Origin of the sequence: Sphingomonas sp. (assembly GCF_031361285.1) — a bacterium.
GTDB lineage: Bacteria > Pseudomonadota > Alphaproteobacteria > Sphingomonadales > Sphingomonadaceae > Sphingomicrobium.
The window spans coordinates 1-57,671 of the sequence record NZ_JANMCO010000048.1 but is presented as its reverse complement, the minus strand read 5'-3'; the positions used below and the strand labels follow the sequence as shown (position 1 = coordinate 57,671).

Annotated in this window: 49 protein-coding genes, 3 tRNA genes and 1 pseudogene (1 of these 53 running past the window's edge); 27 read left to right on the top strand and 26 right to left on the bottom strand. The window is 64.6% G+C overall.

All coding sequences use genetic code 11. The features are described from left to right. The 3 genes from RMO25_RS05465 to RMO25_RS05455 all read left to right on the top strand — a co-directional run. A protein-coding gene (locus RMO25_RS05465; RefSeq protein WP_309661588.1) for a M28 family peptidase crosses the window boundary here: on the top strand, window positions 1-500 show its final stretch. Its footprint begins 922 nt before the window's first position; 500 of the gene's 1,422 nt are visible here — the last part of the coding sequence; its start codon lies beyond the left edge, outside the window; the stop codon is at window positions 498-500. 22 nt (window positions 501-522) lie between these two features. Next, window positions 523-807 (top strand): hypothetical protein, encoded by a 285-nt coding sequence (locus RMO25_RS05460; RefSeq protein WP_309661587.1) that lies wholly within the window; start codon window positions 523-525, stop codon window positions 805-807. A 41-nt stretch (window positions 808-848) separates the two neighbouring features. Further along, a tRNA-Pro gene (locus tag RMO25_RS05455) sits at window positions 849-925 on the top strand. 156 nt (window positions 926-1,081) lie between these two features. On the opposite strand, the gene RMO25_RS05450 is transcribed toward RMO25_RS05455, so the two are convergent. From RMO25_RS05450 to RMO25_RS05440, 3 genes are all read right to left on the bottom strand, one after another. Then, a tRNA-Ile gene (locus tag RMO25_RS05450) sits at window positions 1,082-1,153 on the bottom strand. A 49-nt stretch (window positions 1,154-1,202) separates the two neighbouring features. Beyond that, window positions 1,203-2,693, bottom strand: coding sequence for a histidine kinase dimerization/phospho-acceptor domain-containing protein (locus tag RMO25_RS05445; RefSeq protein ID WP_309661586.1), 1,491 nt, complete (start codon window positions 2,691-2,693; stop codon window positions 1,203-1,205). Between the two features lie 231 nt (window positions 2,694-2,924). Further along, entirely contained in the window at window positions 2,925-4,175 is a 1,251-nt protein-coding gene (locus RMO25_RS05440; protein ID WP_309661585.1) for a tetratricopeptide repeat protein, read from the bottom strand. A 369-nt stretch (window positions 4,176-4,544) separates the two neighbouring features. Here RMO25_RS05440 and gyrA point away from each other — a divergent pair, with 369 nt between their 5' ends. From gyrA to trmFO, 3 genes are all read left to right on the top strand, one after another. Further along, window positions 4,545-7,271, top strand: a complete 2,727-nt coding sequence (gyrA, locus tag RMO25_RS05435; protein WP_309661608.1) for a DNA gyrase subunit A — start codon at window positions 4,545-4,547, stop codon at window positions 7,269-7,271. Window positions 7,272-7,325: 54 nt separating this feature from the next. Beyond that, complete coding sequence (locus tag RMO25_RS05430; RefSeq protein WP_309661584.1) at window positions 7,326-7,781, top strand: host attachment family protein; 456 nt, start codon at window positions 7,326-7,328, stop codon at window positions 7,779-7,781. Between the two features lie 107 nt (window positions 7,782-7,888). Continuing rightward, on the top strand, window positions 7,889-9,259 hold the full coding sequence (gene trmFO / locus RMO25_RS05425; protein ID WP_309661583.1) for a methylenetetrahydrofolate--tRNA-(uracil(54)-C(5))-methyltransferase (FADH(2)-oxidizing) TrmFO: 1,371 nt from the start codon (window positions 7,889-7,891) through the stop codon (window positions 9,257-9,259). On the opposite strand, the gene RMO25_RS05420 is transcribed toward trmFO, so the two are convergent. The 6 genes from RMO25_RS05420 to RMO25_RS05395 form a co-directional block, all read right to left on the bottom strand. Next, on the bottom strand, window positions 9,260-9,616 hold the full coding sequence (locus tag RMO25_RS05420; RefSeq protein ID WP_309661582.1) for an endonuclease domain-containing protein: 357 nt from the start codon (window positions 9,614-9,616) through the stop codon (window positions 9,260-9,262). It lies immediately after the preceding gene. Between the two features lie 60 nt (window positions 9,617-9,676). Beyond that, window positions 9,677-10,120 carry an EF-hand domain-containing protein gene (locus tag RMO25_RS05415; protein WP_309661581.1) on the bottom strand — a complete coding sequence of 148 codons (444 nt, stop codon included), beginning with the start codon at window positions 10,118-10,120 and terminating at the stop codon, window positions 9,677-9,679. Window positions 10,121-10,203: 83 nt separating this feature from the next. Next, window positions 10,204-10,887 (bottom strand): squalene/phytoene synthase family protein, encoded by a 684-nt coding sequence (locus RMO25_RS05410; protein WP_405051845.1) that lies wholly within the window; start codon window positions 10,885-10,887, stop codon window positions 10,204-10,206. Further along, entirely contained in the window at window positions 10,880-12,301 is a 1,422-nt protein-coding gene (locus RMO25_RS05405; RefSeq protein ID WP_309661580.1) for a pyruvate dehydrogenase complex E1 component subunit beta, read from the bottom strand. The genes RMO25_RS05410 and RMO25_RS05405 overlap by 8 nt, the downstream gene beginning before the upstream one ends. After that, window positions 12,301-13,356 carry a pyruvate dehydrogenase (acetyl-transferring) E1 component subunit alpha gene (gene pdhA, locus RMO25_RS05400; RefSeq protein ID WP_405051844.1) on the bottom strand — a complete coding sequence of 352 codons (1,056 nt, stop codon included), beginning with the start codon at window positions 13,354-13,356 and terminating at the stop codon, window positions 12,301-12,303. Before pdhA ends, RMO25_RS05405 begins: the two co-directional genes overlap by 1 nt. A 77-nt stretch (window positions 13,357-13,433) precedes the next feature. Further along, on the bottom strand, window positions 13,434-13,745 hold the full coding sequence (locus RMO25_RS05395; RefSeq protein ID WP_309661578.1) for a septum formation initiator family protein: 312 nt from the start codon (window positions 13,743-13,745) through the stop codon (window positions 13,434-13,436). Between the two features lie 114 nt (window positions 13,746-13,859). Between RMO25_RS05395 and RMO25_RS05390 the strand changes: the two genes are divergently transcribed. Then, window positions 13,860-14,675 (top strand): hypothetical protein, encoded by an 816-nt coding sequence (locus RMO25_RS05390; RefSeq protein ID WP_309661577.1) that lies wholly within the window; start codon window positions 13,860-13,862, stop codon window positions 14,673-14,675. A 9-nt stretch (window positions 14,676-14,684) separates the two neighbouring features. Here RMO25_RS05390 and eno read toward each other — a convergent pair whose 3' ends face one another. Next, the gene (eno, locus tag RMO25_RS05385; RefSeq protein WP_309661576.1) at window positions 14,685-15,974 is read right to left on the bottom strand and encodes a phosphopyruvate hydratase; all 1,290 of its coding nucleotides are present in this window, start codon (window positions 15,972-15,974) and stop codon (window positions 14,685-14,687) included. A gap of 154 nt (window positions 15,975-16,128) precedes the next feature. Between eno and RMO25_RS05380 the strand changes: the two genes are divergently transcribed. Genes RMO25_RS05380 through RMO25_RS05360 form a run of 5 tightly spaced genes read left to right on the top strand, consistent with a single transcriptional unit; the run spans window position 16,129 to window position 18,077 of the window. After that, entirely contained in the window at window positions 16,129-16,689 is a 561-nt protein-coding gene (locus RMO25_RS05380; RefSeq protein ID WP_309661575.1) for a hypothetical protein, read from the top strand. Then, complete coding sequence (locus RMO25_RS05375) at window positions 16,689-17,039, top strand: phage holin family protein (RefSeq protein WP_309661574.1); 351 nt, start codon at window positions 16,689-16,691, stop codon at window positions 17,037-17,039. The genes RMO25_RS05380 and RMO25_RS05375 overlap by 1 nt, the downstream gene beginning before the upstream one ends. Further along, on the top strand, window positions 17,036-17,431 hold the full coding sequence (locus RMO25_RS05370) for a hypothetical protein (RefSeq protein WP_309661573.1): 396 nt from the start codon (window positions 17,036-17,038) through the stop codon (window positions 17,429-17,431). The genes RMO25_RS05375 and RMO25_RS05370 overlap by 4 nt, the downstream gene beginning before the upstream one ends. Then, window positions 17,428-17,829: a hypothetical protein gene (locus RMO25_RS05365; protein WP_309661572.1), complete on the top strand. Its 402-nt coding sequence runs from the start codon at window positions 17,428-17,430 to the stop codon at window positions 17,827-17,829. The genes RMO25_RS05370 and RMO25_RS05365 overlap by 4 nt, the downstream gene beginning before the upstream one ends. Beyond that, window positions 17,826-18,077 (top strand): DUF4170 domain-containing protein, encoded by a 252-nt coding sequence (locus RMO25_RS05360; RefSeq protein WP_309661571.1) that lies wholly within the window; start codon window positions 17,826-17,828, stop codon window positions 18,075-18,077. Before RMO25_RS05365 ends, RMO25_RS05360 begins: the two co-directional genes overlap by 4 nt. Window positions 18,078-18,104: 27 nt before the next feature. On the opposite strand, the gene greA is transcribed toward RMO25_RS05360, so the two are convergent. The 4 genes from greA to carA form a co-directional block, all read right to left on the bottom strand. Continuing rightward, complete coding sequence (gene greA, locus RMO25_RS05355) at window positions 18,105-18,584, bottom strand: transcription elongation factor GreA (RefSeq protein WP_309661570.1); 480 nt, start codon at window positions 18,582-18,584, stop codon at window positions 18,105-18,107. 88 nt (window positions 18,585-18,672) lie between these two features. Then, the gene (gene carB / locus RMO25_RS05350; protein ID WP_309661569.1) at window positions 18,673-22,032 is read right to left on the bottom strand and encodes a carbamoyl-phosphate synthase large subunit; all 3,360 of its coding nucleotides are present in this window, start codon (window positions 22,030-22,032) and stop codon (window positions 18,673-18,675) included. Then, window positions 22,032-22,313 (bottom strand): hypothetical protein, encoded by a 282-nt coding sequence (locus RMO25_RS05345; protein WP_309661568.1) that lies wholly within the window; start codon window positions 22,311-22,313, stop codon window positions 22,032-22,034. The genes carB and RMO25_RS05345 overlap by 1 nt, the downstream gene beginning before the upstream one ends. Before the next feature lie 304 nt (window positions 22,314-22,617). Continuing rightward, window positions 22,618-23,892: a glutamine-hydrolyzing carbamoyl-phosphate synthase small subunit gene (gene carA, locus RMO25_RS05340; protein WP_309661567.1), complete on the bottom strand. Its 1,275-nt coding sequence runs from the start codon at window positions 23,890-23,892 to the stop codon at window positions 22,618-22,620. Between the two features lie 148 nt (window positions 23,893-24,040). Here carA and RMO25_RS05335 point away from each other — a divergent pair, with 148 nt between their 5' ends. Then, on the top strand, window positions 24,041-24,493 hold the full coding sequence (locus tag RMO25_RS05335) for a GatB/YqeY domain-containing protein (RefSeq protein WP_309661566.1): 453 nt from the start codon (window positions 24,041-24,043) through the stop codon (window positions 24,491-24,493). A gap of 76 nt (window positions 24,494-24,569) precedes the next feature. On the opposite strand, the gene RMO25_RS05330 is transcribed toward RMO25_RS05335, so the two are convergent. Both RMO25_RS05330 and RMO25_RS05325 read right to left on the bottom strand, forming a co-directional pair. Further along, window positions 24,570-24,950 (bottom strand): hypothetical protein, encoded by a 381-nt coding sequence (locus RMO25_RS05330; RefSeq protein WP_309661565.1) that lies wholly within the window; start codon window positions 24,948-24,950, stop codon window positions 24,570-24,572. Window positions 24,951-25,179: 229 nt separating this feature from the next. Then, window positions 25,180-25,665, bottom strand: coding sequence for a DUF4440 domain-containing protein (locus RMO25_RS05325; protein ID WP_309661564.1), 486 nt, complete (start codon window positions 25,663-25,665; stop codon window positions 25,180-25,182). Window positions 25,666-25,778: 113 nt separating this feature from the next. Here RMO25_RS05325 and dnaG point away from each other — a divergent pair, with 113 nt between their 5' ends. From dnaG to RMO25_RS05295, 6 genes are all read left to right on the top strand, one after another. Next, window positions 25,779-27,617, top strand: a complete 1,839-nt coding sequence (gene dnaG, locus RMO25_RS05320) for a DNA primase (protein ID WP_309661563.1) — start codon at window positions 25,779-25,781, stop codon at window positions 27,615-27,617. Window positions 27,618-27,637: 20 nt separating this feature from the next. Next, the gene (gene rpoD / locus RMO25_RS05315; protein ID WP_309661562.1) at window positions 27,638-29,677 is read left to right on the top strand and encodes an RNA polymerase sigma factor RpoD; all 2,040 of its coding nucleotides are present in this window, start codon (window positions 27,638-27,640) and stop codon (window positions 29,675-29,677) included. A gap of 106 nt (window positions 29,678-29,783) precedes the next feature. Then, entirely contained in the window at window positions 29,784-30,185 is a 402-nt protein-coding gene (locus RMO25_RS05310; RefSeq protein ID WP_309661561.1) for a hypothetical protein, read from the top strand. Between the two features lie 878 nt (window positions 30,186-31,063). After that, window positions 31,064-31,792, top strand: coding sequence for a hypothetical protein (locus RMO25_RS05305; protein WP_309661560.1), 729 nt, complete (start codon window positions 31,064-31,066; stop codon window positions 31,790-31,792). A gap of 281 nt (window positions 31,793-32,073) precedes the next feature. Next, window positions 32,074-33,672: a histidine kinase gene (locus RMO25_RS05300; protein WP_309661559.1), complete on the top strand. Its 1,599-nt coding sequence runs from the start codon at window positions 32,074-32,076 to the stop codon at window positions 33,670-33,672. After that, window positions 33,669-34,301: a response regulator transcription factor gene (locus RMO25_RS05295; protein WP_309661558.1), complete on the top strand. Its 633-nt coding sequence runs from the start codon at window positions 33,669-33,671 to the stop codon at window positions 34,299-34,301. The genes RMO25_RS05300 and RMO25_RS05295 overlap by 4 nt, the downstream gene beginning before the upstream one ends. Window positions 34,302-34,331: 30 nt before the next feature. Here the strand turns inward: RMO25_RS05295 and RMO25_RS05290 are convergent, their stop codons facing one another. Beyond that, window positions 34,332-35,873 (bottom strand): EAL domain-containing protein, encoded by a 1,542-nt coding sequence (locus RMO25_RS05290; RefSeq protein ID WP_309661557.1) that lies wholly within the window; start codon window positions 35,871-35,873, stop codon window positions 34,332-34,334. A 333-nt stretch (window positions 35,874-36,206) separates the two neighbouring features. Here RMO25_RS05290 and RMO25_RS05285 point away from each other — a divergent pair, with 333 nt between their 5' ends. The 3 genes from RMO25_RS05285 (at window position 36,207) to RMO25_RS05275 (ending at window position 38,025) form a co-directional block, all read left to right on the top strand. Next, window positions 36,207-36,554, top strand: coding sequence for a PspC domain-containing protein (locus tag RMO25_RS05285; RefSeq protein ID WP_309661556.1), 348 nt, complete (start codon window positions 36,207-36,209; stop codon window positions 36,552-36,554). Between the two features lie 166 nt (window positions 36,555-36,720). Further along, window positions 36,721-37,398, top strand: coding sequence for a DUF6975 family protein (locus tag RMO25_RS05280; protein ID WP_309661555.1), 678 nt, complete (start codon window positions 36,721-36,723; stop codon window positions 37,396-37,398). A 210-nt stretch (window positions 37,399-37,608) separates the two neighbouring features. After that, on the top strand, window positions 37,609-38,025 hold the full coding sequence (locus tag RMO25_RS05275; RefSeq protein ID WP_309661554.1) for a hypothetical protein: 417 nt from the start codon (window positions 37,609-37,611) through the stop codon (window positions 38,023-38,025). Between the two features lie 8 nt (window positions 38,026-38,033). Here the strand turns inward: RMO25_RS05275 and RMO25_RS05270 are convergent, their stop codons facing one another. The 4 genes from RMO25_RS05270 to RMO25_RS05255 all read right to left on the bottom strand — a co-directional run bounded on the left by RMO25_RS05270 (window position 38,034) and on the right by RMO25_RS05255 (window position 42,018). Further along, window positions 38,034-39,449, bottom strand: coding sequence for a methyl-accepting chemotaxis protein (locus RMO25_RS05270; RefSeq protein WP_309661553.1), 1,416 nt, complete (start codon window positions 39,447-39,449; stop codon window positions 38,034-38,036). Between the two features lie 66 nt (window positions 39,450-39,515). Beyond that, complete coding sequence (locus RMO25_RS05265) at window positions 39,516-40,085, bottom strand: energy transducer TonB (RefSeq protein WP_309661552.1); 570 nt, start codon at window positions 40,083-40,085, stop codon at window positions 39,516-39,518. A gap of 193 nt (window positions 40,086-40,278) precedes the next feature. Beyond that, window positions 40,279-41,469 (bottom strand): DUF1343 domain-containing protein, encoded by a 1,191-nt coding sequence (locus tag RMO25_RS05260; RefSeq protein ID WP_309661551.1) that lies wholly within the window; start codon window positions 41,467-41,469, stop codon window positions 40,279-40,281. A 9-nt stretch (window positions 41,470-41,478) separates the two neighbouring features. Further along, window positions 41,479-42,018: a DOMON-like domain-containing protein gene (locus RMO25_RS05255; protein ID WP_309661550.1), complete on the bottom strand. Its 540-nt coding sequence runs from the start codon at window positions 42,016-42,018 to the stop codon at window positions 41,479-41,481. Window positions 42,019-42,064: 46 nt separating this feature from the next. Between RMO25_RS05255 and tyrS the strand changes: the two genes are divergently transcribed. Next, entirely contained in the window at window positions 42,065-43,273 is a 1,209-nt protein-coding gene (gene tyrS, locus RMO25_RS05250) for a tyrosine--tRNA ligase (protein ID WP_309661549.1), read from the top strand. Window positions 43,274-43,363: 90 nt separating this feature from the next. Here tyrS and recG read toward each other — a convergent pair. Continuing rightward, a pseudogene (gene recG / locus RMO25_RS05245) lies at window positions 43,364-45,420 on the bottom strand (ATP-dependent DNA helicase RecG). 109 nt (window positions 45,421-45,529) lie between these two features. Here recG and RMO25_RS05240 point away from each other — a divergent pair. Both RMO25_RS05240 and mfd read left to right on the top strand, forming a co-directional pair. Next, window positions 45,530-45,796: a succinate dehydrogenase assembly factor 2 gene (locus tag RMO25_RS05240; protein WP_309661548.1), complete on the top strand. Its 267-nt coding sequence runs from the start codon at window positions 45,530-45,532 to the stop codon at window positions 45,794-45,796. Further along, window positions 45,793-49,287, top strand: a complete 3,495-nt coding sequence (gene mfd, locus RMO25_RS05235; protein WP_309661547.1) for a transcription-repair coupling factor — start codon at window positions 45,793-45,795, stop codon at window positions 49,285-49,287. Before RMO25_RS05240 ends, mfd begins: the two co-directional genes overlap by 4 nt. On the opposite strand, the gene RMO25_RS05230 is transcribed toward mfd, so the two are convergent. Together RMO25_RS05230 and RMO25_RS05225 are read right to left on the bottom strand one after the other, a co-directional pair. Continuing rightward, window positions 49,284-50,066: a methyltransferase gene (locus RMO25_RS05230; RefSeq protein ID WP_309661546.1), complete on the bottom strand. Its 783-nt coding sequence runs from the start codon at window positions 50,064-50,066 to the stop codon at window positions 49,284-49,286. The two genes, mfd and RMO25_RS05230, sit on opposite strands and share 4 nt — an antisense overlap. Window positions 50,067-50,132: 66 nt before the next feature. Next, entirely contained in the window at window positions 50,133-50,966 is an 834-nt protein-coding gene (locus tag RMO25_RS05225; protein ID WP_309661545.1) for an EAL domain-containing protein, read from the bottom strand. Window positions 50,967-51,154: 188 nt separating this feature from the next. Between RMO25_RS05225 and RMO25_RS05220 the strand changes: the two genes are divergently transcribed. Both RMO25_RS05220 and RMO25_RS05215 read left to right on the top strand, forming a co-directional pair. After that, window positions 51,155-51,904, top strand: a complete 750-nt coding sequence (locus RMO25_RS05220) for an NAD kinase (RefSeq protein ID WP_309661606.1) — start codon at window positions 51,155-51,157, stop codon at window positions 51,902-51,904. A 57-nt stretch (window positions 51,905-51,961) separates the two neighbouring features. Beyond that, window positions 51,962-52,036, top strand: a tRNA-Asn gene (locus tag RMO25_RS05215). A gap of 5 nt (window positions 52,037-52,041) precedes the next feature. On the opposite strand, the gene putA is transcribed toward RMO25_RS05215, so the two are convergent. Together putA and secA are read right to left on the bottom strand one after the other, a co-directional pair. Continuing rightward, the gene (gene putA, locus RMO25_RS05210; RefSeq protein ID WP_309661544.1) at window positions 52,042-55,209 is read right to left on the bottom strand and encodes a bifunctional proline dehydrogenase/L-glutamate gamma-semialdehyde dehydrogenase PutA; all 3,168 of its coding nucleotides are present in this window, start codon (window positions 55,207-55,209) and stop codon (window positions 52,042-52,044) included. Next, the coding region (secA, locus tag RMO25_RS05205) for a preprotein translocase subunit SecA (protein WP_309661543.1) at window positions 55,161-57,671 on the bottom strand (2,511 nt) is incomplete at its 5' end. The genes secA and putA, both read right to left, overlap by 49 nt.

Sequence of the window (57,671 nt, the reverse complement as noted above, 5' to 3'; positions counted from 1 at the left end):
TCACCGCCGCCGCCGCCAAGCGGATCATGGATGCCGGCCGACCGCTGCGCACCATCCGTGTGGTCTGGTTCGGCGCCGAGGAAATGGGCATCTATGGCGGCATGTTCTACCAGGACCTCCACGGCCGCGAAGGTCACTACTCGATCGCCGAAAGCGATTTTGGCGCCGACCGCATCTGGAAAGTCGACAGCAAGTTCGGCAAGCCGCGCGAGGCCGAGGGCAAGGCCCTGCAGGCGGCGCTTGCGCCGCTCGGCATTGTTCCTGGACCGCTCGACGAGGCCGACGGTTCCGACATCGGCCCGATGATCGAAGGCGGCATGTCGGCGGTTGGCCTGAGCCAGGACGGCACCAAATATTTTGACTTGCACCACACTCCGGACGACACTCTCGACAAGATCGACCCCGAAGCGTTGCGGCAGAACGTGGCGGCGTGGACGGCGATGCTGGCGGTATTATCGGGCGGGATTGAGCCGCAGCCGAAAGCCCGCAAGCGGCGTTGAAGCTATCCCAAGGAGAATTACCATGCGCACCGCAATCATCCTCCCGGTCTTGCTGCTGGCGGCCTGCTCGTTGAGCAAGGACCCGAACAATAATGCCGTCACCCTCGGCTACGACAATGGCGCGGTCGAGAATGGCACCAAAGTCGTCGCCACCGAGGCTGGGAAGATCGCCGGCGACATCGCCAACGACGTCAGGGACACCGGCAGCAAGATCAAGTCCAAGATCGACGAACACACCGCGGACGGCAACGCCGCCGGCAATGCGGCGACCAACGAAACCGCCGACAAGCCCGCCAAGAAGCATTAGCGTTGGAAGAAGCGGGCGACCGCTGCTAACGGACCCGGGTTCGGGGAGTGGCGCAGCCTGGTAGCGCATCTGCTTTGGGAGCAGAGGGTCGCAGGTTCGAATCCTGTCTCCCCGACCATCATTCGAGTTGCCGAGCGCAGCGTGGCAATGGCAACGCCATTGCGAGCAGCGCGAAGAGCCAACGAGAGCCGGCCGACGACCCGCGAAGCGGGATCGATCGACGTCACGGATTCATTCCGTGACGGCCCGGACATTCGTAGTTGGGATGCGCCGGTGGGCCCGGAGGGAATCGAACCCCCAACCTAGCCGTTATGAGCGGCCGGCTCTACCGTTGAGCTACAGGCCCCGCCCGGCTCATCCGCGTTAGCGGTGCCGGGACCGGCCACGCAAGCGGCTTACAATTCCGGCAGCGCCAAAGTGATGCGCGCTTTGGTGATGGTCAGGTCACCGCCGGCAATCCGCGCCAGCCCGCGGACCAGCCGCAGGCCGAAACTCCCGCCCAGGTCGCCATCCCCGGCCCCCAGCTGTGGCGGCGGGCGAACCCACAGCAGGCAGCGGCCGGAACGATTGTCGACGTGGATGACGAGTTGCTCGCCGTCTGCCGCGGCGGCGAAGATCGCATCGCAAAATCGGGTCACCAGGCGCTCCGCCAGCGCCGGTTCGATGGCGCAGCGGCGTTTGCGGGTTTCGATCGACAGTTCGAGGTGCGGCGCATTGGCCGAAGCCCCTTGCCGCATCGCCACCGCGATCTGCTCAAGCAACACGGCAAGATCGGTTCCGCTGCCCGGGCGGTTGCGGTCGGCCTGCAGCTTGGCGGCAAAATCGAGATCGTCGATCGCCGACAGGAGCAACTTGGCCTGGGCGACAATTTCGGCCGCGCGGGTGCGATACTGGCGATCGGCCGGGCCCAGCAGCTGACTGTCGATGATTTCGGCAAAACCGATGATCGCGTTCAGCGGCGTCTTGATCTCGTGGACCAGCTCGCGCAGCGAATTGGGGTCGCTCAGCAACGGATGCTGGCCACTGAGCGCCGGGTCGTAACCCCCATTGGCTTCGCGCAGGGCGATGCCGCGATAGCCGGCGAAGCGGCCATCGGCCGGTTCGAAGGCCGGGACACCGCTGATCTTCCAGGCGCCGGCCAGGCTCCCCTCGCCCGGCAGGGAAAGCTGCGCATCGCGAAACGGCGCCCGCATGGCAAAGGCCCGGACCACCTCGTCATCGACGCCTTCACCGTCTTCTGCGCGCGCGATGGAACGTCCGACCAACGGTCCGCGAGGCGCGCTTTCGACCCAGGCAATTTCACCCGACGGCCCGCATTCCCAGCGGAACAGTACCGGAGCGCCGGTCGGAGCCGGTATCTGCCGGTTATCGGGCGAATATGCCGGCGCTGGCAGCACCCGACCTCGGCGGAGCCGTTCGATGCGCGCGACAACATCGCTGATCGACGGAATCGCCTGGCCGCGGTCGATGCCAGCTTCGACGAACGGTTCTGGCGTTGCCGCGGGTTCGACCGGCGCAGGCGCTGGAATATCGGGATGCAGGGTGGCGATGAACTGGCGGGTCTCGTCGTCAACGACGCCCAGCAGGGCTTGCCACTCCTGGGGCTCGAGCCGTGCCGCGGCCAGCATCGGCGCCGACACCGCCAATTTGTCGATCGCGAACAGCGCCACCAGCTCATAAGGCAGCGGCAAGGCCGCAACCGCCCGCGCCGCTGCCGACCGCAACGCATCGTCGACCTGTGGCCGGTCGGCTCGGATAAGCTCCAACGCCTGCTCGACCAGCGGATTGTCGGCCTGACCGCCGGCGCGCGCGACCAGATCGACCAATTGGCGCCAGCGCACCGCACGGTCGTGCGGATCGCTCGCTGGTTGGTCCAACACAGTCATCAGGCGGTCATCGAAGCGCACAGGTTAATTCCGCGTCCTTGGTCGAGGCATGGACGCGCGGTGTATCGGACCCTTGGACGCGCGTAAGGCTCAGGCGCTTAACCATCCCGAAATGGCACAGGACTCGATGGGGCACAAAATGCTCGGCGGTCGAAGGTTTTGGCGTCGCTTCCAGAGACAAAAAGGGGTGCCGGCGACCACCGACACCCCAATGTCGTCGTCGTCGTTCAACTAGGTCCGGGTGGCGAGATAAACCAGCCAGAATTTGGCCAGCTCGGCCTGCGGGCCAGCGACCGTCTTTAGCGCCGCGGTGGCCCCGGCCTGGTCGCCCGACCGGGCGAGCGCCATGCCGAGATGGAGGTTGATGAGATTGGCGTCCGCGCCGGATTTGCTCAGCGCCGCCCGGTAAAGGTCGGCCGCTTTGGCATATTCGCCATAGCCATAATAAGCGTCGCCGGTCCTGACCGCGAGCTTGGCCGCTGGGGCTGCGCGCGCTTCGGTCGCCAGTTGCGGCAGTTCAGCGAGGAGCAGCACCTTGCTGGTCCTGATCGTCGCGATCACGGTGCGGAACAGCGGCTTGGTCGGGTCCAGCTGCTTGGCCGCGATGGCCTCGTCGAAGACTGCTCGCGCCTCGCCGGGTGACGAACCTTCGGCGTTCTCGGCAAAGGCGTAAAAATCCGTATCGCCTTGCAATGCCCCGGTAACCCGGGCGAGCCGCAAGGCGTCGAGCGTTTCGGACGGACCCAGATTGCCGATCTTGCGATAAACCCGAAGGGCATCACGCCAATTGGCGACTGTCGGATAAGCCGCAACCCATTGCCGGCTAAGGTCGACCGCGCTGGGAAGATTGGCATTATAGGCCAAAGCGACCACGCGCTTGTACCAGCTCTCGTCGGCTTTTTGCCCGGCCGCGGTCTTGGCCTGCACGGCTCGTTGGACCAGCCCGATCGCGACATTGGTCTGACCCTGCGAAATTCGCGTCTCCGCCAGCAGGATGAGCGCATCGGTGTTGGCGGGATCGATCGCCAGCGCGCGCTCGAACGAAGAGGCCGCCGGGGCGAACTGGTTGTGCTTGTACTGGAGCTTGCCCAGAGCGGCGTACAAGGTCGGGGTTTGGGCCTGGTCGATCCCGCCCGAGGCGATCAACGCCTCGATCGCCGCGCCCTGCGCTGTTTCGTCATTCGCGGCGACCGCCACTTTCAGCTGCAACTGGGCGACCAGGAGCTTTTCATCCGTCGAGGTGACGACCGCCTGTGCGGCGGCGAGCTTGGCGGGGATAGTGGCAACGTCATTGGCGTTTACCGCCGCCTGCAGTTCGGCGATCGGCTTCATCGCGGCTTTGGAGACCTTGATCTTGCGCGGCGCCGGCGCCGCCTCTGGCGCCGCCGTCGGCGTCTGCGCCGCGCTCGCCGTTTCAACACTGCCGATTTGCACCGCGGTGGTGGCGAGCGCCAGCACACCGATCGTCAAAATGGGTTTCATCAAACTCTCCTGGATTCGCGAAAGTAGGGCAAGGCTGGGGCGAGCCCATAATGCCGCAAGCGGCCGTCGCCAAGCGTTTGGCGCCAGCCGCGTGAACCGCAATTGAACCTGCCTCTGACTGGGCCCGTCGGCGGGCTGGCCAGCCATGCGTGTACGCGCGCGCGGGGTGGCGCTGACGGTCCTGATCGGCTAGTGGATTGACGGCGGGGGCGCGCCTGGTGGCGCTGCTTGCGCCTGTGCCCCGAAAACGGGCCTTGTACCTCCTTATCTCTAGCGCAGGATTATAATCTTTTGGCCACCGAACCGCCGGTCGAGGACCGCGAAGACAATCATAACGGCGGCAATGGCAGCGGCCATGGCGAAGGCGACATCGCCCCGATCTCCATCGTCGAGGAGATGAAGACCAGCTACCTCGATTATGCGATGAGCGTCATCGTCAGCCGGGCGCTGCCCGACGTGCGCGACGGCCTCAAGCCGGTCCACCGCCGGATCCTCTATTCGGCCTACGAAAACGGCTTCACCTACAACCGCGGCTATCGCAAATCGGCCCGCATCGTCGGCGATGTCATCGGTAAATATCACCCGCACGGCGACACCGCGATCTACGACGCCTTGGCCCGGATGACCCAAAGCTGGTCGATGCGGGTGCCGCTGATCGACGGCCAGGGCAATTTCGGCTCGATGGACCCCGACCCGCCCGCCGCCATGCGCTACACCGAGGCGCGGCTCGCCCGGGTGGCCAATTTCCTCCTTGGCGATCTCGACAAGGACACCGTCAACTTCCAACCCAATTACGACGCCAACGAGACCGAGCCGCAGGTCCTGCCGGCGCGTTTCCCCAACATCCTGGTCAACGGCGCCGGCGGCATCGCGGTTGGCATGGCGACCAACATCCCGCCGCACAATCTGGGCGAAGTGCTTGCCGCCTGCCGCGCCTATATCGAAGATCCTGCGATTAGCTCCGAAGGGCTGATGGAATATGTCAAAGGCCCCGATTTCCCGACTGGTGCCTTCATCCTCGGCCTGTCCGGCATCCGGAGCGCCTACACCACCGGCCGCGGCTCGATCATGCAGCGCTCGCGCCACCATGTCGAGGAAGGCCGCAACGACCGGGTCTCGATCATTCTCACTGAAATCCCGTTCCAGGTCGGCAAGAACGGCCTGGTCGAGAAGATCGCCGAAGCGGCCAAGGACAAAAGGATCGAGGGCGTCAGCGACATTCGCGACGAATCCAACCGCGACGGCGTCCGCATCGTCATCGAACTGAAGCGTGACGCAACCCCCGAAGTCGTACTCAACCAATTGTGGCGCCATACGCCGGCGCAATCGTCGTTCCCGGCCAACATGCTGGCGATCCGCGGCGGCCGGCCCGAGACGCTGACCCTGCGCGACTTCATCGAGGCTTTCGTCCGCTTCCGCGAAGAGGTCATCACCCGCCGCTCAAAGCACGAGCTGGCCAAGGCCCGCGACCGCGCCCACATCTTGCTCGGGCTGGTCGTCGCGGTCACCAATCTCGACGAGGTAGTAAAATTGATCCGCGGTTCGGCCAGCCCGACCGAAGCGCGCGAGAAGCTGCTCGCCCGCGAATGGCCCGGCGAGCAGATCCGCCCCTACATCGCGCTGGTCGAAGCCGTCGAGCCGCAGAAGGCCGGCGTCAGCTACCGATTGTCCGAAACGCAGGTCAAAGCGATCCTCGAGCTTCGCCTCCACCGCCTGACCGCGCTCGGCCGCGACGAAATCGGCAACGAACTGGAGGGCCTGGCCGGCTCGATCGGCGAATTGCTCGAAATCCTCGGCAACCGCGCCCGGCTCTACGCAGTAATGCGCGAAGAGTTCGACGAGGTTGACGCCGAATTCTCCACGCCGCGCCTGAGCGAACTCGCGGCCGCCGTCGACGGGATCGAGGACGAGGACCTGATCGAGCATGAGGACATGGTCGTGACGGTGACCATGACCGGCTACATCAAGCGCACGCCCTTGGCCGTGTTTCGCGAACAGAAGCGCGGCGGCAAGGGCCGGTCGGGCATGACGACCAAGGATGAAGACGCGGTCACCAACCTGTTCGTCACCTCGACCCATAATCCGGTGCTGTTCTTCTCCTCGGCGGGCAAGGTCTACCGAATGAAGGTCTGGCGGCTGCCCGAGGGCGGCCCCAACGCCAAGGGCCGGCCGATGGTCAATCTGCTGCCGCTGGCCGAAGGCGAAACCATTTCGACCGTGCTGCCCTTGCCCGAGGACGAGGCCGAATGGGGCGGGCTTCACATCATGTTCGCCACCGCGCGCGGCACCGTCCGCCGCAACAGCATGGACGCCTTCACCAGCATCCGCACCGCCGGTAAGCGGTCGATGCGCTTTGGCGAAACCGAAAGCGACGAGGGCGACGAGGACAATGTCAACGACCGGCTGATCGGCGTCGAGCTGCTCACCGAAGACGACGACGTGTTCCTCGCCACTCGCCACGGCAAGGCGATCCGCTTCAAGTCGACCGACGTCCGCGAATTCCAGTCGCGCGATTCGATGGGTGTGCGCGGCGTCCGCCTGCTCGGTGACGACGAAGTCATATCGATGTCGATCCTGCGCCGGGTCGGCACTACCCAGGAGGAACGCGAGGCCTATCTCAAATGCCCGCCGTGGCGCGAGCGCGAGGATGTCGAATGCTCGCTGCCGTCGGATCGGGTGGCGGAGCTGGCCGAGCGCGAGCAGTTCATCTTGACCGTGACCGAAAACGGCTATGGCAAGCGCAGCTCGGCCTATGAATATCGCCGCACCAATCGCGGCGGCCAGGGCATCACCAACATCGACACGTCGGAGCGCAACGGCAACGTCATCGCCAGCTTCCCGGTCAAGCCGGGCGAGCAATTGATGCTGGTCACCGACCAGGCCAAGCTGATCCGCACCACCGTCGGCGACATCCGCGTCATGGGCCGCAACACCCAAGGCGTGACGATCTTCCGCGTCGCCGAGAATGAACGCGTGGTCAGCGTCGCCAAGATCGAGGAAACCGACGACGAAATCGAGGTCGAAAGCGATGACGAGCGGGCGCCCGACGAAGGCGCGGAGGTCGGCGAGGATCTGGCTTCGGGGAGCGACAAGTAACGGAACGGGTGTCGGCGGCCCGGCGTTCTCCTTGCACAAGCCAAGGAGAAAGAAATGGCCCTTCCCCATAACGCGCTCGTTCTCGTCGCCGATGGCCGCAAACTGATGTTCCTGCGCAATCACGGCGACCAGAATCAAATCGACTTGCGGACCGAGGCCCACGACCAGCGCGAGGACCTGAAGGACCACGAGATCAAAAGCGATGCGCCGGGGACAATATCGCAGAGCTTCGGATACGGGCGCCCGGCGTTAGACGAGACCGACTTCCATCAGCAGGCCGAAGACCAATGGGCCAAGGATGCCGCCGAAGAGCTCAAGAAACGCGCGCTCAGGCACGACTTCGAAGCGCTGGCAATCATCGCCCCGCCCAAGACGCTCGGCGTGTTGCGCAAGGAATTGCACAAGGAGGTCGAGCGGCGAATCGTGCTCACGCTCAACAAGGAAATGACCGACCGTCCGATCTCCGCCATCGAGGACCTCCTGGTCGGCGAGGCCGCCCCGCCGGCCTAGCCTTCGCATCACCCCGGACTTGATCCGGGGTCTGCCTATCGATGAGAAGGCGGGTGCCGGATCAAGTCCGGCATGACGAAAGAGTGACTATTGGCTAAGCGAATCCCGTGACCCATGACATTCACATCATCGGCGGCGGGCTGGCCGGGTCGGAAGCGGCGTGGCAGCTGGCCGAGGCCGGGCTCAAGGTGCGCCTGTCCGAAATGCGCGGCGGGGGCGACGGCACGCCGGCGCACGAGACCGACCGCCTCGCCGAGATGGTGTGCTCGAACAGCTTCCGCTCCGACGATGCCGAGCATAATGCCGTCGGCCTGCTCCACCAGGAAATGCGGGCTCTGGATTCGCTGGTCATGCGCGCGGCGGACCAGCATCGCGTGCCGGCGGGATCGGCGTTGGCCATGGATCGCGACCTTTTCGCTGAAGAAGTGACGCGGGCGATTGAGCAGCACCCGAACATCACGGTCGTGCGCGAACGGGTTGATGCACTGCCTGACCATCCGACGATCATCGCCACTGGCCCGCTCACCGGATCGGCGCTCGCCGCATCGATCGCCGCCGAAACCGGCAGCGACGCCCTCGTTTTCTTCGACGCCATCGCCCCGATCGTCCACCGCGACAGCGTCGACATGGACATCTGCTGGATGGCCGCCAGATGGGACAAGGGTGGCAAGGATTACATCAACTGCCCGATGGACCGCCCCCAGTACGAAGCGTTTGTCGCGGCCTTGAATGCCGGCGAAAAAACCGAGTTCAAGGAATGGGAGCGCGACACGCCTTATTTCGAAGGCTGCATGCCGATCGAAGTCATGGCCGAGCGGGGACCCGAGACCCTCCGCCACGGCCCGATGAAACCGGTCGGGCTCGACAATCCGCGCACCGGCCGCTGGCCCTACGCGGTGGTGCAGCTGCGCCAGGACAATGCGCTCGCCACGCTGTGGAACATGGTCGGCTTCCAGACCAAGTTGAAGCATGGCGACCAGGTGCGGATTTTCCGCACTATCCCGGGGCTCGAAAGGGCCGAGTTCGCGCGGCTTGGCGGCATCCACCGCAACTCGTTTATCAATTCACCCAGGCTGTTGGACAGCGAGTTTCGCTTGAAATCGAAATCCAATATCCGCTTCGCCGGGCAGATCACCGGCTGCGAAGGCTATGTCGAAAGCGCCGCCATCGGCCTCATCGCCGCCCGGTTCGCGGCCGCCGAGCATATTGGCGAGACGCTCGCGCCCCCTCCCCCGGAAACCGCGATCGGCGCCTTGCTGGCCCACATCACCGGCGGTGCCGACGCCGCCACTTACCAGCCGATGAACATCAATTTTGGCCTGATGCCGCCGCCCGCAAGCCGCCTCAGGAAAGCCGATCGCAAGAAAGCCTACACCGACCGCGCCCGCGCCGCGCTTGCCGAGTGGCTGCAGGAAGTTCCCCCCCATCGCCAGATGGGGAGGGGAACCATCGAGCGAAGCGAAATGGTGGAGGGGTAGTCAGCGCTGGCAGGCGCGAATTATCGCCGTAACCACCGACGCCAAATCCTTCATCACGTCAGCCGCGCCAAACCTAAGTACGCTCAATCCCTGCCCCTCCAGCCAAATGTCTCTGCGTCGGTCGCGATCTGGGCGATCACCCATGTCATGGCTCATGCCATCGATCTCGATGACGAGTTTTGCGTCGGGGCAATAGAAGTCGACGATGCAACGCCCGATCGGATGCTGGCGCCGATATTTCAGCCCATCGGGTCGCCGGCGCAGCTCTTGCCACAGCAGCCCCTCGGGCAAGGTCATGTTGCGCCGCAACGCCCGCGCCTGGAGCACAACGGCATTTTTCTCACGAGGTGGCGGCATTGACCCCTCCACCAGCTTTGCTGGTTCCCCTCCCCATCGCGTTGCGATGGGGAGGAATTACTAGCACCCGCACTTTATTGGATGCTTCGGCGGCGGCGGGGCGGTGGTCGCGTATTCGGTCGGGGTTAGCCAGCCCGAATGATCGGCGTCCGCCCCGCCGAACTTGTCGATCGACTTCGCCGCCCATTCCTCGAACGACAGCGACCCGTTGCCGTTGGTGTCGAGCTTGGCGAACGCCTTGCGGCGCGGCGCGAACACCTCGTCTTTTTCGATCCGCCCGTCGCGGTCCTTGTCGACCCGCGAAAATCGCTTCTCTTCGCGGCTTTTCGCCGTCGCTTCCGGGGCTTGCGGCACGACATTACTAGCGAACAATGACGGTTGCCGCGACCCGGCAGGCGGCGCGGCAGGAAGGATGAAGGCATCGCCGGCCCGGCCCTGCCACAGCAGAAAACCTCCGGTTACCAGCAGCAGAGAGGCGGCGGCCCCGGCAAAAATGCGCGTCATGGGCTATCTCCAATCGAGGAGATCCGGCGGTTAGGCGGTGCACTTTGCCGCGATAGGAGTCAATCTAGGTTAAGTTTCTCGTCTCAGCCGCGCGGCAGCTTTCCGTTCCAATAATGGCGGAATACGGCCATGCCCCGCCCGCTATCGGCGTACGGCAAGTCGAGCGGCTTGTTGCGCAGGACGTCATGAGCGGCAACGGCAGCCAGCGCTGTCAGCCGACGCAGGGATTTCGGCGGCCGTTCACGCGGCAACAGCGCAATTGCATCTTTGGCTTGGTCCAGCAGGAAGATCCGGGAATGCACGTCGCTGCAATGGCGTGCCCCATCGACCAACGACCACAACGCCCCCGCCGCCTCGGTGTCCTGTGGGTTACCATGCAATAGCTGGGCGCCGGCGCGAAAGAGAATGAGTCCGCGCAGCCGCAACCCCTCAGCGACGCGGTCATCCCATGGAAACGGCGCAAGCAAAGGCCGCCATGCGTCCGACAGTCCGGAAAGCTCGTGGCCACTCACTCGGCACGGCAACAATTGCTCGGCAACAGCCACCAGCCTCGGCTCGGGCGGAGGCGAAAGATTGCTGTCGAGCTCGTCGAGCCGCTCACGCCACCAGGCGAGCCGGATAGCACCAAGCGCTGGCTCGGTGGTCGTCGCCACGACATCCGCCATGGCCAGGTCGAGTTGCCAAAGTGCCTTGAATGCAGGCCTTAGGGAACGCGGCAGCAGGTCGAGCGCGTTCTGCCGGTCGAAGTCGAGCGCGCGTTCAGCGATAGCAGACGGCCTTCGCCGCGGCGATCACGTCGGCGGCCTTGATCAGCGCCAGTTTCTCGAGGTTGGCGGCATAAGGCAGCGGCACGTCGACATTGGTTACCCGCATCACCGGCGCGTCGAGGTCGTCGAAGCCTTCGTTCATGCAAATCGCGATGATTTCCGAGGAAATCGAGCAGGTTGGCCAGCCTTCTTCAACCACCACCAGGCGGTTGGTGCGTTTCAAACTCTCGAGCACCGTCGCTTTGTCGAGCGGGCGTAGCGTGCGCAGGTCGATGACTTCGGCGCTGATCCCCTGCCCCATCAACTCCTCGGCCGCTTCTAGCGCGACGCCGACGCCGATCGAGTAACTGACCAGGGTCACGTCCTTGCCCGGCCGGACGATCCGCGCCTTGCCGATCGGCAGCACATAATCGTCGAGTTCGGGGACGTCGAAATGCTGGCCGTAGAGCAGCTCATTCTCGAGAAAGACGACCGGGTCGTCGGTGCGGATCGCGGCCTTCAGCAGCCCCTTGGCGTCGGCGGCGCTGTACGGGCAGATAACGATCAACCCCGGCACGCTGGCGTACCACGGCCCGTAATTCTGGCTGTGTTGGGCGCCGACCCGGGCGGCGGCGCCATTGGGCCCGCGAAACACGATCGGGCAGCGCATCTGGCCGCCCGACATGTAATTGGTCTTGGCCGCCGAATTGATGATGTGGTCGATCGCCTGCATGGCGAAGTTGAAGGTCATAAATTCGACGATTGGTCGTAATCCCCCCATTGCCGCGCCGGTGCCGAGCCCGGCAAAGCCATATTCGGTGATCGGCGTATCGATCACGCGTCGGGGTCCGAATTCCTGCAGCAGGCCCTGCGTCACCTTGTAAGCGCCCTGATATTCGGCGACTTCCTCGCCCATCACGAACACCCGGTCGTCGCGCCGCATTTCCTCGGCCATCGCGTCGCGCAGCGCCTCGCGCAATGTCATATTGGTCAGCGGCGTGCCGTCCGGCACTTCCGGCGCGTCGTGGGCGCGGGCGACGTCGGCGACCAGCTCGCGCGCCGCGGTTTCCATCAGATGCGGTGTCGGAGCCGGCGATTCCGGGAGCGGAACCGCAGCTTTTGAAGCCTCGTCGGCCTTGGGCGTCGGGTCGGCCTTCGGTGCCGAAGCAGCCGAAGCAGCGCTGACATCCTCGCCCTCGCTGGCCAGCACCGCGATCGGCGTCCCCACCTTCACGCCGTCGCTGCCCTCGGGCACCAAAATCTTGGCGATCGTCCCCTCGTCGACCGCTTCGAACTCCATCGTCGCTTTGTCGGTTTCGATCTCGGCCAGGATATCGCCGGATTTGACCACATCGCCTTCCTTGACCAGCCACTTCGCCAATGTCCCCTCCTCCATCGTCGGGGACAAAACAGGCATGGTGAGCTGCGTCGGCATCAGTAGCTCTCCACCAGCACGTTGGTGTACAATTCCTTGGGATCGGGCTCGGGCGCGTCTTCAGCAAACTTGGCAGCTTCAACGACGATGTCCTTGATCTGCTTGTCGATTGCCTTCAATTCATCCTCTGGAACGCCGAGCTTTCCCAAGGCCTTGGCGGCATGGTCGATCGGATCCTTATGCTCGCGATAATCCTGCACTTCTTCGCGCGTCCGATATTTCGCCGGGTCGGACATCGAATGGCCGCGGTACCGGTAAGTCTTGAACTCGAGGATGATCGGTCCCTTGCCGCTCCGCGTCCACTCCAGCGCCATTTCGGCCGCGCCGCGCACCACCAGCACGTCCATGCCATCGACCTGGACGCCGGGAATGCGATGGCTTTCGCCGCGCTTGTAGAAATCGGGCTCCGACGACGACCGCGCGACGCTGGTCCCCATCGCATATTCATTATTCTCGATGGCGTAGATCACCGGCAGCTTCCACAGCTCGGCCATGTTGAAGCTTTCATAGACCTGGCCCTGGTTGGCGGCACCGTCGCCAAAATAGGTCAGGCAGACGCCGCCATCGCCCAGATATTGATGCTTGAAGCCCAGCCCGGTGCCGAGACTGACCTGCGCCCCGACGATGCCGTGGCCGCCGTAAAAGCCATGCTCGACCGAGAACATATGCATCGATCCGCCCTTGCCGTGGCTAATGCCGGCGAAGCGGCCGGTCAGCTCGGCCATGATCAATTTGGGGTCGATGCCATACGCCAGCATGTGGCCGTGATCGCGGTAACCGGTGATGACGCTGTCCTTGCCGACCGTCATCGCCGACTGCAGGCCGACCGCGACCGCTTCCTGGCCGATGTACAAATGGCAGAAGCCGCCAATCAGGCCGAGACCGTACAGCTGCCCCGCCCGCTCCTCGAAGCGGCGGATCAGCAGCATCTGCTTGTACAGCGCCATCAGCTCGTCCTTGGACGCCTTAAAGCGCTTGGGTTCGGGCGGTCGCGCGCGTTGGGCGGTGGCTGGCACAGCGGACTTCGCGGTTTTGGGTTTAGCGGGACGCGCCAAGGCGTGGCCTTTCATCGGGCATGAAGCGGCTGGCTCTATAGGAAAAGCGCGGGCCAACTGGCAACCGCGGGCGCTGACTAATCGAGCGGGACGATGACTTCGTCGGGGCGAACCAGCCCGAGATCGCGGCGGACCAGCTCGTCGGCCATGTCCGGGTCGGCCTTGCGCGGATCGAGCAGCGCCGAGCGGTGACGCAACTGGGCGCGGTCGCGTTCGAGCTGTGCAAGCTCGACCTTCCGCTCATTCAAATTGCGGTGATAGCCGCCCCAGGCGAGCAAACCGTTGGGGCCGGCGACCGCATAGCCGGCGAAATTGCCGACCACGATCAGCGCCAGCGCCGGCATCGCCGCCCGCCGGATCAGTCCCAGATTGTGCTTCGTTCCCCGCATCGGCAATCAAGGAATCACGATGACGTCATGAAGGCAAGCAAAAAGCGCTCAATCGCAATGAATTCGCCCTGGAAGTTGGAGATTAGCGCCATGCTTGCGAGGAATTGGCCGCCCATGTTACCGCCCGACGCGGGGGAGAGCATGCCAATGGAATTGCCTGCCGAGCAGTCCCGGAAGGAGCCGATCAAGCCGTCGCCACGGCGGCGCTTCGTCGCTTATCACCCGCAAGACCGCAACTTCTTCCTGCTGTTTCTCGCTTTATGCTGGCTTGGCGTGTTGATGGGTTTCGTGCCCGCCGCCGAACTGCGGCGGACCGGCCACGCCGATTATCCGGCGCCCCTAATCCTCGAAATGCACGCGGTCGCGTTCAGCAGCTGGATGATCCTCCTGACCGCGCAGATTCTGCTGATCCGCGCCCGCCGGCCGCTCGTTCATATGCGGCTTGGGGTGATCAGCGTCGCGCTCATCCCGCTGATGACGGTGACCGCCTTTCTGTCCGAGATCTACAGCCAGACCTTCCGGGTCAAGGAGCCCGACGAGCGAGCCTATTTCGCCATCGCGATCTACTACGTCATCGCCTTCCCCATCCTCGCCACCTTGGCGATCATCGCGCGCAAGAACCCCAGCGCGCACAAACGCCTCATCCTGCTGGCGACGACGGTGATTGTCGGTGCCGCTTATGGGCGCTGGTGGAGTGGCCCGCTGTACAGCCTAGTCGGCGACGGCCTGCTTGGAACGCTCATCTATTCCTTTGCCGCGCCCAACTTGTTGATGCTCGGCGCCTGCGCTTACGATTGGTGGACTCGTGGACGACTGCATCGGGTGTATGAAATTGCCGTTCCCGCGATCCTTCTCGGCCAGATCGCGGCGACCCTGATCTATCATACTCCGGGCTGGCTACCGATCGCGAGATTCGTGGTCGGCAGCTGAGCGGCGTTGCTAGGCCGGGCGATAGGCCTTCAGCGCGTCGCGCCCCGCATAGCGCGCGGTGTCACCGAGCTCTTCCTCAATGCGCAGCAGCTGGTTGTATTTGGCGGTGCGGTCGGAGCGCGCGGCGCTGCCGGTTTTGATCTGCCCGCACGACAGCGCCACCGCCAAATCGGCGATGGTTGCGTCCTCGGTCTCGCCCGATCGGTGCGACATGATGGTCGTGTAGCCCGCGCTCTGCGCCAGGCGGACCGCGGCAATCGTCTCGGTCAGCGTGCCGATCTGGTTGACCTTGATCAGGATCGAATTGGCGATGCCGTCGGCGATCCCTTGCGCCAGGCGCTTCTCATTGGTCACGAACAGATCGTCGCCGACCAGCTGGACGCGCGATCCGAGCCGCTCGGTCAGCAGCTTCCAGCCAATCATATCGTCTTCGCCCATGCCATCCTCGACCGAGGCAATCGGATAGTTGGCCGCGAGCCCGGCGAGGAAATCGACATTCTCGGCCGGCGACAGGGTCCGCCCTTCGCCTGTCATCCGATAGGCGCCGTCCTTGAAATACTCGCTCGCCGCGCAATCGAGCGCCAGCACCACATCGCCGCCCAGCTTGTAACCCGCGGCTGTCACCGCTTTTTCAATATAATCCAGCGCTTCGGTGGAGTTGCGGATGGCCGGCGCGAAGCCACCCTCATCACCCACCGACGTAGATAGCCCCGCCTGGTGCAGCGCGCTCTTCAGTGCGTGGAAGATCTCCGCTCCGCAGCGCAGCGCCTCGGCGAAGCTCGCAGCGTCAACCGGCACGACCATGAATTCCTGAAAATCGATGCCATTGTCGGCGTGGGCGCCGCCATTCAAAATGTTCATCATCGGCACCGGCAGCAAATTGGCGTCCGCCCCACCGATGTAGCGATACAGCGGCATCCCGCTCGCGTTCGCCGCCGCCTTGGCCGTCGCCAGGCTGACGCCGAGGATCGCATTGGCGCCCAGCCGCCCCTTATTTTCGGTGCCGTCGAGCGCGATCAGCGCGCCATCGAGCCCGGCCTGGTCCTCGGCCTCGCGCCCCATAATCGCCTTGGCGATCTCGCCGTTGACGTTGCCGACCGCTTGCTCGACGCCCTTGCCGCCCCAGCGCTTGGTATCGCCATCGCGCAGCTCGACCGCTTCGTGCACGCCGGTCGAGGCTCCCGAGGGCACCGCCGCGCGGCCCAGGCTGCCGTCGGCCAGCGTCACATCGACCTCGACCGTGGGGTTGCCCCGGCTGTCGAGGATCTGGCGGCCATGGACGGTGACGATGGCGTTCATGGAAATTCCCGTTTCCTGATTATGAATGCGAAAGCGTGATGAAAACGCCGTGCGCCGCGCTTATATGGTGCGGGTCAGGACGTGCAACATTCGCCGCCGGTTGCCGGAACGAAGGCGTGGCGGTCCGGGTTGAAGGTGCAAAGGAGCGAAGACCATGCAAGACGACAATACCGACCTTCCCGAAGGCACCGACAAGATCATTTCCGGCGCGTCGACGCCCACGTCCGCCGGCGGCGAGAGCGGCGACGTGCTGCTGGTCGCCGACCTTGGCCAGTCGTCCGGTCGCGGCAGCCGCGACGCCATCCTCGACAAAATCCGCAGCGGGCGCGAAAAATTGTCGAGCCAGGCCGCCGACAAGACTCGCGGTCTGGTCAGCCAGGGTCTCGAAAAATCGGCCGAAGCGCTGGCCAATGTCGGCAGGTTGGTCGGTGATACGGCGGACGGCCTCGATGAGCGCCTCGGTGCCGATTATGGCGACTATGCCCGCCGCGCCGCGACCGCGATCGACGACGCCGCCAGCAGCCTCGCGAAAAAGGATGCCGACGAATTGATCGACGACACCCGCGAATTTGTCCGCCAGAGCCCGGGCATCGCGCTCGCCGGCGCGGCGATCATCGGCTTTGTCGTCGCCCGCCTGGTCAAGACCGGCCTCGCCAAGGACGACGGCGATGGTGGCAAGGCCGGCAAAGGCGCGCGCGGCAAGCGCAAGGCCTGATGCTCAAACCCGCCGATCCGCCGCGGCCTGGGCCGGACGACGACCGCCCGATTGGCGAGCTCGTCAGCCGGCTGGTCGATGAAGGCAAGGCCTATGCCCAGGCCGAGATCGGCGTCGCGAAAGCCATCGCGTCCGCCAAGGCTGACGGCCTCAAGGTCCCGGCGATCCTGCTGGCGGCCGCCTTCCTCCTCAGCCAGGCGGCGGCAACCGTCCTGGCCGTGGCGTTGTTCCTCGCACTACTGCCGCTGCTCGGGCCGCTGTTGGCCGGCATCGCCTCGTTCGCGATCTTCGCCGGCATCGCCGCCGGTCTTGGCTGGCGGGCCGTGCAAATGATCCGGGGCGAGCCATGACCCAAGACACGCCCGCAATCGCGGCGGCGCGGATCGAGGCCGAGCGGGCGCGCGCCCGGATGATGGCGACGGCGCGCGAACTGCAGGATGAATTTCTCGGCCTGATCAGCCCGCAGACCTGGGCTCGGGACATTTGGGAAGGCGCCAAGGAAAAAGGCGCCGATCTGGCCGAGGAAGCTGTCGACGCCGTCCGCAGCCGCCCGGCCATTGCCAGCGGTGTGGTCGCTGCTCTGGCCCTGTTCTTCGCCCGCAAACCGTTGATCGACTCCGCCGGCAAGCTCGCCAAAGGCGTGAACGCCAAGCGCAAGGCCAGCAAGGACAAGCCCAGCGCCGGCAAAACACGACCACGCAAGTCCAGAATTAGCAAGAAAGCGACGGAGACCATCGCATGACCGAGAAAAACACTGACAGCATCCGCAGCCGCGCGATCGACGCCTATGACGAGGCGCGCGACAGCGTCGCCGGCGCTGGCCGCCGCGCCAATGAGGGCATCGACGAGGCGCCGCTGATCGCCATTGCCGCCGGTCTCGCCGCCGGGGCTCTGCTGGCCGCTATCCTGCCCCGCACCAAGAGCGAAACCCGGCTCCTGCGCCCGACCGCGGATCGGCTCACCGGCACCGCCAAGGCCGCCGCCGCCGCGGCCAAAGAAGCCGGCACCTCGCGCCTCGCCGAATTGGGCTTGACCCGCGAGAAAGGCGCCGCGACGCTGCGCTCGATCTTCGATGGCGCCGGCGATGCCGCGCGGACCTCGGCCAACGCGGCGATCAGCGCCGCCCGGGACCACGAATGAGCAAGCTTCATTTGGTCTTCGGCGGCAAGGTCAAGGACCCGCGCGGGCTCGACTTCATCGACCTCGATTCGATCGACCTGGTCGGGCTGTTCGAGAATTATGCCGAGGCCGAGGAAGCCTGGCGCGGCAAGGCGCAGCGCACCGTCGACGACGCCGAGATGAAATATGTCGTCGTCCATCTGCATCGGCTGCTCGAGCCCGATGCGGATCCGGTCGCCGATACCAGCCCGGCGGCGTCGAACGCGTAGGCGGCGCCGGAACGCCGCCGGCACGGCTTAGATAAATTCGATCGCCTTGATCTTGTAATAGCGCTCGCCAGACGGGGTCGTGACCTCGACCTCCTCACGCACTGTGCGGCCGATCAGCGCCCGCCCGAGCGGCGAATTATAGCTGATCCGCCCGACCCTGGCGTCGGCTTCGGTTTGGCCGACCAATTGATAGCGGATGGTCTTCTTTTCCTCGTCGGTCAGGGTCACCGTCGCACCGAACACGACCTTGTCGCCCGACAAGGTGGTCGGATCGATGATCATTGCGCGGCTCAGCCGGTCCTCGAGGTCGGCGATGGTCGCCTCGACCTGGCCCTGGCGCTCCTTGGCGGCATGGTATTCGGCGTTCTCGGACAGGTCGCCATGCGCGCGGGCGACTTCGATCGCCTCGATGATGGCGGGGCGTTCGAACATCTTGAGGTGCCGAACCTCGTCGTCGATCTTGCGGTGGCCCTCGGCCAGCATTGGCACTTTGTCGGCGCTTGCCATTGAAAAATGCCTCTCTCTATTTTCTGAAAACCCGGCTCCTGCGCGGCCACACCGGCCCGCGCTCGATGAGCGAATTTTCAGCGGAATATCAGTTTATGGAAGCGGAATAATAGGACTGAAGCGAGGCAACTTCAAGCGCGTGGCCGCGCATGGCCTCGATTGACCGGGCGGCGGCGAGGCTGGCGGCGGCCGTGGTGAAATAGGGCACCTTCCTCGCCAGTGCCGTCGCCCGGATCGAATGGCTGTCCTTCATCGACTGCCAACCCTCGGTGGTATTGAACACCAGGTCGACCGCGCCATCGAGCAAACGATCGACGATATGCGGCCGTCCCTGCGCGACTTTGTTGACGGCGGTCACTGGCAAGCCGCGCGCCGCCAGATGCTGGGCGGTGCCGCCGGTGGCGATGATGGCGAAACCCAATTCAATGAGCTTCTCGACCGCGGGGACGATATTGTCCTTGTCGGCGTCTTTGACCGAGACAAAGGCCGTGCCGCGGTCGGGCAAATGCAGTCCCGCACCGAGCAAGGCTTTGCCAAAGGCAATGTCGAAATCATGGTCGATACCCATGACTTCGCCGGTGCTCTTCATTTCCGGGCCAAGCACGGGATCGGTCCCGGGGAAGCGCGCGAACGGGAACACCGGGGCCTTGACCGCGATATGGCCGATGTCGCGCTCAATCGGCTCGAACGACGACAATGGCTCGCCGGCCATCACCCGCGCGGCGATCTTGGCGATCTGCCGGCCGATCGCCTTGGCGACGAACGGCACCGTGCGGCTGGCGCGCGGATTGACCTCGATCAGATAAACCCGCTCCTCCTTGACCGCGAACTGGATGTTCATCAGCCCCTTGACCGCCAGCGCGACCGCCAGGACGCGCGTCTGACGCTCGATTTCGGCGATTATCTTGGGCGACAGGCTGAACGGTGGGATGGCGCAAGTGCTGTCGCCCGAATGAACCCCGGCCTCTTCGATATGCTGCAGCACCCCGGCGACCGCGACGTCGGTGCCGTCGCAGATCGCGTCGACGTCAACTTCGATCGCATCGCGCAAATAGCGGTCGATCAGCACCGGCGAGGTTCCGGAAACCGCGACCGCGGTGGCGATATAATGGTCGAGCTGCTCGGGCCCGTCGATGACTTCCATGGCCCGTCCGCCCAGCACATAGGATGGCCGCAGCAGCACCGGATAACCGATCCGCGTCGCCACTTGCTGCGCTTCGTCGCGGCTCCGCGCGATGCCATTCTCGGGCTGGGCGAGGCCGAGTTTCTTGACCAATTTGGCGAACCTCTCGCGGTCTTCGGCGAGGTCGATCGATTCGGGGCTGGTGCCAAGGATCGTCACCCCCGCTGCTTGCAGCTCGGCGGCGAGCTTCAGCGGCGTCTGCCCGCCCAATTGCACGATGACGCCGATCAGTTCGCCCTGTTCCTGCTCGCGGTGGACGATCTCGAGCACATCCTCGGCGGTCAGCGGCTCGAAATACAGCCGGTCCGAAGTGTCGGGGTCGGTCGAGACCGTCTCCGGGTTGCAATTGACCATGATCGTCTCGAACCCGGCCCCATCCTTGCCGAGCGCGAAGGCGGCGTGACAGCAACAATAATCGAACTCGATCCCCTGGCCGATGCGGTTGGGCCCACCGCCGAGGATCATCACCTTCTTGCGGTCGCTGACCTCGGCTTCGTCTTCCGCTTCCGCAAACAGCGGCGCTTCATAGGTCGAGTAAAGGTAAGGCGTCGTCGCATCGAATTCGGCGGCGCAGCTGTCGATCCGCTTGAACACTGGCCGCACGCCCAGCTTCAACCGATGCGCGCGAACCTCGGCCTCGGTCACCCCGCCGGTCATCGCTTTCAGGGCATCGTGGACCACACCCGATCCGCGCGCGCTTTTCTCGCTCATGGCGCGCGGTGCATGCGCCGACCGCAGCGCCAGCTGGCCCAGCCGCCCGTCGGAAAAGCCCATCGCCTTCAGCGCCCGCATCCCCGCCGCGTCCGATGGCAGCCCCTTTTCGCGCACTTGCTCCTCGGCCCGGACGATTTCCTGCAACCGCTCGATGAACCATGGGTCGAAGCCGGCAATCTGATGGATCCGCTCGACCGTAAAACCGTGCCGCAAGGCTTCCGCGGCGACCAGCAGCCGGTCCGGCGTCGGGCGGGCCAGCGCGCTTTCGATCGCCGCCGGGTCGGCATGTTCGAGCTCGCGCACCCGGTCCAACCCGCACAGCCCGATCTCCAGCCCGCGCAACGCCTTTTGCAAGCTCTCGGCGAACGACCGCCCGATCGCCATGACTTCGCCGACCGACTTCATCGACGTGCTCAGCGTCGCTTCGGCCCCGGCGAATTTCTCGAAGGCGAAGCGCGGCACCTTGGTCACCACATAATCGATCGTCGGCTCAAAGCTCGCCGGCATCGCCCCGCCGGTAATATCGTTGGCGATCTCGTCGAGCGTGTACCCCACCGCCAGCCGCGCCGCGACCTTGGCGATCGGGAAACCCGTGGCTTTCGACGCCAGTGCCGACGATCGCGACACCCGCGGGTTCATTTCGATCACCAGCATCCGCCCGGTCTTGGGATCGACTGCGAACTGGACGTTGGAACCGCCTGTTTCGACACCGATTTCTCGCAACACCGCGATGGATGCATTGCGCATCCGTTGATATTCCTTGTCGGTCAGGGTCAGCGCCGGCGCGACCGTGATGCTGTCGCCGGTATGCACCCCCATCGGGTCGATATTCTCGATCGAGCAGATGATGATCGCATTGTCCGCCCGGTCGCGGACGACTTCCATCTCATATTCTTTCCAGCCGAGCACCGATTCCTCGATCAGCACTTCGGTGGACGGCGACGCTTCCAGCCCGCCGCGGACGATCGCTTCAAACTCCTCGCGATTATAGGCAATCCCGCCCCCGGTCCCGCCCAGGGTGAAGCTCGGGCGGATGATCGCCGGCAACCCAATCGTCCCCAGCGCCGCCAGCGCCTCCTCCAGGCCGTGGGCAATCATCGAGCGCGGGCTTTCCAGCCCGATGCGGTCCCTCGCCTCGCGGAACTTCAAGCGATCCTCGGCCATCTCGATCGCCGCCGCATTGGCGCCGATCAGCTCGACCCCGAACCGCTCCAGCGTCCCGTCCTTGGCGAGCGCCAACGCGGTGTTGAGCGCCGTCTGCCCGCCCATCGTCGGCAGCAACGCGAACCCCCCTTGCTCAAGCGCCCGCTCCTTCTCGATGATCTTGGCGACGATTTCGGGCGTAATCGGCTCGATATAGGTCGCGTCGGCCAATTCCGGGTCGGTCATCACCGTCGCCGGGTTCGAATTGACCACGATCACGCGATAGCCCTCGGCCTTGAGCGCTTTCACCGCCTGCGACCCCGAATAATCGAACTCCGCCGCCTGGCCGATAATGATCGGCCCGGCACCGATGATCATGATCGAGGATATGTCGGTGCGCTTAGGCATTATGGCTGCGGCCAGTTGACGGCTTCGATGACCGCCAGGCGCATGTGGTTCTTGTCGGCCCAGCGAAACACGCAGGAGCGCACCTCGCGGCTCGGTGCGACGCGGTAGAGGAACAGCATTTTCTTCAATTCCGTCTCCTGGACCAGCTCGCCCTCCGACAAGCCGCACGCCCGCCCCGCCACCGACAATTCCGCCTCAGAATGCAGCCGCGCCGTCGCGCAACCGGAGAGGCTTAGCGCCGCACTGAGGGTCGCAATGACGCTGATTTTGTGACGTATCATTATTGTTTGTTCTCGGAGTAGGCTTCGTTGCCAACGAAGGCCTGTCCAAACTTATATGGCAGACTCCTAGTCTCAGTCAGAACACAGGTCGTTCGTTTCAAGTCCGTCCCGTGATCAGGCACATACGCCATTGTTCGCTCGTCAATGATGCGAAGCCACTGAACAGGAACATGACAGTCACCAGCAATGCGGCGCATATCCGCTCGCAATTCACCCGGTCGCGGATTGCGTTTCAGACCGTCACGCAAAAGGTCACAGCCTGTCAGGGCGGCAAGCAGACCAAGGACCGCCAAAAACCGGCCGCTCACCGCATCATCCCTACGAATTTCTCAAACAAATAGAAGCTGTCCTGCGGGCCCGGGCTTGCTTCGGGGTGGTACTGCACCGAGAACGCCGGGCGGTCATCGAGCTCGAACCCGCAATTGCTGCCGTCGAACAGCGACACGTGCGTTTCCCGCGCGTTGTCCGGCAGCCCCTCGCGCTCGACCGCGAAGCCGTGGTTCATACTGGTGATCTCGACCCGCCCGTCGGCCAGCCGCTTGACCGGATGGTTGGCGCCGCGGTGGCCCTGGAACATCTTCGTCGTCCGCCCGCCCACCGCCAGCGCCAGCAATTGATGCCCGAGGCAGATCCCGAACAGCGGCTTGCCCGTTTCCAGCATTTTGGCGATCACCGGCACCGCATATTTCCCCGTGGCGGCGGGATCGCCCGGCCCGTTCGACAGGAAGAAGCCATCGGGCTTGTGCGTCATCACTTCCTCGAAGGTCGCGTCGGCTGGCACCACCGTCACCCGCGCCCCGGCCTCGACCAGGTTGCGAAAAATGTTGCGCTTCGACCCGTAATCGATCGCCACGACATGGGGTCGCGGCTTCCCCTCCCTGTTTAGGGAGGGGTTAGGGGTGGGTAGCGCAGCGGCGGGCTCAATGCCCGACGCGGAGCTGTGCTCCGCACCCACCCCCGGCCCCTCCCTTGCAGGAAGGGGAGATTCGACCTCATACCCCTCACCCCATGCCCATTTGCCGCCGGTCCAGCGCTCGACTTGCAACCGGCTGACATCCCTGGCGAGATCCATGCCCTCGAGCCCCGGCCAGTCCGCGGCCATCCGTTGCATCGCCTCCACATCGAACTTGCCGTCGGCGCGGTGGGCGATCGCAATCGTCGGCGGCCCCTCGCGCCGCACCAGCCGGGTCAACGCCCGCGTATCGAGCCCCGATATCCCGATCCGCCCGCGTTTGGTCATCCAGCCGGCAAAATCCTCGCCGGCGCGATAATTGCTCGGACCCGTCACCGCTTCGCGCACCAGGCAGCCCAGCGCGTGCGCCTCGGTCGCTTCAACGTCCTCGTCATTGGCGCCGACATTGCCGATGTGCGGGAAGGTGAAGGCGATGACCTGCTTGGCGTAGGAGGGATCAGTCATCACTTCCTGATAGCCGGTCATGGCGGTGTTGAAGCACAGCTCGCCGACCGCCTGCCCTTCCGCGCCGAAGCCCTTGCCCCACGCCACCCGGCCATCGGCGAACACCACGCACCCGGTCGCGCCCACAGGGGGAAGCGCAGGCGTGGGTCGTGCGTCGGCCATGGGCTGGAAGAGCCTTTCCGCGAGCGGGTTTTGCAACGATGTCGCTAAGCGATGGTCGCTAGGGACCGCGGGGCGCGAGGTCAACGCTGTAAAAGCCGCTTGGGCCGCGCTACGACCGATTTTTCAGCTTGCACGAAACGGAAACAGGATGATTCGCGACGACATCAAGGCGGCGACGATTGCGGCGATGAAAAGCGGCGACAAGGCCGGCACCCAAACGCTGCGCATGGTCCAGTCGGCGATTCTGAATCGCGACATCGAATTGCGCACCGGCACGGCGCCCGCCGACGACGACGCGATGGTCACCGAAGTCCTCCAGAAAATGCTCAAGCAGCGCCGCGAATCGGTCGATCTCTACCGCCAGGGCAACCGCGAGGAACTCGCCGCCGCCGAGGAAGCCGAAATCGTCATCATCGAACGCTTTCTGCCCAAGCAATTGACCGACGACGAAGCGAAAGCGGCGATCGCCGCGATTGTCGCCGAAACCGGCGCTGCCAACATGAAGGACATGGGCCGCGTGATGGGGCTGGTGAAAGAGCGCCACGCGAGTTCGCTCGAACCGGCCCGCGCCAGCATGCTGGTCAGGTCAACCTTGTCCTGAAGTAACCGGGCAGACTCGGGCAAAAAAAACTCCGCCGCGGGTGCGCGGCGGAGCAGAAAATCGGACTAGCTGACGACTAGCCTGCTTTCGCGGAAGCGGACGTGCTGGTTGAAGCGCTGCCGGTGAGCCCTGTCACCCCTTCCATGACGAGGTGGTACAGGAATATCGCCAGCGCGCTGGCCAATGCACCGGCCACGCCCATCTGGAGATTGCCAGTCACGGCGGTGAGTTGCGCCCCGATCGCCGGAATCAGGCCAAGTGCCGTTCCGATAATCGGCAGGGCAATAGCAACAACGGCGGCCGTGATAATCCGGCCTTCGGGCATCGACAGGCCGGCGACGAGGCCGAGCACTACCAGCACCAAAGCCACGTTCAACGTCCCTAGGGCAACGAACCCGGCGACGATTGCGAGTAGAATGTAAAGCGCGCGGGCGAGCCCGCTGATTTTCGTCAACATATAAATCCCCCTCCAAATAATTCCTTTCAGCGATCTTGCGCCGCCTTGTCCGGAACGGCGGCACAGTAGCTTCGATGGACTTGTTTGACAGCAAGAATGAATCGTTGAGAATCAAGCGCCTGCTTGCATTGTCAATTCTTCACATGGCGCGGTCGGCTTGGGCGAGCCGATTTGTACGGGAGATGCCAGGTTAGTCGCCTCCCGCCCGTCTCGCCCGTATTTCGTTTGCTCAAGCCTTCGGCGTGTTCGAGCAATGTTCATTGGCCACCGGCCAGCTGCCATCGTCGGCCTTCTGGAAGACGTCGGTGCAGCGCAACGTCACGGCATTCTGCGGCGACGCGCTGCTGGTCACGTCAAAGACCCCGCTGACGACAAAGGTGTCGGCATCGAGCACTTGAATGACGCGGTCCTTCTGGACGATCTTGTCGATCTTGCTCGCCGCGAAAGCATCCTGGAGCTTGTCCCAGGCCGCGCGGTCATGCGCGAGGCCGGGCGTCGAGCCATCGAAGCCGACAATGTTGGCGCCATAGACCGCCTTGATCTTGGCCGCGTCCATCGTCGCCCAGGCGGCCTCGGCGGCGTCGTCAATCTTGCCCGCCTCGGCTTCGGTGATCATTGTCGCGGCTGGACCCGTTGGCGCATTGGCCGCTTTCTGGCACGCGCCAACGCTGGCGGTCGCGGCGGCCAGCGCCAGCAGGCAAACCCGGTTTCTCATGATTGTGTTCCCCAAGCGCGCCGCGCCGACCCAAGGCCGGTGTTTAGGCGCTGGTCGGCAGTAATCCTTCCCGAGCCGTTGAGCAAAGCCTTGCCGCCGTCTAGCAATCGAATGTGAGTCTTTCTCCCGCCTTCCTCGACGAACTGCGCGCCCGGACCCTGCTGTCGAGCCTGATCGCGCCGTCGGTCAAGCTCATCAAGGCCGGCCGCGAGTATAAGGCCTGCTGCCCGTTCCATCCCGAAAAGACGCCAAGCTTCACCGTCAACGACGACAAGGGCTTCTATCATTGCTTCGGCTGCGGGGCGCACGGCGACGCCATCCGCTTCCTGACCGACGCCCGCGGCATGCAGTTCATGGACGCGGTCAAGGAGCTCGCGGCGAAAGCCGGGATGGAGGTCCCCGCCGCCGACCCCCGCGCCCGCGACCAGGCCGAGCGCACGTCCACGCTGACTGACGTCATGGCTGTGGTGCAAATTTGGTTCGCCGAGCAATTGCAGGGCCTCGATGGCGCCGACGCCCGCGATTATCTCGCCAAGCGCGGGATCGACGCCGCCACCGTCGCCCGCTTCGGCCTCGGCCTCGCCCCCAATGGCCGCAGCCGCCTCAAGCACGCCCTGATCGCGCTGGGCGAAGACAAGCTCATCGAAACCGGGATGCTGATCAAACCCGATGAAGCCGACAAGGACAGCTACGACCGCTTCCGCGGGCGGCTGATGTTCCCGATCCGCGACGCGCGCGGCCGCGTCATCGCGTTTGGCGGCCGCATCCTCGGGGAAGGCGAGCCCAAATATCTCAATTCCCCCGACACGCCGATCTTCGACAAAGGCCGCACGCTCTACAATCTCGATCTCGCCGGCCCCGCCAGCCGCACCGCCAAGCGGCTGATCGTGGTCGAGGGATACATGGACGTCATCGGCCTCAGCCGCGCCGGCATATCCGAAGTGGTCGCGCCCAACGGCACCGCCGTCACCGAGGCCCAGCTGGAACGCATGTGGCGGCTCGATCCGGCGCCGATCCTGTGCTTCGACGGCGACAGCGCGGGGCGCAAAGCCGCGGTCCGCGCTGCCTTACGCGCCCTCCCCCTCATCGGTCCCGAGCGGACGCTGCGCTTCGTCGAGCTGCCGGCGGGGCAAGACCCCGACGATGTCGTGAATAGCGGCGGGCGCGATGCGTTCGAAGCCCTGCTGGCCAATCCCGAACCGCTCGACCAGCGCCTGTGGCGCCATGAGCGCGATGCGACCCCGCTCAGCACCCCCGAAGCCCGCGCCGGCCTGCGCCAGCGGCTGATCGAGCATAGCCAGGCGATCCCCGACCCGTCGCTGCGCCGCCTCTACCGCGACCAATGGCTCAATCGCTTCGACACCGACATCGCCCCGCAACGCCAGGCCCGCGCCTTCACCAGGCGCCCGTTCCGTCCGGGCAGCAAGTTCGTGCCGGCCGAGCCCCCGGCCAGCGACATCGCCCGGGCGATCGGCGCCGGCGGCATCGACCGCGCCACCGCCCGCGCCCTGATCGTCGGCTTCGCGAAATATCCCGAGGCCTTGTCGGCCCATTGCGAGCAGCTCGCCGCGCTGCCGATCGCCGATGCCCGCACCGCCCGGCTGCGCGATCATCTGGTCAACGCCGCTTTCTCCACCGCGGCGCTTGATCGTGACGGCCTCGCCACCATATTGGAAACAGCCGGAGCGGCCGCCGACTTGAAAGCGGCGCGCAGCACCGGCGGAATCGGTTTTACCTTCACTCGCAACGACGCGGAGCCGGCTATTGCGGTTCGCGATCTCGGGGTGGCGATCGAGGCGTTGTCGGCCGACGGCGAGATCGGGGCGGCACTCGCCGAGGCCACCGAGCGTTTAATGGCTGGCGAGGAACAGGCCTTCGAAGACCAGCGCCGGCTGCATGTCGCGCGTGAGCAGGTCAAGGAACGGCTGGCGTCGTTAACCGGCACCGACTAAGCGGCAGTAAAATAGGACCCATGGCAAAAAACGAACCTTCCGAAGCCGAGACAGTCGAAAGCGGCGATGCGCCGCTGATTGATCTCAACGATGCTTCCATCAAGAAATTGCTCGCTCGCGCCAAAAAGCGCGGCGTCATCACCTATGAAGAGCTCAACGAAGCGCTTCCCCAGGACCAGATGTCGTCCGAACAGATCGAAGACGTCATGTCGGCGATCTCGGAAATGGGCGTCAATATCGTCGAAACCGCCGACGACGCCGACGATGATGAGGACGAGAAGGACCCCGAGCCCGAGGAAGAAGTCGATCCGCTCGACGACGGCGGGCCGCGCCCGGCCGCCGCCACCAAGAAGGAAGCGGTCGACCGCACCGACGACCCGGTCCGCATGTATTTGCGCGAAATGGGCGCGGTCGAACTGCTCAGCCGCGAAGGCGAGATCGCCATCGCCAAGCGCATTGAGGCCGGCCGCGACACGATGATCTGGGGGCTGTGCGAAAGCCCGATCAGCTTCAACGCGATCATCGAATGGTCGAACGCCTTGAACGACGGCCGCATGCAATTGCGCGAGATTCTCGATCTTGAGGCGATGCTGTCGAAGGGCCCGACGGCCGAGCAGGTCGCCGGCTCCGAGGAAGGCAGCGAGGAAGGCGAGATTACCGCCGCCGCCGCCGGCACCACCTTCAAGGAAGAGGAAGAGCCCGAGGAAGAGCCGGCCGCGGTCGACGAGGATGAGGAAAACCTCATCGAACGTCGCAACGTGCCACGCCCGGTCGACGACGACGACGAGGACAATACGCTGTCGCTCGCCCAGATGGAGGAACAGCTCAAGCCGCAGGCGCTCGAGAAGTTCGCCAGCATCACCTCGCTCTACAAGAAATTCGCCAAGCTCCAGCACGCCCGCCTGGAATCGCTCGGCACCGGCGACAATTACCCGCCGGCCGACGAGAAGAAATATCAGAAGCTGCGCGAGCAGCTCACCGCCGAGGTCGAGAGCGTCCAGTTCCACGCCTCGAAGATCGAATATCTCGTTGACCAGCTCTATTCGTACAACCGCCGCCTGACCGCGCTCGGCGGCCAGATGCTGCGCCTCGCCGAGCGCCACAAGGTCCCCCGCCGCGCCTTCCTCGAAAGCTATATGGGCAGCGAATTGGACGACAGCTGGCTCGCCCGCGCCGCCAAGATCGACAAGAAATTCGCCGTCTTCGCGATTGCCGAAGCCGACAGCGTCGAGCGTGTTCGCAACGAGATCGGCGAGATTTCGCAGGCCACCGGCATGGCGCTCGGCGAATTCCGCCGCATCGTCAACCAGGTCCAGAAGGCCGAGCGCGAAGCCCGCATCGCCAAGAAGGAAATGGTCGAGGCCAACCTCCGCTTGGTCATCTCGATCGCCAAGAAATACACCAACCGCGGCCTGCAATTCCTCGACTTGATCCAGGAAGGCAATATCGGGCTGATGAAGGCGGTCGACAAATTCGAGTATCGCCGCGGCTACAAATTCTCGACCTATGCGACGTGGTGGATCCGCCAGGCGATCACCCGCAGCATCGCCGATCAGGCGCGGACCATCCGCATCCCGGTCCACATGATCGAGACCATCAACAAGCTGGTCCGCACCAGCCGCCAGTTCCTCCACGAAAGCGGTCGCGAACCGACCCCCGAGGAGCTCGCCGAGCGACTGTCGATGCCGCTCGAGAAGGTCCGCAAGGTGATGAAAATCGCCAAGGAGCCGATCAGCCTCGAAACCCCGATCGGCGACGAGGAGGACAGCCACCTCGGCGACTTCATCGAGGACAAGAACGCCGTCATCCCGGTCGACGCCGCGATTCAGTCGAACCTCAAGGAAACCGTCACCCGCGTCCTCGCCAGCCTAACCCCCCGCGAGGAACGCGTCCTGCGCATGCGCTTCGGCATCGGCATGAACACCGATCACACGCTCGAAGAGGTCGGCCAGCAATTCAGCGTCACCCGCGAACGCATCCGGCAGATCGAAGCGAAAGCGCTGCGCAAACTCAAGCACCCGAGCCGCTCGCGGAAGATGCGGAGCTTCTTGGATCAGTAATAACACCGGGTCCTGGCACCGTCTTCATTGATATCCCTCCCCGCATCTGCGATGACCTGAGCGCTCGGTCACGACAAATCCGGTTCGCATCGCGAAAGGGGGGTTTATGGGCGCCGAGCATCCTCAAACGACCGAGGTCGAAGCACACAAAGCCACCACGCCACGAGAGAGTTTCTGGCGAACCTTGCCCGGGATTTTGACCGCTGCGGGCACATTTCTCGCGGGTCTCACAGGTCTGGCCGCTGTTTTCTTTGGCAACCGCGATGGCGCGTCCGCGCCCGCCGGCGCGGCGAGCGACCGTTATATTGCGAGCAAGGCGCCAGATGGATTCGTCGCCATGCGGACGCTGCCTTCGAAAGACGGTGTCCTGATCACGAAAATATCGGTCGGGAATTCGGTCCGCTGCGGAACTGCTCATCCGAACGACAAAGGGTACCCGTGGCGACGCTGCAAGGACGACGAAGGCCACACCGGATACGTCAGCGACATCTATCTTGAGAAGGGATAGCCCCTGCCGCTAAGCTAGTCCGGCATCACAAACGGCGACGCGTCGCCTTCCGCCTCGCCCTCCACATCGGGCAGCGGGCAAACCAGGTGACAAGGCCCCACTCATTCCTGATCGCGAGCATCAGGATGCCGGTAATGACCATGGCGACGCCGTGCACCGCCCACCCGGCTCCCCAAAATCCTTAAAATCCCTAAACCATATCCGCTCACCCGCCGCTAACCGCGGCCCGTTAAACCGAGTCTCAGCAGGGCCCATCTGTTGCGACCAGAGCCAGGCCCCGCTGGAACGAGTACTGCATCAGGAGACCCTGCCGACTTCGCCTCTCCCCGGCCCAGGCAGGGTCTCCAACTCCCCCTTCGAATCACCGAGCGCAGCCAAGCGATTGCGCAGCAATCGGGCGGCAGCGCGTAGAGCTGGTTCGAAGCCGGAACGGGTCGGCATTACCGACCCAGTCAACGTCATGGCCGCCCATGGCGTTGCCTACTTCTTGACCTCTTCCCCCCACCCCCGCAAAAAACCATTTTCCTACAGCCCCCAAAATGTGGCTTAAGCTGGTCGATGCCTGTCCGATGCAGACTCAAAGGGCGCGACCGAGCCCAACTCCGCTTTTGCCAAATCGCCAAATTCTCGATCGCCCCTCGCGCGCGCGCGCGCGATCGCTGCATTCGCTGCGTTTCGCGGGCCCCATCGCCCCGCTTCGCCCGCCGCGAAAGTCACGAAAATGGCGCCCTTGTGCATGACGATAGGGACTTTAAGCGCGCCTTTGCGGATCCGCGACGCACAGAAGGTCTTGCAGCCGACGTTCAGCCTGCCAAGGATAAGGCGCGGCCGACGCGCCGCAATGTCCCGCAAGACTCGCCGAAAGTTTAATCCGACCCTTGGCCTCGAGAACCTATCGCCTGACCCGCCCGCACGAGGCGCCGTCGCTGCGCCGCCGCGCCATCGGCTTTGCCTTGGCGATCGCGGTCAATCTATTGTTGCTGCTGGTCATGCGCGGGCTCGGCGTGCTGCCCGATTTTGCCCAGGTGTCGTCGCAAACATTGACCGTCGATTTGCTGCCGCAATCGGACGACCGCGCCGCCAAGCCGGCCAAGGCGGCGGTCGAGCCCAAGCCGACCGTGCCGGTGCCGCGGCCGCCGCGGCTGCCCAAGGCCCCGCGCCTCCATTCGCCGATCCCGCCGCTACATCCGCTCGACATGATCGAGATGTCGAGCGAGGAGATGGCCGCCGGCGATATCCGCAACCTGCCCAAGGGCGGCTCAGGCAGCGCTGGCGATTCGGAGGAAGTCGGGCGCGGCCCGCACGGCGAAATCCTCTATGCCGCCGAATGGGCGCGCAAGCCGACCGACGCCGAACTGGCCGGCTACATGCCGGCCAATGCGCCCGAAGGCTCGGGCCTGGTGGCGTGCCAGACCATTCCCGACAATCGCGTCGACAATTGCCAGGAACTTGGCGAATCGCCGCGCGGCACGCATCTCGCCCGGGCGGTGCGGCTGGCGGCGTGGCAGTTCAAGGTGCGGCCGCCGCGCAAGAACGGCAAAGCGATGATCGGCGAATGGGTGCGGATCCGGATCGACTATTACAGCAGCGGCGGCGATCCGAACTGAGGCTGGGCCAATCATCGACGACAAGCAAACCGGCGACCTGCGCCAGGCAAAAAGAAGGGGAACGCAAATCGGGGTCTGCGCTCCCCTTCCCTTGAAACGTGACGTGACGACCGGGCCAATATCAAAGACCCCCGGGCGGCCCCAGTCATCGAAAGTTAGTGTGACTATAAGGCACCGGTTGGCGCCGAAACGGCGCGACCGTCCCGCTCGGTTGTGCGGCCCCTTGCCGATGCGATAACAAGGCCGTCGTGGGGAAGGGCTTTCAGCATCCGTCCGGGCGCGTGATCGCATTGGGTCGGCTCATGCTGGCGACGCTGTTCCTGATCGCCATTGCGCTCGATTCCAGCCAGCCAACGCATGGGCCGGTGGCGACCTTCGCGGTGCTCGGCGCCTATCTCATCTTCGCCGCCGCCCTCCTCCTCGCCACCTGGGACAATTGGTGGCTCGATGCCAAGCTGGCCGGCCCGGCGCACGCGGTCGATATCCTGCTGTTCACCCTGCTGGTCCTGCTGACCGAAGGCTACACCAGCCCCTATTTCACCTTCTTCATGTTCCTGCTGCTGGCGGCGGCGATCCGCTGGAGCTGGCACGTCACCGCGCTGACCGCGATGCTCCTCACTGTGCTCTATCTGCTCGTCGGCATGCTGGTGGTGAAGTCGGGTGCCCCGTTCGAACCGCAGCGCTTCGCCGTCCGCACCGGCCACCTCGTCATTCTGTCGCTGATTTTGATCTGGTTCGGCGCCAACCAGTGGCGGGCGCGCTTCTATTTGCGCGACGAGGAACTGCTGGCGCGCCCCAGCCTCGATGAATCGCCGCTTGAAACCGGCTTGCGGGCGGCGATGAACGGCGTCCGCGCCTCGGCCGGCATGTTTGTCTGGCGCAACCTGGAGCGCGGCGATTTCACCGGCATCGTCATCCGCGACGGCCAGCTTGCCGAACTCAGCGTGCCGGGCATCGCCATGGCGCAGGCGTTGGTAACCTCGCCGTTCCTGTATGATTTCGGCCGCAACCGGGCGCTCCGGAAGGATGCCGATCGCAATCTGATCGACGTCACGGTGCGCGACCTGATTGTGCCCAAGTCCGCGCCCGGCCTCGTCCTAGGCGAAGGCCTGGCGATCCCGGTGCATTCGGACGGCGGCGAAGGCGAGATGTTCCTCGAAGGGGTCCCCAGCCTATCGACCGATCACATCGACCTTGGCGAACAGATCGCGACCGACGTCGCCGTCCATCTCCAGCGCCATGCCATGCTGACAGCGGCGGAAGACAGCGCCGAAGCGCGGTCCCGGCTGACGCTTGCCCGCGACTTGCACGACAGCATCGTGCAATTTCTCGCCGGTGCCGCCTTTCGCCTTGAAGCGATCAAGCGGTCCAGCGCGTCGGGCCGCGCGTTCGAACCTGAGCTCGATGAATTGAAGCAGCTGATGCTCCAGGAACAGCGCGAGCTGCGCTCGGTCATCACCGCGCTGCGCAGCGGGCCACTGGTCGCGTTCAACGATCTCGTCAAAGACCTGGTTGGCCTGGCCGGTCGATTGGCGCGCCAATGGGATATTGCCTGCGACGTGACGGCCCGCCCCGCGGAACTGTCGATCCCCATCCGGCTCCATCTCGATGCGCAACAGCTGATGCGCGAAGCCGTCGCCAATGCGGTCCGGCACGCCGACTCCAAATCGGTCACCGTCGAAGTTGCCGCTACGGCGGCCGAGCTGCGGCTGGTGTTTGTCAACGATGTGACCGCCACCCAGTCGCGCAGCAGACGACTAGACATGCCGCAATCGTTGAAGGAACGGGTCGATGAGGCCGGCGGGACACTGGAAATGGCGCGCGGCATGGGCGTGACCAAGGTCTCGATCGCACTCCCGATCGGCGGGCGGCGCGCGTGACCAAAATCCTCGTCGCCGACGATCACCCGATGATCCGCACGGCGCTTGAAGCGCTACTGCGGGACACGGAGTTCGCCATCGTCGGCACCGCCGGTACCGGCGAGGCAGCGTTACGCGAAGTCGAGCGGCTGGGTCCGGATATCTTGCTGCTCGACCTGCAAATGCCCGATGGCAATGGCATGGACGTGCTCCGCCGGATCAGGGCGGGCAAGGCCAAGACGCCGCTGAAAGTCGTCTTGCTGACCGCGGCGATCGACGATTCGGCGTTGCTGGAGGCGAAATCGCTGAAGGTGCAGGGAATCGTCCTGAAAAATTCGGATCCCGCTTATCTGCTCGACTGTCTCGATCACGTCCGTCACGGTCGCGCCTGGTTCGATCCCGAGCTGACCGAACGGGCGAAACAACTGGCCAGGACACCGGCAGCCGGCGGCGGCGCGACGCTGACGCCGCGGGAGCACCAGCTGATCGGCTTCGTTCGCACCGGCCTGCGCAATCGCGAGATCGCCGAACGTTTGGGCGTCACCGAAGGCACAATTAAAACCTACCTTCACGCGGTCTTTGAGAAACTGGGCGTCAGCAGCCGCACCGAGCTCGCCATCCGGGCCGAAGAATTTCTTGCCGGGCAATGACGCCGACGCCGGCCGCTTGGCGCCCACCAGCTACGATCCAAACTTGCCCCGGCGGCGGGGTTCAACCGGCTTGGCGACATAATCGTCCGCATTGTGCTCGGTGGCCTGCTGGCCGCCGCCCATCTCCAGAAAGGAGCGAACCGTGTCGGCGGAAACGGCACGGCCGAACAACCAGCCTTGCGCTTCCGAGCAGCCCAGCTTGCTCAATTCGTTCCGAATCTGCTCCGATTCAACGCCTTCGGCGGTAATCGGCACGTTGAGCTTGTGGCCCATGCTGGCGATGGTCTGGACGATGGCCGAGGTCCGCTCGCTCTTGACCAGCGTATTGATGAAGCTCTTGTCGATCTTGATCCGGTCGACCGGCAACGTGTGCAGTTGCGACAGCGAGGCGTAGCCGGTGCCAAAATCGTCCAGCGAAATGCTGATGCCGAGATTCTTGAGACTCTTGAGGATCGTCGAGACCTGCGCCCGATCCTCGAGCAGCGACCCTTCGGTAATCTCGATCTCCAGCCGGCTGGCCGGAAAGCCGGTGCTGGCCAGGACTTTGACAATTTGGCTCGCCAGCGTCGGGTCGCGGAACTGGATCGGCGAGACGTTAACCGCGATCTTCAGGTGACCGGGCCAGTTGCGGGCATCGCTCAGTGCCTGCTCCATCACGCTCATTGAAAGGGGGCCGATGAGGCCCGTCCGCTCGGCCGCTTCGAGGAAGGTCTCAGGCTCGAGCAAATCACCGTTGCGCGAGCGCCAGCGGGCGAGCGCCTCAAAGCCAACCAGCTCCTTGGTGGCGAGATCGATCAGCGGTTGGAAGAACGGCACGAACTCGCCGGCCTCGACGCCGCGCCTGATGTCTTCCTCAAGCTTGAGCCGGCTGGTGAGATCGCGCTCCATTTTCTCGTCGAACCAGGCGAGGCAATTCCGGCCGGCGTCCTTGGCGGCATAAAGGCCAACGTCAGCTTTGTGCAGGATGGACTCTTCGGAGCCCGAACGATCGACGATCGCCAAGCCGATGGACGAGGAAACTTGCGCCTGGATGTTGCCGATCCGCACCGGCGTGCTGAGTTTGAACAGGATCTTCTGCCCAAGCTCCTCGGCGGCGGCACGGCCGTCGCTTTCCAGGAGAATGGCGAATTCATCGCCGCCGATGCGAGCGCAGCACGACCCCGGTGGGGCGGTCTCTCGCAGCACGTCGGCAACGGCGCGCAGCAACTGATCGCCGACCGAATGGCCATGGAGGTCATTGACCCGCTTGAAGTGATCGAGATCGAGCAACAGCAGGGTGCCCGAACGCCGCGAATCGCGCATTTCCGACAGCTCACGCAGCAGCTCGCGCCGATTGGCCAAGCCAGTGGAATGGTCCGTATTGGCGTTGCGATGCGCGTCGCGCTCGGCCTGCTCATGGGCGTCCATGGCGTTTTTGAGGTCTTTGGACCGGCGCCATCCAAACAGGATGATCGCAATGTTGAGAATGAAGGCCAGCCGCAAGCTGCCGCCCGAGGGCGGCAACGCGACCCCGGCGATGGCCCGGGGCAAGATCTGGCTGCCAAGGCCGACGAACAGCAAGATTGCCGCCATCGTCGCGCACGTGGTGATGAGATGGCTGCCGGCGAGCCGGACGGCCGTGCTTGCTGAGCGTCGCAAAATATTTCCACCTGCATTGAATGCCACCAGCCATTCTCGCGTGGATGTGTGAAGATACCCCTACCTGTGAACGTCGATGCTCCCCAGGCTCTTTCCTTGGCGACATTTCCCAACTTTCGGCGAAAGGTCGCTCCATCCTTCGCAAGAAAATCGCGTCGAGAGAGGCCAACCTCCTGGAAAAGTGCCACATTCACAATCTGGCACGGCTCTTGCTCAATACCTTGCATCCCCGCCGAGACATCCCATCTCGCAGCACCAACGGAGTTCATGATGCAAGACACCCTCCCCGCTTCTCAGTCTGCCGACCCAGCCAGCCAGGACCGGCCGCGGGCCAACGTGTTCCTGCGTCACGACACTTTGTTCGGCGTGTGCCAGGGGATCGGCGAGGAGTTCGGCTTCAACCCCAATTTTCTGCGGGTGCCGTTTGCCGCGGGGATCCTGTGGAACCCGCTGGTCGTCGTCGGCATCTATCTCGGCCTCGGCGTCGCGCTGCTTGTCGCGCGCTGGATTTACCCGAAGTCGCAGACCATTGCCGCGCCGCATGCCGCCGCCGGCCAGGCTGCACATCCAGTGGCCGACAATGTCGACGCGGACGAATTGCACATCGCCGCCTGACGGTTCGCCGCCCTGGCAGGGGACCGGTCACTGTGCCGCGATGGGACGCTTCTTAAACTCCGTCTCTGAAAGCTTACGCCGGCATAAACCTCCTCTTTACGCCCTTGGGTTAGGGTCCCCTCGAATAGGGTACCGAACAACCAGGCCGTGAAGGGAAAAAGAGCGAATGGCGAGCAGTCGGTCGATTGACCGCAACCCCGTCAGCGTCGCCGAGGCGCATCTTGCTCGCGTCAGCGGTAGCGGCTGCGCGCGCCATCCCCATCTCCATGCTCTGGTCGAAGGTTCCGGCCAGCATGCGGGTCGCGACCTCGCCGACGCGGTGCATTTGCTGTGCGGTCTGCACGGCCGCCACCCCGGGCTGATCGAACTTGCCTTGACGCAGGCACCCGATAGTTCAGCGCGACCGTGGCTGTCGCAAGCTTCCGAGGCCTTTGAACGCGAACGGCTATACCTCGTCCGCCTGACCGCCACGGTTGGCCCGTTGCCAAGCACGCCCGGGGCGGCCGAGACCGAATCGAGCCTGGTGGCGCAACGTAACGCGCTTGAAATTCTCGCCTCATCCGAACGTACCGGTTGCGCGCTTGGCGCCGCGACCGCGCTCGTCGGTGACTGGTGGTCGATTCGCCGCCTGCTCGATCGCGCCGCGGTCCGGGCCGGGCTCGACCCCCTCTCCCAATCGCTGCCCGACGAATCCTCGCTGGCCGAAATCATCGACCTTTCTTCGGACAATCCGGCAAGCGGCCGGGCGTTGGCGTTTGGCGGCGAGCAATTGCTGCTCCAGCATCGCGCCTTGTTCGACTTGCTCGAAGCCAGGGCAAGCGCGCGCAACGATTGGGACCGCTGAAGCTTTCAAACCAACCATCGACATTGGCTTGTCGAAATCGCCGTCATTGGTCGAAAGCCGCTGGTCCTCGCGTCCAGTTTGGCTCGTACCCTTGCGATCTGTTGCGGAGGAAGACTTGCCATGAAATCCTTATTGGCCACGGCGCTAGCCGTTTTGGGATCAGTGGCCCCAGCACCCGCCGTTGCCGGGGCAGCTCATGATCCGGGGCCGATGAGGACCGTTCACGCGCTGATCGACGGCTGGCGGACCGCCAATTTCGAGCAGGCGTCGAAAACTTTCGCCCCCCAGTTTCGCCTGCTTACGTTGCGTCGCTCAGAAACTGGTCCCGATGTTCAGATCGACGAGCGCGACCATTTGCTGGGCTCGATGCGGACGCTGTCGGCCGGGGTGTGGGACGTGCGCCTTGGAAAAGCGATCGAGCTCCAGGATGGCAGCGGCGTGGCGACCGTCTGGGCACCGTACACCTTCTATTTGAATGGCCGCAAAAGCCACTGCGGGATCGAGACCTATTCCCTCTACCGCCTGGCGGAAGGATGGCGGATCGTCACGTTCGCGGACAAGCATTTGTGGGATGGGACAGAGGCTAAATGTGCCGACCGCCCAGCTTTGAAAGCCCGCGCGGGCTAGGCAGTCGCTCAATCGTCGCGGTAAGCGAGTTCGAAATTACCCCAGCGGCGGCCCTTCACGAACAGCGGTACGAACACGTTCTTGACCGGGATGTTCTTGTCGCCAAGCTCCATCCGATACGTCGCCAGGGTCGCCGGGCGATTGCTCAACAGCGCATTGCGGGTGACGTCGTCGATCAGCACGCGCTTGTTGCGGCAATGCTCGTCGTTCCACACCGGATCGGCGCCTTGCGGCTGGCTGCGTTCGGACAGGTGGGTCGGCAAATAGCCGTTCATGTCGCCGATCGCCGAGCCGATGATGCGTCCGTCCGACGCCTTGGTGCGATCGAGCACCGGTTGCACATAGCGGTCGGCAAAAACGCAGAATCGGGTGTCGTACTGGGTCGGGTTGCTGCCCTCGATTTCCTGATAATCGCGGTCGAACACGTCCTCCAGGGCGAACTCGCCCGAATCGATGCCACGCTCGATTGCGGTGACGATCATCCGCGTCGCTTCCTGGGCTTTCGAGATGAATGGCGTGTCGTCGATCTCGGCGCCCGAATTGGCGAGCGTGTCGAGCATGGTGTTGGACAAAAGCTCAAGATGGTTGAGCCGCTTTTGCGCCTGGAGCAGCTGGTCGCCATTGTCGCGGGCATCGCCGGCAAAATCGGTTAGCCCGGCCTTCACCCGATCGACGCTGGCCTGAATCATGTTGGTCGAGTGGGCAATGCCCTCGGTCTGGCGATCGACCATGCCGACGATTTCGCTGACTTCGCGAACCGTTTCGCTGATTTGGCCGAAGCCGGCCTGGGCGGCGCGGCTGCGTTCGACGCCGGTCTTGATCTCTGACGTTACCGCCCCCGCCTCGCGGGTCAGCTCGCCGATCGTCAGCGCGATCTTGCTGGTCGCCGCGCGCGTGTCGTGAGCAAGCTTTTTCACTTCGGCCGCGACCACCGCAAAGCTGCGGCCGGCGTCGCCGGCCCGGGCCGCTTCAATGGTCGCATTCAACCCCAGCATGTTGGTCTTGCGGGCAATGGTCTCGATGGTCGACGACACCATTTGCACCTGGTTCATCGCGTCGGCGAAGCCGGCCATGCGCTCGCCCAGCTGGACGATCAGGTCGGTCAGCCCCTTGAAACCGCCGATGGTTCCCTCGATCGCTTCGCGACCGGCCTCAAGCTTGGCCTTGGCCTGTTCCGACAGCAGCCGCGCCTCATCGGTTGAATCGGACACGCGCGCCTGATCGGCGAGCAAGCGGGTGGTTACTTCCTCGAGTCCGTCGAGCATCTTCAAATGGTCGCCGATGCGGCCGGCGACGTCCTGGACGTAACCGGCGACGTCGCTGCATTCCATCGACAGCGAACCGCAATCGCGCGCGACCGCACGGATCGCGTTTTCAGTGACTTCCTCGATCCCCTGCGTCGCCATGTAACCGCCCGCTCCCATTCATTCGTTGGGCACGGAATACGGACAAGCTCCTACTTCTTCGTTAACCACACCGTTCGAATTGGCTCAGCAACTGGCCCCCGGGGTCGGACAGGGCGGAAGGCACGGCCCGCCGCCTCGGTCGCAGAAACCCACACCTTGCATGCGCCCGACTTCGTCGCGAGTGACGCGCTCCTGCTGAGCCCACTCGGTGCGGGTCAGGCACTGAGTCGTCCTGGCGATGAGCGAACCGGTGGTCTGGGTTCGCTTGCAAACCAGCCCATCGGGCTTCGGCATTTTCTTGGCGTTCGTGCTGGCCACGGTCGTCACGCCCGCCGGAAGCTTCCAGACGATGAATCCGGGCTGGACAGCGCGCACCGCCCGCCCTTCGGAATCACGGACTGGCTTCAGGTGCGCATAAGCAACCATGACTTCGCAGGTTTCCGTGTCGAGCGAGGCGAAACCGCTGCTTTCCGTCACGTCGCATTTCCCGAGCGAACCATCGGGTTCGATCGTTAGCTTGAAGCCGACTTTGCCTTGCTCACCACGCTTCAACGCGCGCGGAGGATAATGATCGGCCAAGAACTCGCCATTCGTCGATTGGCGGACGACTTGCTCGGTCGAGGCGGGTCCGCCCGCGAAGGCAGAACTTAACACGCTAGGAATTGAAGCAAGCAAAAGAAATGGCAACATCATTGTCTCTCCCACTGTTCAAAGGCGATCAGTTGTGGCCCTCAGGTTAATGTATGATACGGCAAATTGAATAGCATTGTTGCAAGTTAATCGCGGATATACTCCCGTTTTTTAAGACTATTGCAACTCCCTCAAACATTGCACCCGGTTTTTCCGATTACTCTGATGGCGCCGCATCCCGCCACGCTTGCTCATCCAGCGACGCCAGCGAATCGAGATCGCCTGGACTTGCCTCGGCGTCATCGACCCATTCGCGCAGCAGGGGCGACCCGTTGATGACGTCGATGGCCAGCTTGCCGAGCTCATATTCATAAGGAAAATCGCGCCACAGGACATAGTCCGGGTACAGCTGCCGGATCGCCTTGAACGCCAGCGCCTGCAGCCGCCACGGCTTGAACGCCTTGTGGTCGTAGAACGGACCCTCGGCGTGGATCTGGACACCGTGGCACAGCGTGCCGACATGCTTGTGAAACGTCGGTTCGAAGAAGATTTCGCGCAGCTTGCAGCCGGCCAACCACTTGGGCGCGATCCGGTCCATTGCCGCCATCACCGCCCGGGCGTCGATGTCGGGTGCGCCGAACAATTCGAGCGGCCGGGTGGTGCCCCTGCCCTCGCTCAGCGTCGTGCCTTCGAGCATCACCGTCCCGGCATAGCAGCGCGCCATGTTGAGGTTGGCGGCGTTGGGGCTGGGATTGATCCAGATGCGATCGTTGGGCCAACCAAAACCGGGTCCGTCATCGGGTCGCCAGCCGTCCATGGCGATCACCCGATAATCGACGTCGAGCTGGAAATGATCGACGAACCAGCGGCCCATTTCGCCGAGAGTAAGCCCGTGCCGCATCGGCATCGGGCCGGCGCCGACGAAGCTCTCCCAGCCTGGCCGCAAAGTCAGACCCTCTACGGGCCGCCCGGCGGGATTGGGACGGTCAAGCACCCAGACCGATTTGCCATGTTCCGCCGCGGCCTCGAGTACGTACAACAAGGTGGTGATGAAGGTGTAGATCCGGCAGCCGAGGTCCTGCAGGTCGATGAGGATGGTGTCGAACGTGGCCATCGCCTGGTCGGTCGGGCGGCGCGCCTCGCCATAGAGGCTGAACACCGGAATGCCGTGGACCGGGTCGGTGAAGTCCTCGGTTTCGACCATATTATCCTGCTTGTCGCCGCGCAGGCCATGTTGCGGCCCGAAAGCGGCGGTGAGGTTGAGACCAACCGCAGCGAGCGCGTCGAGGCTGTGGGTCAAATCGCGGGTCACCGACGCCGGATGGGCGAGCAAAGCGATGCGCTGGCCGTTGAGCGGGTTGCGCAGCTCCGGCTCAGCGAGCAACCGGTCGATTCCGAACTGGGTCATGGCTGCTGTCTAAGGAAGCTTGCCGACGAAGCAATCCGGATGGTGGAAATCGGGCTTGTCGCCGGGCGGGTGCGCAAGCGCCCAATAAGATTTGGTGCCGTCGGTCTCCTCAAGCACGGCGGACAGGCCCAAGTGCCAGTCCTTGTCGGCCTCGACGGCGATCGTTGCGCCCACCGTCCACCAGGTGAAATTATCCTCCATCCGGATGTACGGCGGCGATTCGACCTCGGCCCGGGTCACATCTTCGCGGCGCCTCGAAAAATCATAAGCCGCCCAATTGCCCGACGGTGCGAAATTCCACTCGCGATACGCCTCGTCACCCGCGGCCCGAAGGAAGGCTTCAAAGCAAGTCGTCTGCCACAATTCGTCGGCACGCCACGGTTCCGACACCTTGGGAATGGCAAAACGGGTAACCGGCGCCCCCACCCCGAACCAGATGTTGGTCGTCGCCACCGCGCCCAGCTTGGCAATATGATCGACGATCGCCCAAAGCTTGAAGGCCTGGCCGCTCGGCGGGGTTGCTGGGTGAGGCGTAAGATTGAATTGCATCGGCTTGTAGTAGCAGCGCACAAAGCATGTCGCTAAGCGACTTAACATGACCGCGTACAAATCATCCCTGCTCCGCCTGCTTGAGACCCGCGGCTATATCCACCAGGCGACGGACGCCGAGGCGCTCGACGCCCTGGCGGAAAAAGGGGTGGTTGCCGCCTACGTCGGCTTCGACGCCACCGCGCCGAGCCTGCACGTCGGCAACCTCGTTCAGATCATGATGCTGCGCCGGCTGCAGCAGGCGGGCCACAGACCTGTAGTGCTGATGGGCGGCGGCACGACCAAGGTCGGGGATCCGTCGGGCAAAGACGAGGCCCGCCAGCTCCTCACTTCCGAGCAGATCAACGCCAACATCGCCAGCATCCGCCGGGTGTTCGAAATGCTGCTCAAGTTCGGCGACGGTCCCACTGACGCCATCCTGCTCGACAATGCCGACTGGCTCGACGGCCTTGCCTACGTCCCCTTCCTGCGCGACGTCGGCCGCCATTTCACCATCAACCGCATGCTCACCTTCGACTCGGTCAAGCTGCGCCTCGACCGCGAGCAGCCGCTGACCTTCCTCGAATTCAATTACATGATCTTGCAGGCCTACGACTTCCTCGAACTATCGCGCCGCGCCGGCGTCCGGCTGCAGATGGGCGGCTCCGACCAGTGGGGCAACATCGTCAACGGCATCGATCTCGGCCGCCGCATCGATGGCGCTGAGCTCTATGGCTTGACAACGCCGCTGATCACCACCGCTGATGGCGCGAAAATGGGCAAGACCGCGTCGGGCGCGGTGTGGCTCAACGCCGATCAATTGAGTCCCTATGATTACTGGCAATTCTGGCGGAATACGGCGGATGCCGACGTCGGCAAATTCCTCAAGCTGTTCACCGATTTGCCGCTCGACCAGATCGCCATGCTGGAGAAGCTGCAGGGCGCGGACATCAATCAGGCCAAGGTCGCGCTGGCAACCGCGGCGACGGCGCTGCTCCACGGCGAGGAGGCCGCCCGGACTGCGGCGGACACCGCGAAAACAACTTTCGAGGGCGGCGCCGGCGACGATTTGCCGACGCTTCAGCTCAGTGAGGGTCTGACAATCGCCCAGGCGCTGACCAGCCTCGGCTTCACGGCCTCCAACGGCGAGGCCAAGCGCAAGGTCGCCGAAGGCGCGGTGCGGCTAGGCGATGTCGCCGTCACCGATCCAGCGATGCCCGCGACCGCCGGCAAGCTCAGCCTCGGCAAAAAGAAGCACGGGTTGCTGGTTAAATAGGCGTCATTGCGAGGAGCCGGAGGCGACGCGGCAATCCAGCCAAAGCAAAGACGCTGGATTGCCGCGCTTCGCTCGCAATGACGGCCTGGCTCAACCGCTCCTGATCAGCCCCACCGCCTGGTCTCTCTCGAACAGGTACAAACACGTCCGCGCCGCCTGCCCGCGGGGGCCGGCCAGCCCGCCGTCGCGGTCGAGCAATAGCCGGGCATCGTCCTGCGCGATCGGCGCCAGTTCGGCGACCTCCTCTGCGGTCGCGACACGGAAACCCACTTCGCCCGACTGCTTGGTGCCCAGAATCTCGCCCGGCCCGCGCAACCGCAAATCCTCCTCGGCGATGCGGAAGCCGTCGTTGGTCTCGCGCATCAGCGCCAGCCGCGCACGGGCGGTTTCGGACAAGGTCTGACCCCGCACCAGCAGGCAGATGCTTTTGCCTTCCCCGCGCCCGACCACCCGCGTAGCTGGTGAAGTTGGGCCAGCCCGAACCGATCCGCACCCTCGACCACCATCAGCGTCGCGTTGGGCACATCAACGCCGACCTCGATCACCGTCGTCGCGACCAGCACCGCCAGCTCGCCAGAGGCGAACGCGGCCATCACTGCATCCTTCTCAAGGCCCTTCATCCGCCCATGCACCAGCCCGACCCGCTCGCCGAAACGCAGCCGCAGCACCGCTGCCCGCTGTTCGGCCGCGGCGAGGTCGCTCTTGTCGCTCTCCTCGACCAACGGGCACACCCAGAACGCCTGGCCGCCGGTCGCCAGATGCCGCCCAAGCCCGTCGATCACCTCGGGCAGTCGCTCGTCGCTGATCACCCGCGTTTCGACCGGCGTCCGGCCTGGCGGCATCTCGTCGATCCGGCTGACGTCCATTTCGCCATAATGGGTCAGCGTCAGCGTCCGCGGGAACGGCGTCGCGGTCATCACCAGCAAAAGCGGCGGCCGCTCCGCCTTGGCCGCCAGCAGCAGGCGCTGCGACACGCCGAAGCGATGCTGCTCGTCGATTACCACCACGCCCAAATTCTTGTAGGCGACCTTCTCCTGGAAAATGGCGTGGGTGCCGACCAGGATGTCGATCGATCCGTCGGCGAGGCCCATCAACACGGCTTCGCGCGCCCGGCCCTTCTCGCGGCCGGTGAGGATCGCGACCCGCACCCCGACCGCGTCCAACTGCCCCAGCAGCGTCGCTTGGTGCTGCCGCGCGAGAATTTCCGTCGGCGCCAGCAGCGCCGCCTGGGCCCCCGCCTCGACCGCGCTCAGCATCGCCATCAGCGCCACCAGCGTCTTGCCCGATCCGACGTCGCCCTGAAGCAGGCGCAGCATCGGCACCGGCTGCGCCATATCGCCGCGGATTTCATCGATCACCCGCCGTTGGGCAGCCGTCAGTGTGTAAGGCAGCCGCAACTTGTCGATCAGCCGCCCGTCGCCAGCCAGCGGCACCCCCCGCTTACGCCGCGAATCCTGGCGCAGCAGCATCAGCGCCAGCTGATTGGCGAAGACCTCGTCATAGGCCAGCCGTCGGCGGCTTGACGTCGCTTGCGGCTCGCCATGGGCCTCGGCCAGCGCCGCGCGCCACGGCCGCCAGCTCTCGCGCGCGGCCAGGCTCGGCTCGATCCATTCGGGCAGCTCCGGCGCCCGTTCCAGCGCCGACGCGGCCAATTCGCCCAAGCGGCGGTTGGTCAGCCCCTCGGTCAGCGGATAGACCGGCTCTCGCAAAGCGGGTGGCGGACCCTTGCCGGGTTCGGTCACCTCGGGATGAATGATCTGCCACTCTTCGCCATAGGCCTCGAGCTTGCCGGAAATCGTCCGCAGCTGGCCCAGCGGTACACAACGCTTGGCCCAGCCGGGATTGTTGAAATAGATCAGGGACAGCGTGTTGCGGTCGGCATCCGACGTGAACACCCGCATCGGCCCGCGGCCCGAGCGGGATTCGCGGATTTCGAACGGCGTCACATCGACGATGATATTGCGGCCGAGGACGGCAGCGCTCGCGGCCGGCACGCGCAACCGCTCGATCGACCCGGTCGGCAAATGATACAGGACATCGACCACCCGCGTCAGGTCGAGCCGCTTGAGCAGCTTGCTCACCTGCGGCCCGACGCCCTTGAGCACGTCGGCCTCGGCGAACAGCGGGTTGAGGATTTCCGGGCGCATGGTCCTCCGTCATTGCGAGTGAAGCGAAGCAATCCAGCTCCCCTGCCGCTGGATTGCCGCGTCGCTTCGCTCCTCGCAATGACGAAATTCCCGCGCTAGGAACGCCCCGATGCCGCCCGACGACGAACTGAAGCGCTTGGCTTGGCGCGCGAGCCATCGTGGCACGCGTGAAGCCGACATGCTGATCGGCGGATTTTTCGACGCGCACCACGCGGGCTGGAATGCCGACGACCGGACCAATTTCGCCGCCATGCTCGATCATCAGGATGCCGATATCATGGCCTGGGCGATCGGCGCCGCGCCGCCGCCACCGCGTTTCGAAGGCCCAATGATGGTTGCTCTCCAGCGCCTCGATTACATCCGGGTGCCGCGATGAGCGAGGCCTTGCAGCGCGTTCTGAACGCCACGCAACCGCTAACGCTGGCCGGTGTCCCGACCGGGTTCCTGCCGTGGCTGGCCGCCGATCTCGCCCGGGCCGCCCACGGCAACGGCAGCCGCGCAGTCCTGATCGCCGCCGACGAAACCGCGATGCGCGCGCTGGCCGACACCGTTCCTTTGTTCGCGCCCGAGATCGAGGTGCTGACGCTGCCGGCGTGGGATTGCCTCGCCTACGATCGCGCCTCGCCGGCGCTCCGGGTGATGGCCGAGCGACTGGCGACGCTGAACGCGCTGCAAGCAAAACACAGCGGACCGCAGCTGCTGGTCGCCACCGCCAACGCCGCGACCCAGCGCCTGCTCACCCCATTTCGCATTCGCCAGCTGACGCGGGCCGTCACGGCCGGCGAACGCGTCGAACGCGAAGGCCTGGTCGCCCAGTTGAACGCGCTCGGCTATCAGCGTGCCGACGCGGTCGCCGAAGCCGGCGAATATGCGGTCCGCGGCTCGTTGATCGACCTGTTTCCGGCTGGCGAGACGAGCGGGCTTCGGCTCGACTTCTTCGGCGACGAAATCGAAAGCATTCGCCGCTTCGACCCCGCCGACCAGCGCTCGACCGACCAGGCCAAAGGCTTCACCTTGCTCCCTGCCTCCGAAGCCCTCCTGACCGAGCACAGCATCACGCGCTTCCGCTCGCGCTATCGTGAGACCTTTGGCGGCACCGCCACCGGCGATCCCCTCTATCAGGCCGTCTCGGACGGGCGGCGGATGGCCGGCATGGAGCATTGGTTGCCCTTGTTCGAGGACGGCCTTTCGACCCTGTTCGACCATCTCGGCGATAATGACCTGATCCTGCGTGATAGCGGCGCCGACGGCGCGCTCGACGGCCGCCGCGACGCCATCGCCGATTATTACGCCAACCGCGTGCGGGTTATGGCCGCCGAGCCCGGCAGCTACCGCCCGCTTGAGCCAAGCTCCCTCTATCTGCCAAAAAAGGACTGGGACTCGGCGGTCGTGGCGCGGCCAATCCACCTCGCTTCGCCGTTCCCCGAGCCCGCCAGCGACCGCACTTTGTCCTTCGAAGTCGAACCCGCCCGCGACTTCGCGCCCGAGCGCGCGCAGCAGGCCAACATCTACGAAGCCGTCGCCAAACATGTCGCCAAGCTGCGCAAAGGCGGGCGAAAAGTCGTCCTCGCCAGCTACAGCCGGGGCGCGCGCGAACGACTCCACGGCCTGCTCGAGGAGAACGGCCTGACGTCGATCAAGCTCGCCGACAGTTGGCCCGACGCATTGGCGACCAAAGCCTCCGCCGCGCTGCTCGTCCTGCCGCTCGACCACGGCTTCACCGCCCCCGAGGTCGCCGTCCTTACCGAGCAGGACATGCTCGGCGACCGGCTGGTCCGCCGCCGCAAGACCCGCAAGGGCACCGCCGCCTTCCTGTCCGAGCTGGCCACGCTGTCGCCGGGCGACCTCATCGTCCACGCGGACCATGGCATCGGTCGCTATTTGGGGCTGCAATCGATCAAGGTCGGCACTTCGCCGCACGATTGCGTCGCGCTCGAATATGGCGGCGGCAACAAGCTTTACGTCCCGGTCGAGAATATCGAGCTCTTGTCGCGCTACGGCAGCGAGTCCGACGGCGTCCCGCTCGATCGGCTCGGCGGCGAAGCCTGGCAGCGCCGCAAGTCGCGGATGAAGGAACGCATCCGCGCCATCGCCGGCACCCTGATCAAGACCGCCGCACTGCGCGCCACCCACCAGGGCACGGTGATCGAGCCCGATTCGGCCTACCCGCAATTCGTCGACCGCTTCCCTTATGAAGAGACCGACGACCAGGACCGGGCGATCGAGGATGTGCTCGCCGACATGGCGGCGGGCAAGCCGATGGACCGGCTGGTGTGCGGCGATGTCGGCTTCGGCAAGACCGAGGTGGCGATGCGCGCCGCGTTCGTCACCGCCATGTCGGGCCGGCAGGTGGCACTGATCTGCCCGACCACTTTGCTCGCCCGCCAGCATTACGATCTGTTCGTCGAGCGCCTCCAGGGCTTCCCGATCGAAGTCGGCCGCCTGTCGCGGCTGGTGCCCGCGGCCGAGATGAAAAAGACCAAGGAGTCGCTCGCCAAGGGCCAGTTGGACATCATTATCGGCACCCATGCGATCCTGGCGAAAGCGTTGGATTTCAAGCGCCTCGGCCTGGTCATTGTCGACGAGGAGCAGCATTTCGGCGTGGCCCACAAGGAACGGCTGAAAGCGCTCAAGGCCGACGTCCATGTGCTGACCCTGACCGCGACCCCGATCCCGCGGACGCTTCAGATGGCGATGTCGGGCTTGCGCGACCTGTCCGTCATCCAGACCCCGCCGGTCGACCGGCTGGCGATCCGCACTTACGTCACGCCGTGGGACCATGTCGTGGTCCGCGAGGCGCTGCTGCGCGAACATTATCGCGGCGGCCAGAGCTTCTTCGTCGTGCCGCGCGTCGCCGATTTGCCGCAGATGGAGGAATGGCTCGCCGCCGAGGTTCCCGAAGTGAAAGCGATCACCGCCCACGGACAATTGAGCGCGACCGCGGTCGAAGAGCGGATGAGCGCCTTCTACGACCGCAAATATGATGTGCTGTTGTCGACCACCATCATCGAAAGCGGATTGGACATTCCCAGCGCCAATACGCTGATCGTCCACCGCGCCGACCGCTTCGGACTCGCCCAGCTCTACCAGCTGCGCGGCCGCGTCGGTCGGGCCAAGACGCGCGCTTACGCTTACCTCACAACACCGTCCGACCGATCGATCACCGAAGGCGCTGACAAACGCCTGCAGGTGCTGGCCAATCTCGACAGCCTCGGCGCCGGCTTCCAGCTCGCCAGCCACGACCTCGACATCCGTGGCGCCGGCAATTTGCTCGGCGACGAGCAATCGGGGCACATCAAGGAAGTCGGCTTCGAACTGTACCAGGCGATGCTCGAGGAAGCGATCATCGAGCAGAAGGCCGGCGGCGTGCCCCAACGTGAGGAATTCTCGCCCCAGATCAGCATCGACGCGCCGATCCTCATCCCCGAAACCTACGTTCCCGACCTTGACCTGCGCATGGGCCTGTATCGCCGTTTGGGTGAGCTTGAGGACCGCCGCGCGGTTGACGAGTTCGCGGCCGAGCTGATCGACCGCTTCGGCGACCTGCCGCAAGAAACCGGCAATCTACTCCAGATCGTCGAAACCAAGCTCAATTGCCGAGCGGCATGCATCGCCAAGCTCGACATCGGCGCGCGCGGAGCCGTGGTGACCTTTGCCGAGGGCGGCTTCCCCGACCTCGCGGCGCTGCTCGCTTACATCGAGCGCCTCAAAGGGACGGCCAAGCTGCGCCCCGACAGCAAGATGAGCGTGGCCCGCGATTGGCCAACCGCCGAAGCGCGGCTCGCCGGCGCCCTCCAGCTATCCCGCGGCCTCGCCCGGGTCCTCGCCGCCGGCGAAGCCGCCCGCAAGGAACTCGAGCCAGTCTAGCTGGCGGGCTTGACGAACTTGTAGGCGAACTGGCTGGTGTGGCCGCGGATCGATTTGTCGAACACCGGGATGTCGAGCGGGTCGGCCGGATTTTCGAGCACTTTGCTTTCGCCCGCGAACTTGAAGCCAACGGCCTCGACGATCTGGCGCACCGCCGCCGGCTCGATCCGGTGGAGTGTGTCGGTATCGCTTAGCCCGCGTCCCGGCTTGGCCATATGGTCGATGACCATGAAGGTGCCGCCCGGTTTCAGGGTCTTGAACGCATCCTTGGCCAGGCTCGACGGGTCGCCCTTGCCCATGAATTCATCCGGATAGTCGTGGAAATTCTGCGACGTCCAGACGACATCGAGCGGCTCGGGCGCCGTCAAAGTGGTCGTCGGCTGCACCTGGGTGACGATGTTGCCGTAATATTTGTCGGCGGCGAGTTTGGTCAGCGTCGCGACATCGCCGGTCGCTTCGCGCGCATAGGCCTGCGGCCAGACCGCATAGACCTTGCCGCCTGGCCCGACGATCTTGCTCAGGGTGCGCGTCCAATAGCCGCTACCGGGAATGAGATCGAGCACCTTGTCCCCCGGCTTGACCCCGGCCAGCGCGATCAGCGGCCCTGGTTTACGCCGTTCGTCGGCTGAATCGCGCTGCGCCTTGCGGCCCGGGTCGGCGAGCGCGGCATCGAGCACGGCTTGCGAGAATTTGCTTGGTGCGGCTTGCGGCGCGACCTTGTTGCAGGCCGACAGAAGCATTGCCGACGCCGCGCCAACGATCACCCAATATTTGTTCATACGCTCACCTCCTCGGCTGCGCTGCGGCAAGGCCCTTCACGCATGCGAGCGGTTTTCGACGAACGCCTAGGCGGCTTCGGCCATCGATGCAGCGACGAAGCGGGTCAGCTCGGTCTCGTCGAGCGGTCCAGCACCCAGGAACCCCTGGTAGAGGTCGCAGCCCCAGTCGGCGAGCAGGACCAGTTGCTCGGTGCTCTCGACGCCTTCGACCACGACCTTCAGTTCGAGTTCGCGGGCCAGCGCGATCATCGCCTTGACGACGATGCGATCGCGCTTCCCGCCGACGATATCGGCGATCAGCCCGCGGTCGATCTTCAATATGTCGAGCGGCAGGCTGGTGAGGTAAGCCAGGCTGGCATAGCCGGTGCCGAAATCGTCGACGGCGATGCGTACCCCGGCGCTGCGCAGCACGGCCAAGCGAGCGGCAATGGCGTCGCTATCCGACAACAGGGCGCTTTCGGTAATCTCGACCGTGATTCGCCGTGGATCGATGCCGGCGTCCCTGATTTCCGCGAGCAGCCATTGGTCATAGCCGGCCCGCGCCAGATCCTGCGGCAACAGGTTGATCGACAGATGCAGATCCTTAAGCGCCCCTTCCCAGGTCGCGGCGGTGCGCAGCGCCTTGCGCTGGATCAGCCGCGACAGGCGTTCGGATAGGCCCGCCGCCGCGGCGCGCGCGAACAAGGCTTCGGGGGACACCGCACCGTCCCAACGCGCCAGGGCCTCGACGCCGACGATGGCGCCGCTGACCGGGTCGATTTGCGGCTGATAGAGAAGCGAAATCCGCTGATGGGCGATGACCGCTTCCAACGTGCGATCGCGCTTGGGCGTGGCGGGCGTCGGAACGCTTTGATCCGACGCCCGCTTCCCCCTGGAAAATCCACTGAACCATTTGAACATGGCTCCTGCTAACGCCTGCCGCAGGGAGCTGGAAGCGTGCTGCGCGGCCCGACCCACAACGGGACAGTGACGCCTCTCACCAAAAACCCTATGTTCGCGCCGATGAGGAACCAGGATTGACCGCGAACGTAAGCCAGCCGGCTGGCGCCAAGGTCAAGCGCGACCTCGCCATCCTCGGTGTCGGGCTGATGTCGTCGGACACGCCCGTCGCCAAGGCCGCCGAAGCCATGCTCCGCCGCCGCTACGACTGGGCCGACGTCGACAAGGCCAAGACCCTGGTCGCGCTCGGCGGCGACGGTTTCATGCTCCAGACGTTGCATCACATGCTCGAAAGCGGGTCTTCGCGCCCGGTGTTCGGCATGAACCGCGGCACTTTCGGCTTCCTGATGAACGAATGGCGGATCGACACGCTGGCCGAACGCATCGCGGCCGCCAAGGCGATCCGCGTCGCGCCGCTCGAGATGATCGCCACGACGGTTGGTGGCAAAGTTCACACCCACGCCGCGATCAACGAAGTCTCGCTCCTCCGCGAAACCCGCCAGTCGGCCAAGATCGAAGTGCTGGTCAACGGTCGCGTCGTGATGCCGGAACTGGTCTGCGACGGAGTGCTGGTGGCGACGCCGGCGGGATCGACCGCTTACAATCTCTCGGCGCGCGGGCCGATCCTGCCGCTGCAAGCCAAGATGCTGGCGCTGACGCCGATCAGCCCGTTTCGCCCGCGCCGCTGGTCGGGCGCCATCCTGCCCGACGATACGGTGGTATGCTTCAATGTCCTCGAACCAACCAACCGGCCGGTATCCGCGGTCGCCGACCAGTTTGAAGTGCGCGAAGTCGCCAAAGTCGACGTCCGCCTCGATCGCGAGCGCTCGCTGACGTTGCTGTTCGACCCCGAGCACGCACTCGACGAACGCATCACGATGGAGCAATTCGCAACCTGACTCTCTTGCCTTCACGGGTGGGCGCGCTATTTAGCCGCTTCGCTTCGCAAGAGGTGTTCCCCGGTAGCTCAGCGGTAGAGCGTTCGACTGTTAATCGAATGGTCGCCTGTTCGAATCAGGCCCGGGGAGCCATCTTTTCAACCTTCGATCGCCGCCATCAGGCTCGCGTTGCCGCCGGCCGCGGTGGTGTCGATGCAGGTCACGCGCTCGGTGGCGAAGCGGGCGACATAATGAGGCCCGCCGGCCTTGGGCCCGGTGCCGCTCAAGCCCTCGCCGCCAAACGGCTGGCTTTCGACCACCGCGCCGATCTGGTTGCGGTTGACGTAGAAATTGCCGACCCGCGCCCGCTGCTCGACGAAATCGCGGACCGTGTCGATCCGGCTCTGCAGGCCCAGCGTCAGTCCGTAACCGGTGGCGTTGATCGCCTCGACGACCTTGGCCAGGTCTTCGGCGCCGAACCGAACAACATGAAGGATGGGACCGAAATTCTCTTCATTCAATTGGCTTAGAGAGTTGATCTCATACATCGCCGGAGCAACAAAGCTGCCATGCTGGGCGTCCACCGGAAGCTCCAGCCGCGCGATCTTTTTCGCGTTTTTGTCCAGCCATTGCAGGTGGTCGTCGAGCGACTTCTTTGCCGCCGCATCGATCACCGGTCCGGCATCGGTGGTGAGGTCGCGCGGGTCGCCGACGGTCAGCGCCTGCATGGCGCCGCCGATCATGGCGATCATGCCGTCGGCGACATCGTCCTGGATGAACAGCACCCGCAGCGCCGAGCAGCGTTGCCCGGCGCTCTGGAAGGCCGACGACAGGACATCGCGCGTCACCTGCTCCGGCAGCGCCGATGAATCGACGATCATCGCATTCTGGCCGCCGGTTTCGGCAATGAAGGGAATGATCGGCCCGTCGCGCTCGGCCAGCGTGCGGTTGATCGTCCGTGCCGTGTCGGTCGAGCCGGTGAAGACGACGCCGGCAAGCAAAGGATGCACCGTCAGCGCTCCACCGACGACCCGGCCGGAACCCGGGGCAAGCTGGACGATTTCCTTGGGAATACCCGCCTGATGCATCAGCTTGACGGCCAGCGCGCCGATCAGTGGCGTTTGCCCGGCCGGCTTGGCGATGACGGCATTGCCGGCAGCCAATGGCGCGGAAACCAGCCCGGTGAAGATCGCCAGCGGGAAGTTCCACGGCGCAATGCTGGCGAACACGCCACGGCCGTGCAGGCGCAGTTCGTTATGCTCTCCGGTTGGCCCTGGCAGCGGCATCGGCCGGATGAACTGCCGCCGCGCCTCGGATGCGTAAAAGCGCAGGAAGTCGACCGCCTCGCGCACTTCGAGCACCGCGTCGATCAACGTTTTCCCCGCTTCGCGGATGCACAGCGAGAACAACTCCTCGCGATGCTCCTCGAACAGGTCGGCGGCGCGCTCGAGCAGCATCGCGCGTGCCTCACCGCCCAAGGCGTCCCAATCGGGCTGGGCGGCGGCGCCCGCGCGCACCATCCGGTCGATGTCCTTGGCCGTCACGTCGATGACCGTCCCGACGGTGATGCGGCGATCGAATGGCGACGTGACGGCCCTGCCCTTGCCGCTGCCCCACGTGCGCGCTTCCAACGCCTTAAGACGCGCCAGCAAGGGTTCGCGCACCAGCGGATCGGACAGATCGACACCGGCGCTGTTGCGGCGGGCTTGGCCGAAGATCAGCTGGGGAAGTGGGATCGCCGGGTTGCGCTTGGACTCCATCGACGCCAGTTCCGTCACCGGGTCGCGGACCAAGTCGTCGAGCGACACCTCTTCGTCGGCGATCCGATTGACGAAGGAGGAATTGGCGCCGTTCTCAAGCAAGCGGCGGACGAGATAAGCGAGCAGCTCCTTGTGGCTGCCGACCGGCGCGTAAATCCGCACCGGGGTAGCGGCATCGCCGATCGCGGCCTCGAGCTTGGCCAGCTCCTCATACAGCCCTTCGCCCATGCCGTGCAGCCGCTGGAACTCGAATGGGGTCTTGCCGGCCCGCGCCTTGATGGCGCCGACGCTATTGGCATTGTGGGTCGCGAAGGCCGGATAAATGACGTCGCTCGCGGCCAGCAATTTCTTGGCACAGGCGAGGAACGACACGTCGGTCGCGACCTTGCGCGTGAATACGGGATAGTCGGGCAGGCCCGCGACTTGCGCCGCCTTGATCTCGGTATCCCAATAGGCGCCCTTGACCAGCCGAACCATCAGCTTGCGGCCGTGCGCCCGCGCCGCCGCCGCGACCCAGTCGCACAACGGCGCGGCGCGTTTCTGATAGGCCTGGATGGCGAGCCCGAACCCGGTCCAGCCATTTGCAAACAAGGCATCGTCGGCGAGCAAAGCTTCAAAAATATCGAGCGACAGTTCGAGCCGATCGGCTTCCTCGGCATCGATGGTGAAATGGACGTCCGCCGCACTGGCTTTCATCGCCAGGCCGCGCAGCACCGGCAGCATCGCCGCTTTGACTTCCCCGGCGTGGGTAAACTCGTAGCGTGGATGAAGCGCCGACAGCTTGACGGAAATGCCTGGCGACCGGGTGACCCCGCCCTTGGCCTCCTTGGCGATGCGGTCGAGCGCGTCGCCATAAGCGGTGGCATAGCGCGCGGCATCGTCATGCGTGCGGGCCGCTTCACCAAGCATATCGAAGCTGTGCGATAGCCCGGCGGCGCGCTCGGGCGCGGCGCGGCGCATGGCTTCGTCGATAGTCCGGCCGAAGACGAACTGGCGGCCGAGGATTTTCATCGCCTGAGTGACCGCGGTGCGGACGACCGGCTCACCCAGCCGGCCGACGGTGCGCCCGAGCACGCTGCGCCAATTGTCGCTGCGGTCGTTGGCGCCCTCCAGCACCTTGCCGGTCAGCAACAGCGAAAAGGTCGCGGCATTGACGAACGACGAACGCGACTGGCCGAGCTTCTCGGCCCAGTCCGGCCCCGACAGCTTGTCGGCGATCAATTCGTCAGCGGTGTGGGCGTCGGGGATCCGCAACAAAGCTTCGGCCAGGCACATCAGCGCAATGCCCTCGTCGCTGCCGAGGTCATAGGCGTGCAAGAAGGCGTCGAGGCCCGACGGCTTGTGGGCGCGAACTCCTTTGACCAGCGCCCGCGCCGTCGCGGTCGCTTCGCTCAGCGTCACCGGTTTCAACGTCGCCTCGGCAATGCGCTCCAGCACGACCTGCTGTTCGTCGGGGCGATAGGCGCGGCGAAGCTGGGTGCGATCGACCGGGCCTACCGCCGGCGGCGCTTTTTTGGTCAGGCCAGTTGCCCGTGGCAATGCTTGTACTTCCGGCCAGAGCCACATGGGCACGGCGCGTTGCGGCTGACCGGCACCTGGGCGAGCTCGCCTTCGGGCATCGGCATGTCCGGCCGCGGAATGTTGAGCGGTGGCAGGTTGGACAGGATCGTCCCAGTTGCGGCGTCGATATCGGCGCTGTCGTCATCGCCCGAAAACGGGTCGAGGTGCTGGGTGATGAAATCGGGCAGCGTCGGCATCGGCGGCGCCTCAAGCTGCACTTGCGCCCGCATCAGCACGCGCGTCACGTCTTCGCGAATGGCGATCAGCAGCCGCTCGAACAGCAGGAACGCCTCCTGCTTATACTCGTCGATCGGCTTTTTCTGGGCGTAGCTGCGCAAGTGGATGACGGTGCGCAGCGCATCCAGCGTCGACAGATGCTCCTTCCAGAAATGGTCGAGGGTCTGGAGCAGGATATTCTTCTCGGTGTCGTCCCAGCGCTGCGGATCGACGTCCTTGATTTTCTCGTCCATCGCCTGGTCAGCGAGCCCTTGCAGCCGCGCGGTGATGAGCTCGGGCTCGAGCGCTTCTTCCTCCAGCCAGCCATCGATCGGCGGCTGCAGCCCGAAGACCGCGTCGACGCTCTCCTTCAAGCCTTCGGCATCCCATTGCTCGGGATAGGTGCCGGGCGGGCAATGGACGGCAACCAGCGATTCCACCGTATCGGCGCGCATTTCGGCAATGATGTCGCCAACGCTGTCGGCGTCCATGATGTCGGCGCGCTGCTCGTAAATCACCTTGCGCTGGTCATTCATGACGTCATCATATTCGACGACCTGTTTGCGGATGTCGTAGTTGCGCGCCTCGACCTTCTTCTGCGCGGTCTCGATCGCCTTCGAGATCCACGGGCTGATGATCGCCTCGCCGTCCTCGAGTTGCTTGTTCATCAGCCGCGCGAACATGGTCTGCGGGCCGAAGATGCGCAGCAAATCGTCGTCGAGGCTCAGATAGAATCGCGACAGTCCGGGATCGCCCTGGCGCCCTGAGCGGCCGCGCAGCTGATTGTCGATGCGGCGGCTCTCGTGGCGCTCGGTACCGAGCACGAACAGCCCGCCGGCGTCGATTACCAATTGCTTCTGCTCCGCCACTTCGGCCTTGATCTTGTCGATCGCCGCATCGCGCTCGGCGCCCTCGGGCATGTCGGCGAGCTCGTCCTCGATGCGAAAGTCGACGTTGCCGCCCAATTGGATGTCGGTGCCGCGTCCGGCCATGTTGGTGGCGATGGTCACTGCCCGCATCGCGCCGGCCTGGGCGACGATATGCGCTTCTTTTTCATGGAAGCGGGCATTGAGCACTTCGTGCTGGATGCCTTCCTTGACCAGAAATTCCGACAGCATTTCCGATTTCTCGATCGACACCGTGCCGACCAGCACCGGCTGCCCCTTGTCCTGCCGCGCCTTGATCTCCTTGGCGATGGCGGCGAACTTGTCGGTGATGTTCTTGTAAAACTCGTCATCGTCGTCGACCCTGAGCACGTCGACGTTGGTCGGGATCGACACGACGTTCATCCGGTAGATGTCGAAGAATTCCGGCGCTTCGGTCAGCGCCGTGCCGGTCATCCCCGACAGCTTGGGGTACATGCGGAAATAATTCTGGAAGGTGATCGAGGCCAAAGTCTGGTTCTCGGGCTCGATATTGACCCCTTCCTTGGCTTCCACCGCCTGGTGCAATCCGTCGGACCAGCGCCGCCCGTCCATCATCCGGCCGGTGAATTCATCGATGATGACGATCTTCTCGTCCTTGATGATGTAATCGATATCCTTCTTGAACATGACGTTGGCCTTCAACGCCTGGTTCAAATGGTGGACGACCTGGGTGTTGGCGATCGCGTAGAGGTTGCGGCCTTCGATAATCCCCGCATCCTCGAGCAGGCGCTCGGCCTTCTCGGTCCCGTCCTCGGTCAGGACGACGCTCTTCTGCTTTTCGTCGAGCTCATAATCCTCGGCGACGAAGGTCTTCACCAGCGCGTCGACCGACATGTACAGTTCGGACTTGTCGTCGGTCGGGCCGGAGATGATCAGCGGCGTCCGCGCTTCGTCGATCAGGATCGAATCCACCTCATCGACAATGGCGAAATTGAACGCCCGCTGGACCATCTCGGCGCGCGAATATTTCATATTGTCGCGGAGGTAATCGAACCCGAGCTCGTTGTTGGTGGCATAGGTGATGTCGGCATTATAGGCGTCGCGCCTTTCTTGGTCGGTGAGGTTGGGGACGATGACCCCGACCGTCAGCCCGAGAAAGCGGTAGATCTGCCCCATCCAGTCGGCGTCGCGGCGGGCGAGATAGTCGTTGACCGTCACCACATGGACGCCCTTTTGGGGCAGCGCGTTCAGATAGACCGCCAGCGTCGCCACCAGCGTCTTGCCTTCGCCGGTCTTCATCTCGGCAATTTCGCCGCGATGAAGCGCGATGCCGCCGATCAGCTGGACGTCATAATGCCGCTGGCCAAGCGTCCGGGTGGCCGCCTC

Coding starts and splice junctions, on each gene's coding strand:
- RMO25_RS05415 (WP_309661581.1), bottom strand. CDS start 10,120: ATGACGCGCATTTTTGCCGGGGCCGCCGCCTCTCTGCTGCTGGTAACC.
- RMO25_RS05365 (WP_309661572.1), top strand. CDS start 17,428: ATGACCGAGAAAAACACTGACAGCATCCGCAGCCGCGCGATCGACGCC.
- RMO25_RS05280 (WP_309661555.1), top strand. CDS start 36,721: ATGGCGAGCAGTCGGTCGATTGACCGCAACCCCGTCAGCGTCGCCGAG.
- RMO25_RS05290 (WP_309661557.1), bottom strand. CDS start 35,873: ATGGCGGCAATCTTGCTGTTCGTCGGCCTTGGCAGCCAGATCTTGCCC.
- RMO25_RS05260 (WP_309661551.1), bottom strand. CDS start 41,469: ATGACCCAGTTCGGAATCGACCGGTTGCTCGCTGAGCCGGAGCTGCGC.
- RMO25_RS05255 (WP_309661550.1), bottom strand. CDS start 42,018: ATGCAATTCAATCTTACGCCTCACCCAGCAACCCCGCCGAGCGGCCAG.
- RMO25_RS05275 (WP_309661554.1), top strand. CDS start 37,609: ATGAGGACCGTTCACGCGCTGATCGACGGCTGGCGGACCGCCAATTTC.
- tyrS (WP_309661549.1), top strand. CDS start 42,065: ATGACCGCGTACAAATCATCCCTGCTCCGCCTGCTTGAGACCCGCGGC.
- RMO25_RS05430 (WP_309661584.1), top strand. CDS start 7,326: ATGGCCCTTCCCCATAACGCGCTCGTTCTCGTCGCCGATGGCCGCAAA.
- RMO25_RS05230 (WP_309661546.1), bottom strand. CDS start 50,066: ATGAACAAATATTGGGTGATCGTTGGCGCGGCGTCGGCAATGCTTCTG.
- mfd (WP_309661547.1), top strand. CDS start 45,793: ATGAGCGAGGCCTTGCAGCGCGTTCTGAACGCCACGCAACCGCTAACG.
- putA (WP_309661544.1), bottom strand. CDS start 55,209: ATGTGGCTCTGGCCGGAAGTACAAGCATTGCCACGGGCAACTGGCCTG.
- RMO25_RS05405 (WP_309661580.1), bottom strand. CDS start 12,301: ATGCCGACGCAGCTCACCATGCCTGTTTTGTCCCCGACGATGGAGGAG.
- greA (WP_309661570.1), bottom strand. CDS start 18,584: ATGGCAAGCGCCGACAAAGTGCCAATGCTGGCCGAGGGCCACCGCAAG.
- RMO25_RS05375 (WP_309661574.1), top strand. CDS start 16,689: ATGCTCAAACCCGCCGATCCGCCGCGGCCTGGGCCGGACGACGACCGC.
- RMO25_RS05335 (WP_309661566.1), top strand. CDS start 24,041: ATGATTCGCGACGACATCAAGGCGGCGACGATTGCGGCGATGAAAAGC.
- carB (WP_309661569.1), bottom strand. CDS start 22,032: ATGCCTAAGCGCACCGACATATCCTCGATCATGATCATCGGTGCCGGG.
- RMO25_RS05445 (WP_309661586.1), bottom strand. CDS start 2,693: ATGACTGTGTTGGACCAACCAGCGAGCGATCCGCACGACCGTGCGGTG.
- RMO25_RS05325 (WP_309661564.1), bottom strand. CDS start 25,665: ATGAGAAACCGGGTTTGCCTGCTGGCGCTGGCCGCCGCGACCGCCAGC.
- RMO25_RS05440 (WP_309661585.1), bottom strand. CDS start 4,175: ATGAAACCCATTTTGACGATCGGTGTGCTGGCGCTCGCCACCACCGCG.
- RMO25_RS05395 (WP_309661578.1), bottom strand. CDS start 13,745: ATGCGGGGAACGAAGCACAATCTGGGACTGATCCGGCGGGCGGCGATG.
- RMO25_RS05345 (WP_309661568.1), bottom strand. CDS start 22,313: ATGATACGTCACAAAATCAGCGTCATTGCGACCCTCAGTGCGGCGCTA.
- RMO25_RS05270 (WP_309661553.1), bottom strand. CDS start 39,449: ATGGGAGCGGGCGGTTACATGGCGACGCAGGGGATCGAGGAAGTCACT.
- RMO25_RS05330 (WP_309661565.1), bottom strand. CDS start 24,950: ATGTTGACGAAAATCAGCGGGCTCGCCCGCGCGCTTTACATTCTACTC.
- RMO25_RS05310 (WP_309661561.1), top strand. CDS start 29,784: ATGGGCGCCGAGCATCCTCAAACGACCGAGGTCGAAGCACACAAAGCC.
- RMO25_RS05225 (WP_309661545.1), bottom strand. CDS start 50,966: ATGTTCAAATGGTTCAGTGGATTTTCCAGGGGGAAGCGGGCGTCGGAT.
- RMO25_RS05220 (WP_309661606.1), top strand. CDS start 51,155: ATGTCGTCGGACACGCCCGTCGCCAAGGCCGCCGAAGCCATGCTCCGC.
- RMO25_RS05390 (WP_309661577.1), top strand. CDS start 13,860: ATGTTACCGCCCGACGCGGGGGAGAGCATGCCAATGGAATTGCCTGCC.
- RMO25_RS05240 (WP_309661548.1), top strand. CDS start 45,530: ATGCCGCCCGACGACGAACTGAAGCGCTTGGCTTGGCGCGCGAGCCAT.
- RMO25_RS05285 (WP_309661556.1), top strand. CDS start 36,207: ATGATGCAAGACACCCTCCCCGCTTCTCAGTCTGCCGACCCAGCCAGC.
- carA (WP_309661567.1), bottom strand. CDS start 23,892: ATGGCCGACGCACGACCCACGCCTGCGCTTCCCCCTGTGGGCGCGACC.
- RMO25_RS05380 (WP_309661575.1), top strand. CDS start 16,129: ATGCAAGACGACAATACCGACCTTCCCGAAGGCACCGACAAGATCATT.
- RMO25_RS05460 (WP_309661587.1), top strand. CDS start 523: ATGCGCACCGCAATCATCCTCCCGGTCTTGCTGCTGGCGGCCTGCTCG.
- RMO25_RS05420 (WP_309661582.1), bottom strand. CDS start 9,616: ATGCCGCCACCTCGTGAGAAAAATGCCGTTGTGCTCCAGGCGCGGGCG.
- eno (WP_309661576.1), bottom strand. CDS start 15,974: ATGAACGCCATCGTCACCGTCCATGGCCGCCAGATCCTCGACAGCCGG.
- RMO25_RS05360 (WP_309661571.1), top strand. CDS start 17,826: ATGAGCAAGCTTCATTTGGTCTTCGGCGGCAAGGTCAAGGACCCGCGC.
- rpoD (WP_309661562.1), top strand. CDS start 27,638: ATGGCAAAAAACGAACCTTCCGAAGCCGAGACAGTCGAAAGCGGCGAT.
- RMO25_RS05370 (WP_309661573.1), top strand. CDS start 17,036: ATGACCCAAGACACGCCCGCAATCGCGGCGGCGCGGATCGAGGCCGAG.